Source organism: Rhodococcoides sp. S146-33 (genome assembly GCF_059489205.1).
This window is the reverse complement of the sequence record NZ_JCAJWY010000001.1, coordinates 1,661,943-1,718,938: the sequence shown is the minus strand read 5'-3', so window position 1 is coordinate 1,718,938 and position 56,996 is coordinate 1,661,943. Positions and strand designations below refer to the sequence as shown.

57 protein-coding genes (2 of these 57 cut by a window edge) are annotated in these 56,996 nt (G+C 65.4%); 21 read left to right on the top strand and 36 right to left on the bottom strand.

Features of this window, described 5'->3' with window-relative positions:
- Window positions 1–900, top strand: the 3' portion of a protein-coding gene (locus AC5WEY_RS08285) for a hypothetical protein (RefSeq protein ID WP_495645424.1). Its footprint begins 957 nt before the window's first position; only the last 900 of its 1,857 coding nucleotides appear in the window; its start codon lies off the left edge, out of view; it ends in the stop codon at window positions 898–900.
- Window positions 901–997: 97 nt separating this feature from the next.
- Window positions 998–1,495 (top strand): class F sortase, encoded by a 498-nt coding sequence (locus tag AC5WEY_RS08280; RefSeq protein WP_495645423.1) that lies wholly within the window; start codon window positions 998–1,000, stop codon window positions 1,493–1,495.
- Window positions 1,496–1,516: 21 nt separating this feature from the next.
- On the opposite strand, the gene pyrE is transcribed toward AC5WEY_RS08280, so the two are convergent.
- The 5 genes from pyrE to clpB form a co-directional block, all read right to left on the bottom strand.
- Complete coding sequence (gene pyrE, locus AC5WEY_RS08275) at window positions 1,517–2,065, bottom strand: orotate phosphoribosyltransferase (protein WP_495645422.1); 549 nt, start codon at window positions 2,063–2,065, stop codon at window positions 1,517–1,519.
- Between the two features lie 105 nt (window positions 2,066–2,170).
- Complete coding sequence (locus tag AC5WEY_RS08270) at window positions 2,171–2,749, bottom strand: LemA family protein (RefSeq protein ID WP_495645421.1); 579 nt, start codon at window positions 2,747–2,749, stop codon at window positions 2,171–2,173.
- Between the two features lie 57 nt (window positions 2,750–2,806).
- A complete protein-coding gene (locus AC5WEY_RS08265) occupies window positions 2,807–3,889 on the bottom strand; it encodes a TtfA family protein (protein WP_495645420.1) in 1,083 nt (360 codons plus the stop codon).
- A gap of 84 nt (window positions 3,890–3,973) precedes the next feature.
- On the bottom strand, window positions 3,974–4,882 hold the full coding sequence (locus tag AC5WEY_RS08260) for a DUF5666 domain-containing protein (protein ID WP_495645419.1): 909 nt from the start codon (window positions 4,880–4,882) through the stop codon (window positions 3,974–3,976).
- Between the two features lie 91 nt (window positions 4,883–4,973).
- Complete coding sequence (clpB, locus tag AC5WEY_RS08255) at window positions 4,974–7,520, bottom strand: ATP-dependent chaperone ClpB (protein WP_495645418.1); 2,547 nt, start codon at window positions 7,518–7,520, stop codon at window positions 4,974–4,976.
- A 247-nt stretch (window positions 7,521–7,767) separates the two neighbouring features.
- Here clpB and AC5WEY_RS08250 point away from each other — a divergent pair, with 247 nt between their 5' ends.
- Entirely contained in the window at window positions 7,768–8,931 is a 1,164-nt protein-coding gene (locus tag AC5WEY_RS08250) for a globin domain-containing protein (protein ID WP_495645417.1), read from the top strand.
- Between the two features lie 17 nt (window positions 8,932–8,948).
- Here the strand turns inward: AC5WEY_RS08250 and AC5WEY_RS08245 are convergent, their stop codons facing one another.
- A complete protein-coding gene (locus tag AC5WEY_RS08245) occupies window positions 8,949–9,620 on the bottom strand; it encodes a hypothetical protein (RefSeq protein WP_156399436.1) in 672 nt (223 codons plus the stop codon).
- 282 nt (window positions 9,621–9,902) lie between these two features.
- Between AC5WEY_RS08245 and AC5WEY_RS08240 the strand changes: the two genes are divergently transcribed.
- Window positions 9,903–10,322 carry a helix-turn-helix domain-containing protein gene (locus AC5WEY_RS08240; RefSeq protein ID WP_495645416.1) on the top strand — a complete coding sequence of 140 codons (420 nt, stop codon included), beginning with the start codon at window positions 9,903–9,905 and terminating at the stop codon, window positions 10,320–10,322.
- Here AC5WEY_RS08240 and AC5WEY_RS08235 read toward each other — a convergent pair.
- Together AC5WEY_RS08235 and AC5WEY_RS08230 are read right to left on the bottom strand one after the other, a co-directional pair.
- A complete protein-coding gene (locus tag AC5WEY_RS08235) occupies window positions 10,319–10,633 on the bottom strand; it encodes a DUF2277 domain-containing protein (protein WP_495645415.1) in 315 nt (104 codons plus the stop codon). The genes AC5WEY_RS08240 and AC5WEY_RS08235 overlap by 4 nt on opposite strands.
- A gap of 22 nt (window positions 10,634–10,655) precedes the next feature.
- Window positions 10,656–11,231, bottom strand: a complete 576-nt coding sequence (locus tag AC5WEY_RS08230; protein WP_057476672.1) for a TetR/AcrR family transcriptional regulator — start codon at window positions 11,229–11,231, stop codon at window positions 10,656–10,658.
- A 95-nt stretch (window positions 11,232–11,326) separates the two neighbouring features.
- On the opposite strand from AC5WEY_RS08230, the gene AC5WEY_RS08225 reads away from it, so the two are divergent.
- Complete coding sequence (locus AC5WEY_RS08225) at window positions 11,327–12,724, top strand: cytochrome P450 (protein WP_495645414.1); 1,398 nt, start codon at window positions 11,327–11,329, stop codon at window positions 12,722–12,724.
- Here AC5WEY_RS08225 and dinB read toward each other — a convergent pair whose 3' ends face one another.
- Window positions 12,725–13,912: a DNA polymerase IV gene (dinB, locus tag AC5WEY_RS08220; protein WP_495645558.1), complete on the bottom strand. Its 1,188-nt coding sequence runs from the start codon at window positions 13,910–13,912 to the stop codon at window positions 12,725–12,727.
- A 167-nt stretch (window positions 13,913–14,079) separates the two neighbouring features.
- Here dinB and AC5WEY_RS08215 point away from each other — a divergent pair, with 167 nt between their 5' ends.
- The 3 genes from AC5WEY_RS08215 to AC5WEY_RS08205 are packed head-to-tail and all read left to right on the top strand — an operon-like array spanning window position 14,080 to window position 18,025.
- Window positions 14,080–16,353 (top strand): putative bifunctional diguanylate cyclase/phosphodiesterase, encoded by a 2,274-nt coding sequence (locus AC5WEY_RS08215; RefSeq protein WP_495645413.1) that lies wholly within the window; start codon window positions 14,080–14,082, stop codon window positions 16,351–16,353.
- Window positions 16,354–16,364: 11 nt separating this feature from the next.
- Window positions 16,365–16,985, top strand: a complete 621-nt coding sequence (bluB, locus tag AC5WEY_RS08210) for a 5,6-dimethylbenzimidazole synthase (RefSeq protein WP_495645557.1) — start codon at window positions 16,365–16,367, stop codon at window positions 16,983–16,985.
- A complete protein-coding gene (locus tag AC5WEY_RS08205; RefSeq protein ID WP_495645412.1) occupies window positions 16,982–18,025 on the top strand; it encodes an NHL repeat-containing protein in 1,044 nt (347 codons plus the stop codon). Before bluB ends, AC5WEY_RS08205 begins: the two co-directional genes overlap by 4 nt.
- A 4-nt stretch (window positions 18,026–18,029) precedes the next feature.
- On the opposite strand, the gene AC5WEY_RS08200 is transcribed toward AC5WEY_RS08205, so the two are convergent.
- The 4 genes from AC5WEY_RS08200 to AC5WEY_RS08185 form a co-directional block, all read right to left on the bottom strand.
- Window positions 18,030–18,542: a DUF427 domain-containing protein gene (locus tag AC5WEY_RS08200; protein ID WP_495645411.1), complete on the bottom strand. Its 513-nt coding sequence runs from the start codon at window positions 18,540–18,542 to the stop codon at window positions 18,030–18,032.
- A 22-nt stretch (window positions 18,543–18,564) separates the two neighbouring features.
- Window positions 18,565–19,251 (bottom strand): DUF2637 domain-containing protein, encoded by a 687-nt coding sequence (locus AC5WEY_RS08195; RefSeq protein WP_495645410.1) that lies wholly within the window; start codon window positions 19,249–19,251, stop codon window positions 18,565–18,567.
- 48 nt (window positions 19,252–19,299) lie between these two features.
- Window positions 19,300–19,602, bottom strand: a complete 303-nt coding sequence (locus AC5WEY_RS08190) for a WhiB family transcriptional regulator (RefSeq protein WP_057476679.1) — start codon at window positions 19,600–19,602, stop codon at window positions 19,300–19,302.
- A 256-nt stretch (window positions 19,603–19,858) separates the two neighbouring features.
- Complete coding sequence (locus tag AC5WEY_RS08185; protein WP_057476680.1) at window positions 19,859–20,419, bottom strand: gluconokinase; 561 nt, start codon at window positions 20,417–20,419, stop codon at window positions 19,859–19,861.
- Between the two features lie 80 nt (window positions 20,420–20,499).
- Between AC5WEY_RS08185 and AC5WEY_RS08180 the strand changes: the two genes are divergently transcribed.
- Together AC5WEY_RS08180 and otsB are read left to right on the top strand one after the other, a co-directional pair.
- A complete protein-coding gene (locus AC5WEY_RS08180) occupies window positions 20,500–21,243 on the top strand; it encodes a FadR/GntR family transcriptional regulator (RefSeq protein ID WP_057476681.1) in 744 nt (247 codons plus the stop codon).
- A 59-nt stretch (window positions 21,244–21,302) separates the two neighbouring features.
- Window positions 21,303–23,855 (top strand): trehalose-phosphatase, encoded by a 2,553-nt coding sequence (otsB, locus tag AC5WEY_RS08175; protein WP_495645409.1) that lies wholly within the window; start codon window positions 21,303–21,305, stop codon window positions 23,853–23,855.
- Window positions 23,856–24,065: 210 nt separating this feature from the next.
- Here the strand turns inward: otsB and AC5WEY_RS08170 are convergent, their stop codons facing one another.
- A complete protein-coding gene (locus AC5WEY_RS08170; RefSeq protein ID WP_057476683.1) occupies window positions 24,066–25,172 on the bottom strand; it encodes a LacI family DNA-binding transcriptional regulator in 1,107 nt (368 codons plus the stop codon).
- Between the two features lie 142 nt (window positions 25,173–25,314).
- On the opposite strand from AC5WEY_RS08170, the gene AC5WEY_RS08165 reads away from it, so the two are divergent.
- The 6 genes from AC5WEY_RS08165 to AC5WEY_RS08140 are packed head-to-tail and all read left to right on the top strand — an operon-like array spanning window position 25,315 to window position 30,289.
- Window positions 25,315–26,328: a metal ABC transporter solute-binding protein, Zn/Mn family gene (locus tag AC5WEY_RS08165; RefSeq protein ID WP_495645408.1), complete on the top strand. Its 1,014-nt coding sequence runs from the start codon at window positions 25,315–25,317 to the stop codon at window positions 26,326–26,328.
- A 31-nt stretch (window positions 26,329–26,359) separates the two neighbouring features.
- Window positions 26,360–27,193, top strand: coding sequence for a metal ABC transporter ATP-binding protein (locus tag AC5WEY_RS08160; protein WP_495645407.1), 834 nt, complete (start codon window positions 26,360–26,362; stop codon window positions 27,191–27,193).
- Complete coding sequence (locus tag AC5WEY_RS08155) at window positions 27,190–28,068, top strand: metal ABC transporter permease (RefSeq protein ID WP_032380152.1); 879 nt, start codon at window positions 27,190–27,192, stop codon at window positions 28,066–28,068. Before AC5WEY_RS08160 ends, AC5WEY_RS08155 begins: the two co-directional genes overlap by 4 nt.
- A gap of 9 nt (window positions 28,069–28,077) precedes the next feature.
- Window positions 28,078–28,836 (top strand): LamB/YcsF family protein, encoded by a 759-nt coding sequence (locus AC5WEY_RS08150; protein WP_495645406.1) that lies wholly within the window; start codon window positions 28,078–28,080, stop codon window positions 28,834–28,836.
- Window positions 28,836–29,438, top strand: a complete 603-nt coding sequence (locus AC5WEY_RS08145; protein WP_495645405.1) for a 5-oxoprolinase subunit B family protein — start codon at window positions 28,836–28,838, stop codon at window positions 29,436–29,438. Before AC5WEY_RS08150 ends, AC5WEY_RS08145 begins: the two co-directional genes overlap by 1 nt.
- A complete protein-coding gene (locus AC5WEY_RS08140; protein ID WP_495645404.1) occupies window positions 29,435–30,289 on the top strand; it encodes a 5-oxoprolinase subunit C family protein in 855 nt (284 codons plus the stop codon). Before AC5WEY_RS08145 ends, AC5WEY_RS08140 begins: the two co-directional genes overlap by 4 nt.
- A gap of 128 nt (window positions 30,290–30,417) precedes the next feature.
- Here AC5WEY_RS08140 and AC5WEY_RS08135 read toward each other — a convergent pair whose 3' ends face one another.
- The 15 genes from AC5WEY_RS08135 to AC5WEY_RS08065 all read right to left on the bottom strand — a co-directional run bounded on the left by AC5WEY_RS08135 (window position 30,418) and on the right by AC5WEY_RS08065 (window position 44,511).
- Complete coding sequence (locus AC5WEY_RS08135) at window positions 30,418–31,287, bottom strand: hypothetical protein (RefSeq protein ID WP_495645403.1); 870 nt, start codon at window positions 31,285–31,287, stop codon at window positions 30,418–30,420.
- Window positions 31,284–32,897, bottom strand: coding sequence for a thiamine pyrophosphate-binding protein (locus AC5WEY_RS08130; RefSeq protein WP_495645402.1), 1,614 nt, complete (start codon window positions 32,895–32,897; stop codon window positions 31,284–31,286). Before AC5WEY_RS08130 ends, AC5WEY_RS08135 begins: the two co-directional genes overlap by 4 nt.
- Window positions 32,898–32,939: 42 nt before the next feature.
- Entirely contained in the window at window positions 32,940–33,392 is a 453-nt protein-coding gene (locus AC5WEY_RS08125; protein ID WP_495645401.1) for a MaoC/PaaZ C-terminal domain-containing protein, read from the bottom strand.
- Window positions 33,389–34,021, bottom strand: coding sequence for a GNAT family N-acetyltransferase (locus AC5WEY_RS08120; RefSeq protein ID WP_495645400.1), 633 nt, complete (start codon window positions 34,019–34,021; stop codon window positions 33,389–33,391). Before AC5WEY_RS08120 ends, AC5WEY_RS08125 begins: the two co-directional genes overlap by 4 nt.
- Window positions 34,018–34,671, bottom strand: coding sequence for a hypothetical protein (locus tag AC5WEY_RS08115; protein ID WP_495645399.1), 654 nt, complete (start codon window positions 34,669–34,671; stop codon window positions 34,018–34,020). Before AC5WEY_RS08115 ends, AC5WEY_RS08120 begins: the two co-directional genes overlap by 4 nt.
- A 15-nt stretch (window positions 34,672–34,686) precedes the next feature.
- Window positions 34,687–34,956: a phosphopantetheine-binding protein gene (locus AC5WEY_RS08110; RefSeq protein ID WP_495645398.1), complete on the bottom strand. Its 270-nt coding sequence runs from the start codon at window positions 34,954–34,956 to the stop codon at window positions 34,687–34,689.
- A gap of 72 nt (window positions 34,957–35,028) precedes the next feature.
- Complete coding sequence (locus tag AC5WEY_RS08105; RefSeq protein ID WP_495645397.1) at window positions 35,029–35,925, bottom strand: beta-ketoacyl synthase N-terminal-like domain-containing protein; 897 nt, start codon at window positions 35,923–35,925, stop codon at window positions 35,029–35,031.
- 117 nt (window positions 35,926–36,042) lie between these two features.
- The gene (locus tag AC5WEY_RS08100) at window positions 36,043–37,419 is read right to left on the bottom strand and encodes an AMP-binding protein (RefSeq protein ID WP_495645396.1); all 1,377 of its coding nucleotides are present in this window, start codon (window positions 37,417–37,419) and stop codon (window positions 36,043–36,045) included.
- Window positions 37,416–37,871, bottom strand: a complete 456-nt coding sequence (locus tag AC5WEY_RS08095) for a hypothetical protein (RefSeq protein WP_495645395.1) — start codon at window positions 37,869–37,871, stop codon at window positions 37,416–37,418. Before AC5WEY_RS08095 ends, AC5WEY_RS08100 begins: the two co-directional genes overlap by 4 nt.
- Window positions 37,868–39,088 carry an aldehyde dehydrogenase family protein gene (locus AC5WEY_RS08090; protein ID WP_495645394.1) on the bottom strand — a complete coding sequence of 407 codons (1,221 nt, stop codon included), beginning with the start codon at window positions 39,086–39,088 and terminating at the stop codon, window positions 37,868–37,870. Before AC5WEY_RS08090 ends, AC5WEY_RS08095 begins: the two co-directional genes overlap by 4 nt.
- A gap of 1 nt (window position 39,089) precedes the next feature.
- A complete protein-coding gene (locus AC5WEY_RS08085; protein WP_495645393.1) occupies window positions 39,090–39,542 on the bottom strand; it encodes a hypothetical protein in 453 nt (150 codons plus the stop codon).
- The gene (locus AC5WEY_RS08080) at window positions 39,539–40,345 is read right to left on the bottom strand and encodes an SDR family oxidoreductase (RefSeq protein WP_495645392.1); all 807 of its coding nucleotides are present in this window, start codon (window positions 40,343–40,345) and stop codon (window positions 39,539–39,541) included. The genes AC5WEY_RS08085 and AC5WEY_RS08080 overlap by 4 nt, the downstream gene beginning before the upstream one ends.
- Window positions 40,324–42,906 carry a class III lanthionine synthetase LanKC N-terminal domain-containing protein gene (locus AC5WEY_RS08075; protein WP_495645391.1) on the bottom strand — a complete coding sequence of 861 codons (2,583 nt, stop codon included), beginning with the start codon at window positions 42,904–42,906 and terminating at the stop codon, window positions 40,324–40,326. Before AC5WEY_RS08075 ends, AC5WEY_RS08080 begins: the two co-directional genes overlap by 22 nt.
- Window positions 42,903–43,499: a flavoprotein gene (locus AC5WEY_RS08070; RefSeq protein WP_495645556.1), complete on the bottom strand. Its 597-nt coding sequence runs from the start codon at window positions 43,497–43,499 to the stop codon at window positions 42,903–42,905. The genes AC5WEY_RS08075 and AC5WEY_RS08070 overlap by 4 nt, the downstream gene beginning before the upstream one ends.
- A gap of 454 nt (window positions 43,500–43,953) precedes the next feature.
- Window positions 43,954–44,511, bottom strand: coding sequence for a hypothetical protein (locus AC5WEY_RS08065; RefSeq protein ID WP_495645390.1), 558 nt, complete (start codon window positions 44,509–44,511; stop codon window positions 43,954–43,956).
- A 277-nt stretch (window positions 44,512–44,788) separates the two neighbouring features.
- Between AC5WEY_RS08065 and AC5WEY_RS08060 the strand changes: the two genes are divergently transcribed.
- The gene (locus AC5WEY_RS08060) at window positions 44,789–45,394 is read left to right on the top strand and encodes a response regulator (RefSeq protein ID WP_495645389.1); all 606 of its coding nucleotides are present in this window, start codon (window positions 44,789–44,791) and stop codon (window positions 45,392–45,394) included.
- Between the two features lie 80 nt (window positions 45,395–45,474).
- Window positions 45,475–46,728 (top strand): sensor histidine kinase, encoded by a 1,254-nt coding sequence (locus AC5WEY_RS08055; protein ID WP_495645388.1) that lies wholly within the window; start codon window positions 45,475–45,477, stop codon window positions 46,726–46,728.
- On the opposite strand, the gene lanM is transcribed toward AC5WEY_RS08055, so the two are convergent.
- Both lanM and AC5WEY_RS08045 read right to left on the bottom strand, forming a co-directional pair.
- Complete coding sequence (gene lanM / locus AC5WEY_RS08050; protein WP_495645387.1) at window positions 46,669–49,491, bottom strand: type 2 lanthipeptide synthetase LanM; 2,823 nt, start codon at window positions 49,489–49,491, stop codon at window positions 46,669–46,671. The two genes, AC5WEY_RS08055 and lanM, sit on opposite strands and share 60 nt — an antisense overlap.
- A gap of 9 nt (window positions 49,492–49,500) precedes the next feature.
- Window positions 49,501–49,674: a hypothetical protein gene (locus AC5WEY_RS08045; protein ID WP_495645386.1), complete on the bottom strand. Its 174-nt coding sequence runs from the start codon at window positions 49,672–49,674 to the stop codon at window positions 49,501–49,503.
- Window positions 49,675–49,981: 307 nt separating this feature from the next.
- Here AC5WEY_RS08045 and AC5WEY_RS08040 point away from each other — a divergent pair, with 307 nt between their 5' ends.
- A complete protein-coding gene (locus tag AC5WEY_RS08040; RefSeq protein WP_495645385.1) occupies window positions 49,982–51,805 on the top strand; it encodes a helix-turn-helix transcriptional regulator in 1,824 nt (607 codons plus the stop codon).
- A gap of 22 nt (window positions 51,806–51,827) precedes the next feature.
- Here the strand turns inward: AC5WEY_RS08040 and rlmB are convergent, their stop codons facing one another.
- The 5 genes from rlmB to AC5WEY_RS08015 are packed head-to-tail and all read right to left on the bottom strand — an operon-like array spanning window position 51,828 to window position 55,866.
- Window positions 51,828–52,811, bottom strand: a complete 984-nt coding sequence (rlmB, locus tag AC5WEY_RS08035) for a 23S rRNA (guanosine(2251)-2'-O)-methyltransferase RlmB (RefSeq protein ID WP_495645384.1) — start codon at window positions 52,809–52,811, stop codon at window positions 51,828–51,830.
- A complete protein-coding gene (gene cysS, locus AC5WEY_RS08030; protein WP_495645383.1) occupies window positions 52,811–54,226 on the bottom strand; it encodes a cysteine--tRNA ligase in 1,416 nt (471 codons plus the stop codon). Before cysS ends, rlmB begins: the two co-directional genes overlap by 1 nt.
- Before the next feature lie 23 nt (window positions 54,227–54,249).
- Window positions 54,250–54,714, bottom strand: a complete 465-nt coding sequence (ispF, locus tag AC5WEY_RS08025; protein ID WP_057476689.1) for a 2-C-methyl-D-erythritol 2,4-cyclodiphosphate synthase — start codon at window positions 54,712–54,714, stop codon at window positions 54,250–54,252.
- Window positions 54,711–55,376: a 2-C-methyl-D-erythritol 4-phosphate cytidylyltransferase gene (gene ispD / locus AC5WEY_RS08020; protein WP_495645382.1), complete on the bottom strand. Its 666-nt coding sequence runs from the start codon at window positions 55,374–55,376 to the stop codon at window positions 54,711–54,713. Before ispD ends, ispF begins: the two co-directional genes overlap by 4 nt.
- Window position 55,377: 1 nt before the next feature.
- The gene (locus AC5WEY_RS08015) at window positions 55,378–55,866 is read right to left on the bottom strand and encodes a CarD family transcriptional regulator (RefSeq protein ID WP_027494344.1); all 489 of its coding nucleotides are present in this window, start codon (window positions 55,864–55,866) and stop codon (window positions 55,378–55,380) included.
- A 288-nt stretch (window positions 55,867–56,154) separates the two neighbouring features.
- Here AC5WEY_RS08015 and AC5WEY_RS08010 point away from each other — a divergent pair, with 288 nt between their 5' ends.
- Both AC5WEY_RS08010 and radA read left to right on the top strand, forming a co-directional pair.
- Window positions 56,155–56,763: a copper chaperone PCu(A)C domain-containing protein gene (locus AC5WEY_RS08010; protein ID WP_057476691.1), complete on the top strand. Its 609-nt coding sequence runs from the start codon at window positions 56,155–56,157 to the stop codon at window positions 56,761–56,763.
- Window positions 56,764–56,806: 43 nt separating this feature from the next.
- Window positions 56,807–56,996, top strand: the beginning of a protein-coding gene (radA, locus tag AC5WEY_RS08005; protein ID WP_032380143.1) for a DNA repair protein RadA. The gene runs 1,208 nt beyond the window's last position; 190 of the gene's 1,398 nt are visible here — the first part of the coding sequence; the start codon lies at window positions 56,807–56,809; its stop codon lies beyond the right edge, outside the window.

Here is a 56,996-nt window from a genome sequence, read left to right as displayed (position 1 = left end):
GTGACCGCGGCAGTTCGAGCTGCCGCTGCCACCGCCGCGAAGTCGCTGGCGCTCAACGTCGAGGCTCAGACCGCAGCCGCAGTTGCAGCGATGGCCGAGCAGAATGCCAAGAACCTCGAGGCCGCCGCGGAGGCCGCAGCCGGTGAGGAAACCGCTTCCGAGAAGGCCGCAGCCGACGCGAGAACTGCAGCCGACGCTGCGAAGGCCGATGCCGACGCCAAGGCCACGGCAGCAACCGCTGCACAGGCAGCACTCGATGCAGCTCCGTCCGGTGCCGACATCGCAGCGTTGCAGGCCGAGGCCGACAAGGCCGCCCAGGCAGTGCTGGACGCCGACGCCGCCGTGACCGCTACCGCAGCCGAGCTGCAGCTCAAGCTCGAAGCGGAAGCCAGCGCCAAGACCAAGGCGACTGAGGCCGCCGCCACCCTGAAGGCCGCGCAGGACGCCGCAACAGCCGCCAAGTCCACCTCCGACGCTGCGGCAAAGGCCGAGGCCGATCTCAAGGCCGAGGCTGCCGAATTGGCCGCCAGCGGACCGAAGTTCAAGTGGACCATCAACCTCGGTGGCACCGTGAAGGAAGACGTTCCCGTCACTCAGGTCGACGACACCACCGTCGTCGTCGACGAGACCGGCGTCTCCCTGGTCGGCGTCAAGAACGAGGACGGATCGTTCACCGTCGCGGATTACTTCACCACCGACGAGAACGGTGTCGTCAGCGTCGCCGGCGAACTGCCGCCGGTCGATCTCGCACTCGGCGATTCCTCGAGCGAGGCGTCGGGCGGATCGGACAGCTCGTCCAACACCCCGGTGATCCTGACCGGAGTGGGCGTGGTCGTAGTAGCGGCAGCGGGTGGAGCGTTCTACCTGCGCCGCCGCAGCTCCACCGATGCCACCTCGTAATACCCGCTGGCTGTGGTCGGCGACCCTGACCTTCGCTCTACTCGTATCAGGTTGTGCGAGTGACGAAGTCGGGGTCGCCGCACCCGATCGCTCGCCGGTGCAGTCACAGATTTCGGTGGCTGCACCGGCGAGCGACGTTGCGCCCGCCCAGCCGGAATACATAGAACTTCGGGCTTCGGACGGCACGACCTATTTGAGCAGCCCCATCCATCCCGATCCGCTTTACCGCGGCGGCGAGAGCGGCCAGGTGCTCAACCCGGTGGACGAACTACCGGCCTGGTGGGCCGAGAGTGGCATGCCGGGTACCTCGACCGAGCAGACGGTAGTTGTTGCCGGACACAACTATTCGAAGCGGGACGCCCCGTTCAAGGCGTTGCGAGTGGTCACCCCTGGCGACACGGTCGTGTTGCGCACCGCGAGCGGCACTCTGGAGTACGCCGTCGAATCGGTGGGCCCCCTACCGAAGGGATCTCTGCTCGCAGACAACGAACTGCGTAAGTCGGTACCGGGACGATTGATCCTGGCCAACTGCGACGTCCAAGGCGGCGAACCCACCGACGACAACTTCGTGGTCGTCGCGCAATTGGTTCGATAGCAGGGCAATTGGGGCCGGGGTCTACAGGCCGAGGTCCGCCAAGCCGAGCAGGGATCGATATTCGAGCCCCTCGGCGGCGATGACCTCGTCCGCCCCGGTTGCCCGGTCCACCACCGTGGCCACTCCGACGACCGTCGCGCCCGCGTCCCGAAGAGCTGCGACGGCAGTGAGCGGTGAATTACCGGTTGTCGTCGTATCTTCCACCACCAGAACACGTTTGCCGACGATGTCCGGTCCCTCGATCTGACGCTGCATGCCGTGCGCCTTCGCCGCCTTGCGCACTACGAATGCGTCGATCGGACGTCCCTCGGCATGCATGATGGCCATCGCCACCGGGTCTGCGCCCATGGTCAGCCCGCCGACCGACACGAAATCCCAATCGGCAACCAAGTCACGCATCAGCGAACCGATCAACGCGCCCGCCCGATGATGCAGCGTCGCCCGACGCAGATCCACGTAGTAGTCGGCCTCCTTGCCGGAGGACAACGTGACCTTCCCATGCACGACGGCAAGCTCTTTCACCAGATCGGCCAGTTCCTGCCGGTCCGAATTCGCGGCGCTCTGGGCCATGTCGGGGTTCCTCTCGTCGTACGACGGGTCTGCGAAGGTCGCTACGAACTTACCCACAACTCATTGCGTCGTTCCTGGCGGCTCGTCACTCCCGACAAGTCGCGCCTACGCAGCTACCTGGGCCGACAACTGCTCGTCGAGGACGTCCCTCGTTTCCACGAAGGGTTCGGGCGCGGTTATCGAACGAGACTTGGCCACGATGGACGACGGGAAGGTGCCGACCGCCTGCGACAGTCGGTAGGCGGTGTCGTTGTACACCCGCACTGCCCCCGCAATGCGGCGTTCGGTCACGGTCAGCTCCCCAGCCGGCCCTTGAAAAGCCCAGTTGCCCAACACGTTCCGACTGGCATCGGCCTCGGCGAGAACGGCGTGAAACGCCGCGGACAGCGCATTCTCGGCCGCTGCCTGTGCCGACAGTCCCAGGCCACGCTCCCGCACGGCCTTGGACCACGAGCGGGCACCGCCCAGTTGGCGCACGGCATCAGCGGAAAGCCCGGATGCCTCTGCGGCCTCGAGGAAAGGCACCAGCTGTTGGTGCCGTCGCTCCAGCTCCACATCGACCAGCCGCAGACTCTGCACGGTCTGCTCCCTGTACCTACCCAGCCGACGCACCGTGCTCGCGACATAACCGACCAGCAACAGAACTACGACAACCACGATGGCCACAACCACGAAAACCGTCACGAGGTACGAATTTAGCCGCGTCCGAGCTCCCGAGCCCGTAAACACGCCCGAAAGAAATCAGGGCTGATTGCGTCGCCGCTCCGAATCGAACGGAATCGGACGCGACGCGGGCGGACGCGGCACCGGGCGCGACGGATTCGCCGACCGTGCGGCTTGCGGGCCCGCTGCATCGGGACGGGGTGGACGCGGCCTGCGACCCGGTTCCTGAGGACGCGGCTCATGGTCGCGGGCCTCTTGGGGACGGGGCTCCTGCGGACGAGGCTCCTGGGGACGGGATGTCTGGGGACGCGCTACCTGAGGACGAGCCACCTGCGGAGGTCGGACCCGTGGCTCGGACCTGACGGGCTCGGCAGCTCGCGGCTCTCCCGACTGGGGCTGCTGGGGCTGAACGCCGCGGACCTGCTGCGGCTGCGCGCCCGCAGTCCGGTGGCTACGAGGCTCCTGGCCACGAGTTTCCTGAACCAGCGGCCGGCCCGGATCGCCTCGATCGCGGCCGGGCTCGCCTGCTCGTGCGCCGTAGACCGCGCTACCGCGCACGGGGGGAAGCACATGCAACATGCCGGACAGTCGTGCGACAGCGTCGATGGCCGCGTCCCAATCACGGCCCGAGCTGCCCAGCGGCAACGATCCGAGCGTCCAGTCCTTCTCACTCCACAGCAGCTGAAGATTGTCGGGAACGGATTCGGTGAAAGCAGCCATTCGCTGGTCGCAGACTCGGCGAGCGATATCGACATCGGTGGCGAACACCACGCGCGGGCCGATGGAACCGAGCAGTTCCATGTCCTCGTCGCGCGGCGGTGGCGTCGAGCGTGGGCGCAGGTCTATGTCGACATCGGAACCGACCGAGCGCTGCACGGCCACGATCGTGCCCGTTTCCTCGACGTCGAAGAGAACGAACTCCTCACCCCGTCGAACACCGGTCACCACGCCCAGAGCGACGTCGAATTCCGGCTTGGACAGGGCCGCGCGAGAGAATCGGGTGACCAGTTCGTCGTCGTGCGATCGATACTCGTACCCCTGCGCCTTGGCCCACATCTGCCGCAGCCGCCCGGACTGATCTCGCTTGGACCTGTCGATGTAGAGCAGGGCCACTGCACCTATCAGTGCAATCGCCGCCAGGCCGAACCACATTGCCGTCATCGCGAACCACCTTAATCGACATCCACGCCGTCACCGCCCACCACTGCCGAGTCCTGTGAACCATCCCTACGACACTGCGGGTTGCTATCCGCCGAGATTCGGAGTCTCGATGATGACGTTCGCTCGAATCGTGCCGTCCTCGACGGCTTCTCCCTGCACAACGACAAAAGCACCGACGGTCAACGACGCCAGATCTGCACCGGACAACGAGATTATCTGGGTCTGCGGCGTCGACTGAATCGTCACTGGAGCACCGTCGAGTCCGTTGATGGTGAGCGTCGAACCGTCGTTGGCAGTGATTGTTCCCACCGACGAACCGAGTTGACCGAGTATCTCGGGAATGCCGCCCGGGATGAGTTCGGGCGTGGTCGTCGCACCCGATTCCGTGGGACTCGGCGTGGTCGTGGGCGCACTCGACGGCGAGGGCCGGACGGACGTCGACGGCGCAGCAGCAGTGGTGCTCGACTCGTCCGATCCACCGCTCAGAAAGGAAATTCCGAAACCCACGACGATGACGAGGACAACGAGACCGATCAGGGCCAGAACCCACGGGCGAGGTCCCTTGCCACCCGAATCGGCGGCGGGTTCCGCAGCGGGTGGCCCGCCGAACTGCTGGGGTTGGGCGAACTGCTGGGTGTCGTAACCCGACGCCTGGCCGTACGGCGGCTGGCCGTACTGCTGGGTCTGGCCGTACGGCGGTTGGCCGTACTGCTGAGTCTGGCCGTAGGCCTGATTTGCTGCGTCCTGTTGATCGGGGTCGTACGGCGGCAGCGCCTGCGTCGGCTGATACCCCGGCGGATAAGCCTGTGGATCTTGGTTCTGCTGGGTCGGGTCCTGATAGCCCGGATTCTGATAGCCCGGATTCTGATAGCCCGGGCTTCCGTACGCCTGAGTCGGATACGCCTCTGTGGGATGGGCGTCGTCGGGTCGGTTGCGCTGTGCCGCATCCTGGTCGCGCTCCCGCGGTGACCGTGGGTCGTCCGGATTCGTCATGCCACGAGGGTACCTACCCGGCAATACGCAGGTGACGACACAGAACGGGCCCACACGAGCAGTGCTCGTGTGGGCCCGTCTCGCAGACCTGCTAGCCCAGGATGAGTCGTTCGCCGTCCGGGCTTGCATTGACCGACACCACATCGCCGTCATGGACGTCCCCGGCGAGCAGCAGCTTCGCCAGTTGGTCTCCGATGGCCTGCTGAATCAGTCGACGCAGCGGCCGAGCGCCGTAGAGCGGGTCGTAACCTCTCGCAGCGAGCCACATCTTCGCCGGCGACGACACCTCCAGCGTCAGACGGCGAGCGGCAAGACGCTTGGTGAGGAAGCCGAGCTGGATGTCGACGATCGACTCGAGCTGGTCCTCGGACAAGGCGTCGAACACCACCACGTCGTCGAGGCGGTTGACGAACTCGGGCTTGAACGAGCGCCGCACCGCGTCCATGACCTGCTCCTTGGTGCCGCCGGCCCCGAGGTTGGAGGTGAGGATCAAAATCGTGTTACGGAAGTCGACGGTCCGGCCCTGGCCGTCGGTGAGGCGGCCCTCGTCCAATACGGCGAGCAGGATGTCGAACACATCGGGGTGCGCTTTTTCGACCTCGTCGAACAGCACCACGGTGTACGGACGCCTTCGCACGGCCTCGGTGAGCTGCCCGCCGGCCTCGTAGCCGACGTAGCCCGGAGGTGCACCGACGAGCCGGGCGACGGCATGCTTCTCGCTGTATTCGCTCATGTCGATCCGCACCATCGCGCGTTCGTCGTCGAAGAGGAACTCCGCCAACGCTTTTGCGAGCTCGGTCTTACCCACACCGGTGGGACCGAGAAACAGGAACGATCCCGTCGGCCGGTTGGGGTCGGCCACACCTGCGCGTGCGCGTCGGACTGCGTCGGACACCGCCTGCACCGCGTCCTTCTGTCCGACGACTCGCTTGCCGAGTTCGTCTTCCATGCGGAGCAGTTTGGCGGTCTCGCCTTCGAGCATCCGGCCCGCCGGGATTCCGGTCCAGGCCGCCACCACATCGGCGACGTCGTCCGGCCCCACCTCCTCCTTGAGCATCACGTCACCCTGAGCGGGCGACGCCTCGGTCTTGACGGCGAGTTCCTTCTCGAGTGTCGGGATGCGTCCGTACCGGAGCTCGGCGGCCTTGCCGAGATCGCCGTCGCGTTCGGCGCGATCGGATTCGCCGCGCAGGTTCTCGAGCTCTTCCTTGAGCACTCGCACCGAGTCGATGGCGTTCTTCTCGTTCTGCCACCGCGTGCTGAGCCCGGCCAGCTTCTCCTGCAGGTCGGCCAGCTCCTGGCGGAGCTTGTCGAGTCGAGCCTTCGACGCGTCGTCGGTCTCCTTGGCCAGTGCCATCTCCTCGATCTCGAGGCGACGCACGGCGCGTTCGACCTCGTCGATCTCGACGGGCCGCGAGTCGATCTCCATACGCAGACGGGACGCGGCCTCGTCGACGAGGTCGATGGCCTTGTCCGGCAGGAACCTGGCCGTGATGTACCGGTCACTCAGGGTTGCCGCGGCGACCAGGGCAGAGTCCGTGATCCGGACACCGTGGTGCACCTCGTAGCGTTCCTTGAGTCCGCGCAGGATGCCGACGGTGTCCTCGACCGAGGGCTCACCGACGTAGACCTGCTGGAAACGACGTTCGAGGGCGGCGTCCTTCTCGATGTACTTGCGGTACTCCTCCAGCGTCGTTGCACCGACGAGACGCAGTTCGCCACGCGCAAGCATCGGCTTGATCATGTTGCCCGCGTCCATCGCGGATTCGCCGGTCGCGCCGGCTCCGACGATGGTGTGCAGCTCGTCGATGAACGTGATGACCTGGCCTGCGGAGTTCTTGATGTCGTCCAGCACGGCCTTGAGCCGCTCCTCGAATTCGCCACGGAACTTCGCGCCCGCCACCATCGAACCGAGATCGAGCGAGACGACGGTCTTACCGCGCAGGCTCTCCGGAACGTCACCGGCGATGACGCGCTGGGCGAGTCCTTCGACGATGGCCGTCTTGCCGACGCCGGGTTCACCGATGAGCACCGGGTTGTTCTTGGTGCGCCGAGAAAGAACCTGCACGACGCGCCTGATCTCGGTGTCGCGGCCGATGACCGGATCGAGCTTGCCCTCTCGGGCCAGCGCGGTCAGATCGGTGCTGTACTTCTCCAGCGCCTGGTAGGTGTTCTCCGGATCCGCGCTCGTGACGCGAGCGCTGCCACGGACGGCTTGGAAGGCGTCGCGCAGCTCGTTGGGTCCGGCTCCGTGTCCGGTCAGGAGCTTGGCGACGTCGTCCTGCCCTGTCGCTAGGCCCACCATGAGGTGTTCGGTGGAGACGAACTCGTCGTCGAGTTCGGTGGCCAGATGCTGTGCTGCGGTGATCGCGGCGAGGGTTTCACGGCCGAGTTGCGGAGTGGTGGTCGAACCGGATGCCGAGGGCAGGCGGTCGACGAGGTTCTGCGCTTCTCGACGCACCGTTGCGGGGTCGACGCCGACGGCCTTCAGCAAGGGTGTGGCGATGCCGTCGGTCTGATCGAGCAACGCCACCAACAAATGTGCCGGACGAATATCCGGGTTACCGGCCGCGGATGCGGCCTGCAAAGCAGCAGAAAGTGCTGCCTGCGACTTCGTGGTGGGAGTGAAACTGTCCACCGGTCACCTTCTTTCCAGTGTGGGGTTCTTGCGTGTCGCTGGGTACAACCATAGACAAGTTGAGTCTGTTCCGCTCAACCTTGATTTTCTCGTGCGCGTTTTGCGTACCTGGAGGGGCGCACAACGCGCACGAGGGCGCAGCCCTCTCGCGCGAAAGTCTCGATCGGTCTACTTTGGTGACGGTCGACAGTGGCGGTGTCATCGACGGCAGACTCGGTGGCGAAATCGGTGGGGTGGAGGTTGATCGATGCTCGACGCGCGAACGATCTCCCTGGTCCGTACCGGTTTCAAGTCCGTGGTCGCGTCGCCGGACGGCCCCGCCCGCCTCTCCAGGTCCTTCTACGCACATCTGTTCGCCGAGTACCCCGACTTCCGCGCTCTGTTTCCTGCCTCGATGGATTCGCTTCGCGAACACTTCGTACTGGCACTCGGCTACGTCTTCGAGCATCTCGACAACACCGACCGCGTCGAGCCGTTCCTCGAGCAGCTGGGCCGAGATCACCGAAAGCACGGCATCTCGGGAGCACATTTCCGCGCCGGCAGTTCGGCTCTGATCGCCGCATTCCGCTCGTTCGCGGGCAACGAGGTGTGGACCGACGAGGTCGAGACGGCCTGGCACGACGCCCTCACCGTGGTGAGCAACGCCATGGCCACCGCCGCCGACAACGACGAACTACCGCCGTACTGGACTGCCACCGTCGTCGAACACCAACGAATCCTCGACGATCTGGCGGTGGTGCGCCTGAAGACCGACGGCGAGATCCCGTACTTCCCCGGGCAGTACGTCAGCGTGCAGATCCCGCAGCGACCCAAACTGTGGCGATACCTGTCCCCGGCCATTCCGAGCAACCCGTACGGCGAGATCGAGTTCCATGTTCGACGCGTATCCGGTGGCTGGGTGTCTCCGGCCATGGTCGCCGAGACCCGGGTCGGTGATCGCTGGTCCATCAGTCCTCCGCTGGGCGGGATGCACGTCGATCGCGCGATCCACGAGGACGTGTTGATGATCGCGGGAGGCACCGGTCTTGCTCCGTTGCGTGCTCAGGTCATGGAAATGGCTCAGCGCACCAACAATCCGCGAGTGCATCTGTTCGTCAGCGGTACCTATCCGTGCGATCTCTACGATCTGGACACCTTGTGGCAGTTGTCGCTGTCGAATCCGTGGCTGACGGTTGTTCCGGTGACCGAAGAGCTCGAGGATCCATGGTGGTACTCCGGCCCGGCGCGCGAAATCCCATGGGGAATGCACCATCGACTCCAGGGCGCGGTCGGCAAGGTCGTCACTCGATTCGGCTCGTGGGCCGATCGCCAGATTCAGATCTGCGGGTCGCCGTCGATGGTGCGCACCACGCTGTACGCGCTACGCAAGGTCGGCACCCCGATGGAGCATGTTCAGCACGATCCATTCTGATTGTGCCGCAACGATATTCAGCTGGACAACGACTTCGGCGGACTGTCCTCGACGATGACGCCGGCCGCCAGGCGTGGCGTCCATGCCTCGGTGACCAGTCGGCCGTCTCCGGTGATGATGGCATCGGGATCGGGATCGATGAGGATGGGGTATCCGGTGTCAGCGGTGGCACCGACGTTCTGCACCAGCAGGCCGTTCTCGATCGTGTAGTGAACGTGCACCGGCTGCAGATCGCCGTCGAACGCCCACGGGCGGCCGATGAAGATGACGGCATTGCCGGCCTCGTCCAGCACCGACACCGAGCCGTCGTGCTCGAGCCGCAGACTCCACAACGGCGGCATCGACGTCGTGAACTCGAATCTGTGCGGTGCCTGCGGAGCGAGAAGATGAATCATCAGCAGAGCGCCGTCGCGCGGATCCCGCTGCGGCACAATGACTTCGTACGCGCCACACTCGTAGAACCTGGATCCGAACGGCCCGGGAATGCCGGTGCCGAGATCTCCTGCAATGACAAGTTCGAGCCGAATGCAGCCGGAGCCGTCCTCGGCTCGAAGAGTGATTCCCTCGGACGGATGCGGCGTGGGCGACTCGTCCCGCGGAGCGTAGGACAGAACGGCGCGCAGCAGCGGCTCGACCACCTCTGCATCGCCGTCGCGTGAGTCGAACGTTCGTCGTCGCCGATCGGCCATCTCCACCCCCTCCGCCTGGCAAACCAGTGTGCCACCGAGGTGCCCATCGTGCGACGAATACTGCCCGAAAACCATCCGTTCGATTCGGGACGGACCACTACCGAAGCGCACTCGACCCCGACACGGCCAGGAGACCGACCAGTACTGTTTCCAGCTAAGTTTCTGCAGGTCAGCGACGGTACAGCGGAACCACGGTACCGGCTACTATCAACCGGTTCGGTCCACGGCGGATCGACCTGCCCAGTGGGCAGCGGCCATGCCAGGAAGGCACACACATCCCCGATGTCCGCTGATTTCGCCGCACGTCTGAACCACCTGTTCTCCACGATCCACCCGCCGGGACGCAAACCTCACACCAACGCGGAGGTAGCCGACGCTATGGCCCTGCGCGGGCACCAGATCTCCAAGCCGTACATCTCGCAGCTGCGGTCGGGCCAACGCACCAACCCGTCCACCGATACCGTGGCGGCACTGGCTGCCTTCTTCAAGGTCAAGCCCGATTACTTCTTCGACGACATCTACGCAGCCAAGGTAGATCACGACCTGGAACTGTTGGGCCGACTCCAGGGATACGGCCTACGTCGCCTCTCTGCCCGGGCGTTCGACCTGTCCGAGGAATCTCAGAACCTACTCAGCTCGATGGCCGAGAAACTACGCGTGAGCGAGGGACTGCCGGCGGTGCCGCCGGACAGCACCCGCTAGGACCCAGTCTTGACCACTGATACAGGTCGTTCCGCAGGCTCCACTCCCGCCGCCGCGATTCGTGCCTGCACTTCCGGACGCCGCAGCGGCGGCACCGTGGGAGGGGGCTGACGCCGCTCGGGCAGTGCGTCGAGGAGACGATGCGTCGTTGCCGTCACCTCGGCGACGGCCAACTCGAAGGCGTCGCGGGTGGCGTCGGATGTCTTCTGCACGCCACTGATCTTGCGGACGTACTGCCGCGCGGCTGCCTCGATCTCGTCGTCGGTCGCGTGCGGTTCCAACCCCCGCAAGGTGGTGATGTTTCGGCACATCCCTCGACGATAGCCCCGCAACTCACACCTCGAGAAGACCCGACAATGCGCGTAGGCACAGCTCGCGGACCTGCTCCCGGTCCAGAGTTCTGCGCTCCACCCAGTCCAGGCACACCGCTCGCACGAATGCGATCCAGCCACGAAGGGCTGTTCGGACCATCTCGTCGTCGGCGAATGCGGCGGGCAGCGCGGCGAGGATTCGTTCCTGCTGAACGGCGAATTCTCGCGTGAGAATGTCGTTGATCCGATCGTCGCCGAGCAACGCGCCCCGGTTGACGGCGCGTAGGCCGTGCGCGTGTTCGTCGGAGTAAGCGATGTACGCGTCGAGACCGGCTGCGACCTGCTCGAGGACGGGCAGCGAGGTGTCCGGCGCGGTGACGTCGAGGTTGCGCTCGGATTCGGTGCGCACGATCTCGACGAAGAATTCCCGCTTGGACGGGAAGTAGTGGTACATCAACCCACGGGAGACGCCCGCGAGATCGGCGACCTCCTCGATCCACACGTCCTCGTACGGCCGCTCGGCGAACAACGCGGAACCGATCTCCAGTAATTGCGCGCGACGCTGTGCCGGCGTCATGCGCTTCCGGGGTGTGGTCATGGGCTTCGGATCTTACTTGACACGAGTTCAACAGTGAGTACGGTCACTATTACACACCGGTTCAACAGCAATCGTTGGTCAACGAGGGAGCGGCAATGTCGACACAGTTCGCGGTGCGCAACGGCTCGCTGCCGCACCCTCCCTACCGACTCCCCGTCCTCGGCGACGTCGTCGGTGTCGATCCCCGCACGCCGATTCAGGACTCGACCGTCTTGGCCGGTCGACTCGGACCGATGTTCGAGCGCGAAATTCTCGGGCGGCGCTTCGTCTTCGCGTCCGGTGCCGACGTGGTGGGCGAGCTGTGCGACGAAAAGCGCTTCGAGAAGTTCCTTCCTCCGGGAGTCGAGAATCTGCGGGATATCGGGGTGGACGGGCTGTTCACCGCGTACAACCACGAGCCGAACTGGCAACGCGCCCATGATCTTCTGCGTCCGGCCTTCACCGCGGGTGCCATGCGCGGCTACCACGAGATCATGGTCGACGTCGCAGATGACCTGATCGAACATTGGGAGGGTCGCTCTCGTGGTGGTGCCGACACCGACGTCTCCTCGGACATGACAAAGCTGACGCTCGAGACCATCGGACGCACCGGCTTCAGCTACAGCTTCGGCTCGTTCGCGCGCGCCGAGCCACACCCCTTCGTGGCCGCCATGGTCGGCGCACTGACCTACAACCAGCGGCGGTCGCTGTTGTCGATCCCGGCGTTCGCAAAACCCTTGTTCGCCCGGTCCGATCGTAGGTACGCACACAACAAGCAGTACTTGGCCGACGTTCTCGCCGATGTCGTCAGAACCCGCCGCCGATCGACCGAGGACTCCAGCGACCTGCTCCAGATCATGATGGATGCGGCGAAAGATGCCGACAATCCGAATGCACTGAGCGAGGCCAACATCGGATACCAGATCCTGACTTTCCTGATCGCGGGGCACGAGACAACCTCGGGCGCACTGTCTTTCGCGCTGTACTATCTGGCGAACAACCCCGAGGTATTCGAACGCGCCCGCGCCGAGGTCGACGAGGTCTGGGGTACGGACAAGCCCCAGTTCGGCCAGGTTCCCAAACTGCGGTACGTCCGCCGTGTCCTCGACGAGTCACTACGCTTGTGGCCGACGGTGCCCGCGTTCGGACGCGGCGCGCGCACAGACACAGTCATCGGCGACGACTACCGCATGGCCACCGGCGACTGGGCAGTCGTTCTGGTGACGGCCTTGCACCGCGATCGGGCTTGGGGTGACCGTCCGAACGACTTCGATCCCGACAATTTTCTACCCGATCGCATCAAGGCACGCCCCGCGCACGTGTACAAACCGTTCGGGACCGGTGAACGTGCCTGCATCGGAAGACAATTCGCCATCCACGAAGCGGTTCTGGTACTCGGGACAATTCTGCAGCGCTTCGATCTGCAGGCCGACCCGTCGTACCGACTGAAGGTTCAGGAGCGACTGACCATGATGCCCGAAGGCTTTCGGGTCCAGCCGAGAATTCGCGCCTAGTCAGTCCGGTAGCAGGGGGACCGAGATTCCCGGGTCCCGGCCCAGCAGCACCCCACGCGTCAACGACGTGGAGCCGAACTTCTTGTGCACCCCGTCGAGCGCACGGTCGAGTGCCGATGCCTCCGGCGGCGTGCGCACCTGCGGTGCGTCGAACTGCAGTTCCAGTTGCTCCGCGCCGCCCTTGTCGATGCTCGACACCGTGACGCCGACGAGAGTGATGCCCTTCTCCGCAATCATCGGCGCCGCGTCGTGTAGCAGTTCCAACGCGGCGTCGAGAATATCCCGGGTGTCGGCGGTTGCTCGATCGAGTGTGTGCGATCTGGTGGCGCGGGTGAAATCGGCAAAACGCAAGCGCAACATGACAGTTCGACCGGTTCGCTCCGCCCCGCGCATACGGTGGGTGACGCGGTCGACGAGCCCGATCAACGATGCCTCCACCTCGGCCGCGTCGTGCCTGCCGCGCCCGAGAGCACGCTGTGCGCCGATCGAACTACGAGACTTTCCGGGCTGGACGCGTCGAGGATCCCGGCCCATTGCCAGTGCGTACAGGTGCGCGCCCGCACCCTTCCCCAACACCGAGGCCAACGACCGCTCGCCGTAGGCCGCGATGTCTCCGACGGTCCTGATGTCGAGAACGTGCAGCTTCTCCGCGGTCACCTTACCTACGCCCCAAAGCCTTTCGATGTTCAGTGGGTGCAGGAACTCCAGTTCGCCGCCGGGTGGTACGAGCAGCAGACCGTCCGGCTTGGCGAAAGCACTGGCGACCTTCGCCAGGAGCTTGGTGGTGGCGATCCCGACGGTGATGGGCAGCCCCACCTGCTCGGCGACGTCTCGCCGCAACTGCCGGCCGATATCGGTCGCACTGCCCGCGATCTTCTGCAACCCTCCGACGTCGAGGAAAGCCTCGTCGATGGAGATGCCCTCCACCAGCGGAGTGGTGTCGTGAAAGACGTCGAAGACGTCCTTGCTCGCCTGCGAGTACGCCTCCATGCGCGGCGGCACCACGATGGCCTGCGGGCACACGGCCCTGGCCTGGCCGCCGCTCATTGCGGTGCGCACCCCGAACGCTTTGGCCTCGTAGCTGGCGGCGAGCACCACTCCCCCGCCGACGATGACCGGCTTGCCGCGGAGCCGGGGGTCGTCGCGTTGCTCCACCGAGGCATAGAAGGAGTCGAGGTCGGCGTGCATGATGCTCGCCAGGTTCGGATTGTTCGACTCCACGAATCAATGCTCGCACGGGCTACCGACATACTCTCGACGCACAACCGGAACGATCGGGACAGCCGAAGTGACCCAGATCACCGAGTGTGCCATTGTTGGAGTCGTCGGATCGGCGTGAACGGCTGGAGAGAACAGTGACGGCCTGGTGGCGGTGGTACGCGGCCCTCGGCGTACTCGGCTGCCTCGCCTACTTCGCGGTTCCGAGCAACGCCTGGTCCCAGTCGATCTTCATCGTCGTCGGCGCATCCGCTGTGGTGGCCACCGTGATCGGCACCAGGATGCACCGGCCGCGCAATCGCACAACGTGGCTGACCATCGCGCTGGGCACCGGGCTCTGGGTCGTCGGCGACATCGTATTCGAGTGGATCGACGTCACGAGGGGCAGCGTTCCCGACCCCTCGCTCGCCGACGTGTTCTACCTGGTGGGCTACCCGATCTACGGGTTCGGCCTGTTTTTGCTGGTCCGACACGAATGGCGCGCGAGCGAGCGCGGACACGTCGCCAACAGCGCCATCGTCATGGTCGCGTTCGGGTTGCTCACCTGGGTGTTCGCCGTGCAACCGTCGCTGGGCGACGGTGGCATCTCGGGTACAGCCGGCCTGGTGGATGTTGCGTACCCCGCCATGGACATCTTTCTGCTGGGGTTGCTGGCCCACTTCGTCGGTTCGCGGCAGTGGCGCACGCTGTCCTACCGTTTGCTGACGGTCGCAGTCCTGCTGCTGGTCGTCACCGACATCGTGAACAACTTCTCCATCGTCTCGGAGTCGCCGTCGGATCGCTCACTGGTCGACGCCGGTTGGACCATGTCCTACGTACTCATCGGGGTTGCCGCCCTGCATCCGTCCATGCGTCGAATAGCCAGCTCGAACATCGAACCCGAAGCCCACCTGATGGCGTCGTTCACCACCCCGACGGTCGTCGTCCTGACCGCGGCGACCCTGACGGCTCCGACGGTCATGTTCATCGAGGTGATTCGCGACGAGCCGATTGCGCAGTGGGGCTGGGCGGTATTGCTGTGTGCATCGGCGTTGGTGATCCTGGTGATATTGCGCATCACCGATCTGCTTCGGTTGCTCCACACCCAGACCGTGCGGCTCCGCGCCGCCGCCGACACCGATCGACTCACCGGTCTCGCCAATCTCCGCGCACTCGAACACAGAATCTGGCAGAACGCGGGTGACACCACCCTGCTGACGGTCGATATCGACCGATTCAAAGAAATCAACGACACTTTCGGGCGCGGTCTGGGAGATCAGGTCCTGGTGGCGGTCGCCGACAGACTGCGAAATATCGTCGACGATTCGATCATGTTGGCACGCTTGGCAGGTGATGAGTTCATGCTGTGCGGGACGACGAACTCGATGGACCCGACCGCTCTGGCACACGAGGTTCAGCGTCAATTCGCTGCGCCGTTCGAAGTGGGCACCATGACGCTGCTGATCGAGGCGAGTGTGGGTGTCGCGTCGAGCCTTCCCACTGCCGAGGGCGAGGACGAGGCCACCCCGGATCGCCTGGTGCAGCGTGCCGATCTCGCTGTGCAGGCCGCAAAGGCGACGCAATCGCGCGTCGCGTTCTACGACCGCTCCATGGACAGAGACACGAGCGCGCAACTGATCATGCTCGGCGAGTTGACCACCGCACTCGAATCCGACCAGCTCGAGCTGCTGTACCAACCCCAGGTCGATCTCGACTCGATGACGGTCGTCGGCGTGGAGGCATTGCTGCGGTGGCATCATCCGAGCGGGACGGTGCTCTCGCCCACTGCTTTTCTGCCCACGGCCGAACGTACCGGGCTCATCCGGCCGCTGACGAGCCATGTGCTCACCCGCGCACTTGCCCAACGCAGCCTCTGGGCAATGGGCGGACTGGATCTCCAGATCGCCGTGAACATCTCGACCCGCAACCTGTTCGACGACACGCTGATCGAGCAAGTGCGCACCGCTCTGCAGGAATTCCACTGTCCTGCCGAACGATTGACGCTCGAAGTGACCGAGACCTCGGCCATGACCGATCCGGTGGGGGCAACCGAGATGCTGACGATTCTGCACGCGATGGGTGTGCAGGTCGCCATCGACGACTACGGCACGGGCTACAGCTCGCTCGCCTACATCGAACGGTTGCCGGTGCAGGAGCTCAAGATCGATCGAGCCTTCGTCGGCGGGATGGCCCAGGATCCGGCGCACGCCGCGATCGTACGGTCGACTGTCGAACTCGCCCGTACTCTGGGGTTGTCGGTGACTGCGGAGGGTGTGGAGGACGAGAGGACGATGACCGCGCTACGCGAATTGCGGTGCGGGCGTGCCCAGGGATACCACCTCGGCAGACCCACCTCGTCGGATCTACTACCGACCCTCGTCGCCGAACTGAACGCGCGTCTGAAAATTGCTACGGGAGAACGGATATCATGACCGAGGCAGCCTTGTCGGTGTACGCCGCGATTCGATCTCGACGCGATGTCCGGGCCGAGTTCGACGGAACCGTCGTCGACGACGACACGCTGCGCCGCATACTCGGTGCCGCGCACCAGGCCCCGAGCGTCGGCAACACCCAGCCCTGGGACTTCGTCGTGGTCCGCAAGCCCGACACCCTGAACACATTTGCCACCCACGTCGCGGGTTGCCGACAGGACTTCGCCGACAAACTCGATGCCGAACGCCGAAAGACGTTCGACCCCATTCGGGTAGAGGGAATCGAAACGAGCGGGACCGGAGTGGTGGTCACCTACGATCCGAACCGTGGAGGACGGCACGTCCTGGGCCGCGACACAGTCGACGACACCGGACTGTTCTCTGCTGTACTCGCGATCGAGAACCTCTGGCTGGCAGCAATTGCCGAGAACGTCGGCGTCGGCTGGGTCTCGTTCTACGACGAGTCTTTTCTCACCGAGTTACTCGACATCCCCGCACCGGTCCGCCCCATAGCTTGGTTGTGTGTGGGTCCGGTCGAATCATTTCAGGAGGTACCCGATTTGGAACGCTTCGGTTGGCGCACCCGGCGTCCGCTCGACGACGCCCTGCACTTCGAGCAGTACCGCCGATGAGGGCGCGTCTGATTGCAGCGGCGACAGCCTGTGTGCTGATCGCCGGCTGCTCCGCCGCCGAATCCCCCACCGAACCATCCACTCCCGCAACGACTCCGGCCGCCGAGCCCGCACAAGCTCCGGATTCGGCCGACCCGATCGGCACCGTCGTACCCTTCCCCGGTGCTCCCGAGGGCGTTGTGGTCGGAACGTCCGGAATCGCCGCCGCAGCGGTCCGAGAACCCGACGGTGTGGTGCTGTTCGACGCGGCAACCGGCACCGTGCGGCAGATGGTTCAGACGACCGGTGCGCCGCGCCACCTCTCGCTCGCCGGCCCCGACGGCCCGGTGCTCGCCCCGCTCGAAGGCAGTGACGAGCTGGTCGAGGTCTCACTCGACGACGGCGCGATCCTGTCGACCGCCACGGGCGTCGGCCGTCAACCACACGATGCCGTCTCGACCTCCGACGGCACGATCGTGGCCACCAACGAAATGGGTGGCGGAGTGATCTTCCTGCGCGACGGTTCGGTGTTGTCGGAACTACCGCCGGGGCCGGTGCAGCCCGGTGGAGTGGCCGCGCTCGGTCCGTACGCGGCAGTCGCAGACGTACAGGGCAACGGCGTGTGGGTGTACGACGGCGCGACGCGTCAGGAGGTGGGGCAGGCCCCGATCGGCGTCAAGCTCACGCATGCAGTGACGGTGAACGATACGACGGCCGGATTCGCCGACACCGACGGCGGGGCAGTCCTTCTCGCGTCGGTCGACAGCACTGGCGGCATTCGTCAGATCGCGTCGATCGACGCACCGGGCAACCCGTACGGGCTCGCGGTGGACCCCGACCGGCGGCTGCTGTTCGTGACGCTCACCGCGTCCAACCTCCTGCGGGTGGTCGACGTATCGGACCCCGCCGCTCCGCGCATCCTGGGCGACGTCCCGACGGTGACACAGGCCAATTCGGTCGCGGTCGACCCGCGCACCGGGGACGTGCTGGTGACCGGCAGCGACCCCGGCGCGACGAGTTCGATTCAGATCGTTCCCCGCGCTTTGCTGCCCGCGGGATGAGTGATCACCAGCCGTAGGAGCCAGGGATGCCCTTGAACGGTCCGACGACGTCGTCGGTGATCCAGCCCTCGTAGAAACCGCCCTCCTGGGGTCGGACCGCTTCTCCATCGATTTCGCATTGCAGACGGCTGGGCGAGAACGCGAGGTAGCCCGCGATCGCGGCGAACCTCGGAGTGGGGGTCTCGTAGCTCCATCCGGCTGCCTCTGCGACGGCATCTCCACCGTGCACGTCCCAGTACGTTGCTGCGCCCTTCCATTCGCAGTGCGTCGAGCGGGCCGCGGACGGGGTCAACGCGCCCGGAACGACGTCCGCCGGCGAGATGTACCAGGTGGGCGGATGGCTCGTCTCGAGTACGCGGTAGGCGGCGGTGGTGCGGGCGATCACCTCGCCGCCGAGCCGAACGACGAGGGAACGGTTCGAGGACTCCAGCGCGGGTGGACGGGGGTAATCCCAGACGGATTCCTGGCCCGGCTTCGGCTTCTCGGGAACGACGGATCTCGGCAAGTGTGCGCTCATCACTCGATGGTGCCACCGGGCGTCACGGCGCGTCGACGGGATAGAGATCGTCCACCCGTTCCTCGTCGAGTATCCAGCGATCGACCTCGTCCAAAGGTTCGACGACGCGCACCGAGGCAACCGCTGGTTCAGGCGCAGGTTGCTCGATACGGACTCGCTCGACGGGTTCGGGATTCGGGCGCGGGACCGGCATGGGAGTGCGGACTTCCGGCTGTGGCTCTTCGACTGGTTGTGGCTGTTCTGCCACCGGAACGAACGCGACGGGCTCGACTGTCTCCGTGACGGCCTCGGGCAGCTCGGCGGGGATACGCACCAGGATGCCGAGTCCGTGCGTCGCGGCCAACAGGCTCACCGGGGCAACGGTCGCGATGGCCGCCGACAGCGCGGGATGCAGTGTGCCGGCGTCGGAGATGAAGGCGTGCATGGCATTTGCACCGATACTGACCAGGGCTGCGGTGATCAGCACGCCCCAGAAGAAGCGTCGGCCACTGCGTTGATCCTCGAATTGAGCGAGCGCGATGACGGAGATGGTGGCCTGGAGAATGGTGCCGTCGACGATCACGGGCCACAGCCACGACAGCGAGCGTGGAACCCCGGCCATCGTGGCGAGATCCCACAGGGCGGCGAAGCTCAGTACGAAGGACGCGATTCCGATGACGGTGGTGATGACGACCGCACTGACGAGCGTCGCACGCAGGACCTTGTTCATGGGTCGTCATGAAACACGAACCCACCGACAGGTTCTCCGACGGAGAGATCAGGCGGTGCGGACGGCCCCGCGGTAGACGTCGGCGCGGTCGTGAGCGGACATTCCGCCCCACACTCCGTAGGGCTCGTTCGCTTCGAGTGCATGCCGACGGCATTGTTCGAGAACCGGGCACCGGCCGCAGACCTGCTTGGCGGCCTTTTCTCGCGAGGAGCGGGCACGTCCTCGTTCACCCTCGGGGTGGAAGAACACGGACGAGTCCAGACCACGACACAAGCCGTCGAGTTGCCAATCCCACACATCTGCGTTGGGGACGGGAAGTTGGACGGGCCTGGCGGGTGCGCCTCGCACCATGAGCTGTCTCCTCACTGAAAAGTGAACAAGCTCACCTTCTCTCATTCGTCGTACTTTTACAAGTTCTTTCGTTCATTCGTAGTACTTAAAAGCAAGCGCGCTTGCTTGAAATGGACACGCGCCGACGCCGTCCGGACTTCACCCGCTCGGTTTCGACCGGTTTGAGCTGGATGAATGTCCCATTCAGGCAGTCTGAGTGACTGGAAGCCGCATTCATCCCAACAGGGCCGGCGGACCGAGGCCGACCCCAAGGCAATCAGTGACTCTCCGACATCCCCGCGCGCTTCTCGAGCTCGACGAGGACGCGTTCGGCGATCTTCGTGGGCGGCGGGCCGATGTCGACGACGATGGCGTTCTCGTCCTCACCGAGCGGCTCGAGTGTGGCGATCTGGGTGTCGAGCAACGAGGACGGCATGAAGTGGTCCATGCGTGCATTGAGACGCCCACTGATCCGGTCCTTGGTTCCGGCCAGGTGCACGAAGATCACCTCGGCACCCTCCCTGGATGCAGCACTGAGCACGTCCCGATACGACCGCTTGAGCGCTGAGCAGGTCACGATCCCGGATCGGCCCGTCGTGGTGTGGTCGGTGATCCACGCCGCGATCACGTCGAGCCACGGCCACCTGTCCTCGTCCGTCAAGGGCTGACCCGACGCCATCTTCGCCACATTGGCGTCCGGGTGCAGGTCGTCGCCCTCCTGGAGGTCCCACTTCAATGCTCCGGCGAGGATGCCCGCCACCGTCGACTTGCCCGATCCCGATACGCCCATCACCACGAGAACCGGATGATGCGCTCTGCCTGTCGTCTCCGCTGCCATCCCTCGATACTGCTCCATCGAGGTCGTGCAGATCGGACAGACGCGAGAAACCGGGCGAGCCGTGGGACGATCGAGCGAACATGACCGAGACCAACGACTTCCGCCAATTGCACGATTCGGTGCTCGACGAGCTCGGTCGCGACATCGTCAGCGGCGCAATCCCGAGCGGAACCCGAATCTCGGCCGACGACGTCGCCGTGCGATTCACCGTCTCGCGAACGGTCGTACGGGAAGTGGTTCGGGTTCTCGAGTCGCTGGGGTTGCTGACCGTGCGGCGGCGCGTCGGGATCACCGTGCAGAGTTCCGACAACTGGAATTCTCTGGATCCGGTCGTCATCCGTTGGCAGTTGGCCGGGCCCGCTCGTGCCGAGCAACTGCTACTGCTCAGCGAATTGCGTTCGGGCATCGAGCCTTTGGCGGCCAAGCTGGCTGCCCACCGGGCCACGCCCGAGCAGTGCGGCGCACTGACGGCCGCCGTCATCGGAATGTCGTCGACGTCCCGCGCGGCCGACTCCGAGGCGTATCTCGAACACGATTGCAACTTTCATCGGACGTTGCTCGCCGCGTCGGGCAATCCGATGTTGCGGTCGATGTCCGACATCGTGGTGGAGGTGCTCGCCGGCCGCACCCGGCACGCCCTGATGTCACGGCAGGCAGATCCGGAGGCGATCCGTCTGCACGGGGTGGTCGCCTCGTCGATCCAGTCCGGTGATGCCGACGCCGCGCAGCGAGCCATGTTGGCCATCGTCACCAAGTCCGCCGCGTCGATGTCGGCGGCCTCGGGTGTGACGCCGTCGCCCGGTCTGGTGCCCGACCAGCAGTGATACGCCGAGCGCGCGAAGCCAGGTACGCCGAGACGAGGTTCATCGCCTAGATTCGACGCGTGACTGCTCTCGAATTGCCGCTCGAACTTCGCCGCGCGCTCGTTGGAGTCGCTCGGACTCCGCGCCTGCTCGTCGCGTCCGATTACGACGGCACCATGGCTCCGATCGTGTCCGACCCGCAGAAGGCCTTCCCGCACCCAGAGTCCGTGAGCGCGATGCGCGGGCTCGCCTCGCTGGCCGGCACCAACGCCGCCGTCATCTCCGGGCGCGCCCTGCGTGATCTCGCGATCCTCTCTCGGTTGCCGTCCGAGGTGCAGCTCGTGGGCAGCCACGGCAGCGAGTTCGACGCCGGGTTCGTCAACGCCATCGACGACGACGCCAAGAAGCTCCTCACCCTCATCACCGGAGAACTGCAAACCATCGCCGACGCCCATCCCGGCGTCAGCATCGAGACCAAGCCGGCCAGCGTCGCGCTGCACGTGCGCAACGCCGAGACTGCCGCCGGTGACGAGGCGCTTGCCGCCGTGCGTTCCGGGGCGGCAGCACGCGACGGTGTTCAGGTCACCGAGGGCAAGTCCGTCATCGAGCTGGCCGTCATCGTCACCGACAAGGGCGTCGCCCTCGATATTCTTCGCCACCAGGAAGCCGCTACTGCCGCAGTCTTCTTCGGCGACGACGTCACCGACGAGAAGGCTTTCGGCCATTTGCACGGCCCCGATATCGGGGTCAAGATCGGGCCGGGCGACACCCTCGCAGAGTTCCGTATCGACAGCACCGAACAGGTCGCGCTGGCCTTGGCGTTCCTGTTGGAGGAGCGTCGGCAGTGGCTGTCTGGAGCCGATGCACCACGGATCGAACGTCTGACGATGTTGGCCAGCCCCAATGCGGTTGCCCTGCTCACCCCCGATGCCGACGTCACCTGGCTGTGCCACCCCGAACCCGATTCCGCAGCCGTGTTCGCGCACCTGCTCGGCGGCGATCAGGCCGGCCACTTCAGCGTCGGACCCACCCGCGCATCGCTGCCACTCAGTCAGCAGTACGTGGACGGAACGATGACTGTGCAGACCAAATGGGCCAGCCTGCAGGTCACCGACTACCTCCCGCACGACATCGGCCAGGGCCAGACCGCTCTGACGCGCGTCATCACCGGCAAAGCCACCGCCGTGGTGACGTTCGCGCCGCGTCCGGAATTCGGAAAAGCCTGGGCCTCACTGGAACCCGACGCCGAGGGCCTGCGTGTCCTCGGTACGGCCGATCCGATGGTGCTGCGCAGTCCCGGCGTCACCTGGAACATCGTGTCCGACGGGTCGCAGCAGACAGCACACGCCGAGGTCGACCCCTCCGACGGACCGATCGTTCTCGAATTGCGTCTCGGCACAGACGATCTGGGCGAACATCCCTGGGCCGAGGTCGAGCGTCGTCGCGCGGCCGAGGCCTACTGGAAGGACTGGGCCGACGGCCTGGACCTGCCGCCGCTCAAGCGCGATCTGATGAAGCGATCGGCACTGACGCTGCGCGGCCTGGTGCACGCCGAGTCCGGTTCGATCATGGCGGCCGCCACCACCTCACTGCCAGAAGACATCGGTGGAGTGCGTAACTGGGACTACCGCTACTGCTGGCTGCGCGACGCTGCACTCACCGCGACCGCACTGGTGGACGTCGGATCGGTCGCCGAGGCCGAGAACTACCTGTCCTGGATCCACGGGGTACTGGAATCGGTGTCGGGCCCGGAACGCCTACACCCGCTGTACACCATCTGGGGTCTCGGACTTCCTCCCGAAGCGGTCATCGACGAGCTGCCGGGGTACGCCGGATCGCGTCCGGTGCGCGTGGGAAACGCTGCCAATCAACAGGTTCAGCTCGACGTCTTCGGACCCATCGTCGAATTGGTCTCCGCCCTCGCCCACGCCCGTAAGGCCAAGGGGGCCGAGAACGGCCTGTCCGACGACGACTGGGAACTCGTCCGCGCCATGGTCGAAGCCGTCGAACGACGCTGGTTCGAGCCCGATCACGGCATCTGGGAAATCCGCGACAATCCCCGCCACCACGTCTACTCGAAGGTGATGGGCTGGATCACCGTCGACCGTGCTATCGGACTGGCCGAAACCTTCGGCCGCACAGCCGAATCGAGCTGGGCACCCCTGCGCGAGAAAATCCGTGAGGAAGTCCTCGCCAACGGCTGGAACGACGAGGTGCAGTCCTTCACCGCCGCCTACGACGGCACCGACCTCGACGCCGCGACGTTGTACATCGGCCTGTCGGGTCTGATCGATCCGGCAGATCCGCGCTTCGCCGCCACCGTCACTGCCACCGAGGCCGAATTGCGGAGCGGGTCGACCGTCTACCGCTACCGCCACGACGACGGTCTCCCCGGCGGCGAAGGCGGATTTCACCTGTGCGCCGCCTGGCTCGTCGAGGCATATCTGTTGGTGGGACAGCGCGCCGAGGCCGAGGCTCTGTTCGCCCAACTCGTCAGCGCTGCCGGACCGACAGGCCTGCTCAGTGAGGAATACGACCCGATTGCCGAACGATCGCTCGGCAACCATCCGCAGGCCTACAGTCACCTGGGTCTGCTGCGTTGTGCGAGATTGCTCAGCGCTCAGCCTTCCTGACCTCCACCCAACCCACCCCCGGTTCACCCCCAGTCCGGATCAATGCGCCTTTGTTGCACTCAGACTGACTGAAACCCACATTCATCCCGAACCGGGTTCCGGCCGACACCGAATGAATGTGGCTTTGTTGCAGTCAGACTGACTGAAACCCACATTGATCCCGAACGGGGGGTCGGGCAGAGCTGGGGCGGGCGGTTGGGCGAAAGAAGGTCAAGCGATTGCGGGCGGTTGCTCCGGCGGCGGTCCTGCGGTTCGTCCGCGGAAGAGTTCGGTCGGCAGGGTTTCGGCGGCGACGATGCCCGAGTGCGAGGACGAGAGCACCAGTTTCCCGGCTCGTCGGCCTTTTTCTTCGGCATCCTGGCGCACGGTGGTGAGGTTCTCGCGGATCGCGTCGGAGATGCCGTCGAATCCGGTCACCGAGAGTTGGCTCGGCACATCGATTCCGGAGACCTTCGCGAAGTTGAGAGCACCCAGCGCGATGACGTCGGTGGTGCAGAGCAGGGCCGTGGTTTCGCGGTTGGCTTGCAGCGCTTGGGCCGCAGCGGAGTGGCCGGAGCGAACGGTGTGGTCGAATCGTTCGACGACGGTGAGGGTGTCGGGATCGAGTCCGGCGTCGATCATCGCGGCCTGCACGCCGGCGATACGTTCGCGCTGAACGTGGAAGTGACTGTCCGCCAGCCGCCCCGGGGGCACGACGCCATCGCGGCGGTCGCGTCCGAGCCGCATGCACAACACGGCGAGATGCTCGTGTCCGAGTGAGATGAGATGCGCGGCAAGCATTTTCATGGCGACGCGGTCGTCGATAGCAACGAGGGCGGCCTCGGGGATGTTGCGGGGCTGGTCGCACACAACGATCGGGAGGTGACGTTCGCGCACTGCAGCGAGGTAGGGGTCGTCGTCGGCAACGGAGTACACGACGAATCCGTCGACTCCCGCCTGTTGCACCACGGCGGCAGCCTGGACGTCGTCTCGCTCGGCACCAGCGGGGATCAACAGCAGACCCTGCCCTGCGGCCTCGCAGGATTCGGCGAGGCCTGCAAGGAAGCTCATGGCGGCCGGGTCACGGAAGGAGTAGCTGAGGGCTTCGGTGAGAAGCAGCCCGATGGCTCCGGCCTTGCGGGTACGCAGCGATCGGGCAACCGGGTCGGGGCCCGCGTAGCCGCGCCGTTTGGCCGCCTGAAGTACGCGTTCGCGCAGTTCGGGAGAGAGCTGATCCGGTCGGTTGTAGGCGTTCGAGACAGTGGTGCGCGATACCTTCAGCTCGGCAGCAATCGATGCCAACGTCGCTTGACGTCGCGGTTCGCTCGACCTGACCATTACCGGGACGTTAGTCCCACTACGCACTCCGGAGAAATTGGAGGTCGCCTTCGTCCGATTCGATCGAGAGCCCCGACGAGCGCTAGAGTACAACGGTAACGGTTTCCATTAGCGTCAAGCCTTGCCCATCAGGAGTACAACGATGTCGTCCATCCATCGCGCGTCCCGGACCAAGCTCACGGCTGTACTGGGCCTGACCTGCGCCGCAGCCCTCACATTGAGTGCGTGCAGCTCCAGCGATCCTGCGAGCATCGAGTCCGCCCCCGCCACCCCTGTCGACGGGCCGATCACGATCGTCGCGTCCACCAACGTCTGGGGAAGCGTCGCCGAGGCGGTTGCCGGTGACCTCGCGACAGTGACGTCGATCATCTCCGATCCCTCTGCGGATCCGCATTCCTACGAGGCGAGCCCGGCCGACGCGGCGTCCGTCTCCGAGGCGTCGCTGGTGGTCTACAACGGCGGTGGCTACGACCAATTCATCGAGGACATCCTCGATTCCGAGGCACAGAACGTGCCCTCGGTCGACGCCTTCACTCTGCTCGACGAGAGCCACGATCACGCCTCCGACGAGCCCACCTCGGAAGCCGCACCCGAACCCACGGCGGACGACGGTCATTCACACGGCGAGGTCAACGAACACGTCTGGTACAACGCCGAGGTGGCAGCGCACGCCGCCGAGGAGATCGCCGACAAGCTCGGCCAGCTCGATCCCGACAACGCCGCGCAGTACACCGCCAACGCCGAGACCTTCCACGAGCAGGTCCACGCCATCACCGACGTGACGGCGAAGATCGCCGCCGATTTCCCGAACGCGCCGGTGGCCCAGACCGAACCGATCGCGCACTACCTGATCGAGGAGTCCGATCTCGACGATCGCACCCCCGAGGACTTCAAGGATTCCATCGAGGAAGGTAACGACCCGTCGCCAGCCTCCATCGCCGCAACGCGAGATCTGTTCACGTCCGAGTCCGTTCACGCGCTGGTCTACAACATCCAGACCGAGGACGCCGTCACCCAGGACATTCGCTCCACGAGCGAGGCCGCGGGCATCCCCGTCGTCGAGGTCACCGAAACGCTGCCCGCAGGCATGACGTACATCGAATGGCAGACCAAGGCCGCGACGGATCTGCAGGCCGCTCTCACCACCGCCTCCTGAACCCGACGAGCGTGATGGAAAGCTGTAGTACATGCCTGCTGTAGAACTGCGCGATGCCGGACTGGCGTTCGGCGACCGCACGCTGTGGCAGAACCTGGACCTGACGGTCGAGAAGGGCGAATTCGTCGCCGTTCTCGGCCCCAACGGATCCGGTAAGACGTCTCTGCTCAAGGTGTTGCTCGGCCAGAATCAGCTCACGTCCGGCACGGCCGCGATCGACGCTAATCCCGTCCGTCGCGGCCAGTCGGGCGTGGGATACGTCCCGCAGCAACGCAACATCGACGACGATCTGCCGCTGCGCGGACGCGATCTCGTCGGCCTGGGCTGGGACGGCCACAAATGGGGCATGGGATTGCGCGGCATGCGACAGCGCAAGGACACGGTGCAGCGAGCGATCGATCAGGTCGACGCCAACTCGTTCGCGGGTGCCCCGGTCGGCTCGATGTCCGGCGGCGAGCAGCAGCGGCTGCGCATCGCTCAGGCACTCGTCGGGGACCCCTCGGTCCTGCTGTGCGACGAGCCGCTGCTGAGCCTGGACCTCGCAAACCAATCTCTGGTCTCGGGCCTCATCGATCGCCGACGGCGGGAGCACGACACGGCGGTGCTGTTCGTGACCCACGAGATCAACCCGATCCTCCCGCTCGTCGACCGCATCGTCTACATCGTCGACGGCCGGTTCCGCATCGGCACTCCCGAGAAGGTCATGACCACCGAGGTGTTGTCGGAGCTCTACGGCACCGAGGTCGAGGTGCTGAAGGTCCGCGGCCGACTCGTGGTCGTCGGTACCGGCGACTCCATCGATGCGCTCGGCTCGGCAGGCGCACACCACCCACCCGTGTCGCACGACAGAGAAGACAAGGCATGAACGAGAAGGTTCTCGACGCATTCTCGAAGATGCTCGACTTCGACACCACCGCCAATCTGCTGACGTACGACTTCGTCCAGCAGGCGCTGATCGCGGCCGCAATTCTCGGGTTGCTCGCGGGCGCTCTCGGACCGTTGATAGTCAGCCGCCAATGGGCCTTCGCGGTACACGGATCCAGTGAACTCTCGCTCACCGGCGCATCCGCTGCTCTGCTCGTCGGCATCACCGTGGGCCTCGGAGCAATCGTCGGTTCGGTCGTCGCGGCCGTGATGTTCGCATTGCTCGGCAACAAGGCCCGCGATCGCGACTCGGTCATCGGCGTCATCATGTCGTTCGGCCTCGGCCTGTCGGTGTTGTTCATCTGGCTCTACCCGGGCCGAACCGGCACCAGCTTCTCGTTGCTCATCGGCCAGATAGTCGGCGTCGGGCAGAGCGGAATCCAGCTGCTGCTGGTCTGCGCCGTGCTGGTGCTGATCGTGCTCGCGGTGGTCTACCGGCCGCTGCTGTTCGCCAGTACAGACCCCGAGGTAGCGCTGGCGAGAGGCGTCCCCGTCCGTGCGCTGTCGGTCGTGTTCGCGGTACTCGTCGGCGTGGCGTGTGCGCTGGGCGTCCAGATAGTCGGTGCCCTGCTGGTGCTCTCGCTGTTGATCACTCCCGCCGCGGCTGCCGCGCGGGTCACGGCCAGCCCACTCAAGGCGACGCTGCTGTCCATCCTGTTCGCCGAGATCGCCGCCGTCGGGGGCATCCTGCTCTCCCTCGCACCCGGACTGCCGGTCTCGACGTTCGTCACCACCATCTCGTTCGTGATCTACCTCCTCTGCCGCGCTGTGGGTGCAACACGCAAGGCCAATTCCGGACGGCTCGTCGCCGCTTAAGATGGCAGCGTGACGGCCATCGATCTCAACGCCGATCTCGGCGAAAGCTACGGTGCATGGACTCTGGGCGACGACGACGCCATGCTCGCCGTGGTCTCGAGCGCCAACGTTGCGTGCGGCTTTCATGCCGGTGATCCCACCACTTTGTTGCGCACGTGCCGCTCGGCCGCGAACGCAGCGGTGCGGATCGGAGCGCAGGTGGGGTATCACGACCTTGCCGGATTCGGCCGACGCTTTCTCGACGTCTCCCCCGCCGACCTCACTGCCGACGTCATCTACCAGATGGGCGCTCTCGACGCGCTCGCTCAGGTAGCCGGCTCTGCGATTGCCTACGTCAAACCGCATGGGGCGCTCTACAACGCGATCGTGCACCACCGCGAGCAGGCACGGGCCGTGGTCGACGCCGTCAGCTCGTACGACGCGACCCTGCCGGTCCTCGGGCTCCCCGGTTCGGTCTTCCTGGAGGAGGCCGAGCGGGCCGGACTGCGCACTGTCGCCGAGGCTTTCGCAGACCGCGCCTACACCCCGCAGGGAACGCTGGTGTCGCGCTCGGAGCCCGGTGCCGTGCTGTCGGACCCCGATGCGGTGGCACAGCGAGTGCTGACCATGGTCACCAATGGGACCACCATGGCCGTGGACGGCTCGACCATCGACGTTCGGGCCGACTCGATCTGCTTGCACGGCGACTCCCCCGGCGCAGTCGCGATGGCCACCGCCGTCTCGGAGCTGCTGCGCAACAACCACATCGACATCACCGCCTTCGTCTGATGCTCATCCTCCCGGCCGGCGATAATGCGACACTCGTCGAATTCGACGGCCTGGACGAGTCGATGGCGTACTACCGCGCGCTGACTCTGAACCCACCGGCTGCCGTCGTCGACCTCGTTCCCGCCGCGCGCACCGTCCTGGTGATGTTCGACGGTCCGCGGCAGCCGATACTGGACTGGATCTCGGCCACCGAGCCGGCCGAGTCAGACGACTACAACCGCGCCGACACCGTGACGATCTCGGTCGTCTACGACGGCGAAGACCTCGACGAAGTGGCCCACCTGACGGGACTGTCCACCACGGAAGTCGTTGCCGCGCATTGTGAACAGACGTGGACCGTCGCGTTCGGCGGCTTCGCCCCCGGGTTCGGTTACCTCGTCGGCACCGACACCCGACTGCACGTCCCGCGACGTACATCGCCGCGCACCGCTGTCCCGGCCGGTGCAGTGGGACTCGCGGGCGAGTTCTCGGGCATCTACCCACGCTCGTCGCCCGGCGGCTGGCAATTGATCGGACGTACCGACGCACAGTTGTGGAACCTCGATCGCGATCCACCCGCACTGCTTCGCCCCGGCACCACCGTCCGATTCGAGCGAACATGAATACCCTCACCGTGCTGCGGACGGGGCCGCTGTGCGCCGTGCAGGATCGCGGCCGCCCGGGGCATGCGTCGATCGGAGTCGGCCGCTCCGGTGCGGCAGACCTGCTCTCACACGATGCCGCAAACCGATTGGTGGGCAACAATTCCGCTGCCGCGACACTCGAGGTGACCTTCGGAGGACTGACGCTTCGCGCCGAGTTCGACGCTGTTGTCGCAGTCACCGGTGCGGACGCGGCCTGCCGAATCGACGGCACGCAGCAGGGACTGTATTCGACACTGGTGATGCGAGCCGGGCAGGAACTGGAGCTGTCTGCGCCGACATCAGGTCTGCGCAGCTACCTCGCCGTACGCGGCGGAATCGACGTGCCCGCTGTCCTCGGCAGCCGATCGACGGACACGATGTCGGGCATCGGCCCCGCTGTCCTCTCCCCCGGCGATGTGCTCGCCATCGGCAACGACAGCGCGGCATGGCCCGCCGCGGAGTTCGTGCCGCCACCATCGATTCGAGCCACACTGCACGTCACGTTCGGGCCACGCGAGAACTGGTTCACCGAGCACGCCCGATCGCTGCTACTGGAGCAGCCCTGGACCGTCACGCAGGATTCGGATCGCGTCGGAATCAGGCTCGACGGGGCCGAGCCGTTGAGCCTGGTCGACGACAATGAATTGCCCAGCGAGGGAATGGTTCTCGGCGCCCTTCAGGTGCCGCCGTCCGGGCAGCCGGTGCTGTTTCTCGCCGACCACCCCGTCACGGGCGGCTATCCGGTGATCGCCGTCGTCACCGCGGACGACGTGTCCGCCGCCGCGCAGCTGACCCCCGGAACGCAGATACGGTTTCGCGGCGTCGGCTGAATCGGACCCGTCGGACTCGTGCCGGCATCAGAGCAGACAGCAGCCTGCAACGACGTCCTCGCGACAGTGTGCTCACCTCGCGTCGACATTGCCCGATGACTGGACAATCCGCCCCTCCGAGGAACGTTTCAGTGGCGAGACCCGATTCCGTTGACGACGGCGATGCAGCGAACGACTTCGACGTCCTCGTACGAAGTGAACCACGTGCGGTCGGCGATGTTGCGAACGAGGGTTTCGAGAGTGAAATCGTCGAGGGCCTGCGGGTCCACATCCGACCCCCCCGATGCGGTGTACCGAGTCACCAAGGCTCGCGTGAGTCGGCTCGGCACCATCGCCGACTGCACCGGAGACGAGACCGCGTGCGTCGTGAACTGCGCGACGAGCGCCCCCAGATCGAACTCGAGGGGGGCGCATCCCGCGTCCTCACCCGCCATCACGACGAGGCGACCATCAGGATCGGCGACGCTGTAGCCGATATCGGCCCAGCCGTGAACGAGCCTGCCGCCGATCGAGAGATCGACGGTGAGAATATCGTCGAGACGATCCCGCACCCGACGATCGAGCCCGTCGAGGACCGCCGCGCGACCTGCGCTGCGTCGGCGATCTCCGAGATCGGGCTCGGACCACCAGGATCGAAGCCGGGTGCGCGCCGGCGGATCGGTATCGGAACCGGATACGACGGGTAGTCGGTGCAACTCCGCCAGCACTTCGGCCCACTGCCCAACCGTGGTCATCCAGTCGTGATCCGATACCGCCAGTGTGTGACGGGCGGGAAGCCGATAGCGGCGCACCACATCGTCACCGTCACCGACCACCACACGGTGCCCGGACGACGAGGTGAACGGGACCACGGGTAGAGCCGAGAACGGATGAGCAGGATCTGGGGCCGTTCGAGTCCAGGTCCACGGCCCCTGTGGTGTCACTCGAATTCTGGTGGCCCGGATGGCCGTGCCGAAATCGACGGCACCGGAATCGACAGCACGGACTCCCGCGGTCATGCCTTGCTCCCGTCCTCCGGTGGGAAAGGCACGCGTGCCGCGATATCCGCGACCAACAAACGGGGACCGGACAGCGGAGTGAGGCGATCGAGGCACTCGCGTAGCGAAAGGACCGACGACGCTCTCTCGCAGGGGATCCCGCATGCGTCGGCGACTGCACTCGCCCCGGACGGAACGCCGAACTCAGCCAACGAGGTATCGCTGCGGGTCGACGCGGGCCAACCGAACCCGCCGTCGTCGAGCACGACGAACATGATGTCGGCCCGGTTCTCGGCGGCAGTGGTCACAGTCGTGAGGTTGACCGAGAAAGCTCCGTCGCCGCCGACCGCAAGCACTCGTGCGCCGGCCAGTGCTGCCCCGAGCCCGGCGGAGATGCCGAATCCCAAGGCGGTTTGCTCCCCGGGAGCGAGGGTGACGACGCGGGACGGGATCCTGCACACCGGAGCGTAGTACCCCCACAGATCGGCCAGCCCGTTCTCCTGCGCGAGAACGTCCACATCGTGATCGTGTAGTGCACGAGACAGCTCCTGCCAGACCGTCGGAGCGTCGAGGACGTCGCCGGTGTCTGCGAAGGGCCGAACAGCGAAGGGCGTCCACCAGACCTCTCCTTGACCGCCTTCGGTGGCCTGCGCCGTCACCGCGAGAAACTCTCCGGCATCCGCGACGACCGTCGTGGAGACGGGGACCGAACCGACCAACGACCCCGGGTCTGCATCGACCTGGATCACGGTGGTCGACGGGTCGAGAGTCCACCCCATACGGGCTGTCTCCTCGAGTCGGCTACCGACCGTGACGATCAGGTCGGCCGCTTCGAGAGCTCGTAGACCCTCGATCGGTGCATAGAGCCCCATCACACCTGCGAAGTGTGGGTCGTCTTCCGGGAACGACCCACGACCGGAGGCTGTCACGAATACGGACGACCCGGAATTATGTGCCAATCGAGCTGCAGCGGAACGTACTACGTCGATGCTCCTCGACGCCCTGCACCCACCGCCGAGCACGAGTACCGACCGTTCGGCCTCACGCAGAGCAGACACGACCGGTGCCAGCGTCTCTGCGTCGTGTCGAGGCACGACAATCGGAGTCGACGATGGCCACGGCACTGTCGGTGCATCGCCGTGCATGACGAGGTCCGCGTCGACGATGACGTGCACCGGCGCTCTGCACGCATTCTCGGCCAGATGAATTGCGCGCGCGAGGGCGCGGTCCAGGTCGTCCGCGGACCGCGCGAAGTGGACGTCGGCAAAGAGTCCTTCCTCGTAGCGCTCGACCGGGACGTGTTGGAATCCACCGCGCTCCCGTTCGGACTCACGCGAGGCCACCGTGATCACGAGCATCGGCGTCCGGGTCGAATACGCTTCCGAAATACCAACCAGCGCTTGAAGAAAGCCCGGTCCGCTGTGGAGTGTCACCACTGCGGCGCGACCCGACATGCGCGCGTATCCCGCTGCCGTACAGGCTGCGGTGCGCTGATCTCGGAATCCGACCGCGAAGGAGCCACCGAGGCGAGCTTCGTCCAGCAGGTCCGGATCGTCGCCCACGACACCGCAGTACAGGCGAGGTCCATCGCTTTCGAGCCGGGCCAGCACGTGCTTCCACAGGCGGGTCATGTTCGGTCCCTTCGTTGTTCGAGGACGGCGGCTTGGGCTGGGTCAGGACTCCGCCTGATACCGCAGCCGAAGAGTCCCGGCCGCGGCGATACGTGATCGAGAAGAATGCACCCACACCACGAACTCGGCTCGGGCATCGAGTGCATCGGCATTCGACTGCGTGTCGATCCCGGTGACCTCGACCCCGATGGCAGTTCCGGCGCGTACCGGTGACGCGAAGTCCAGTCGGCCGAAGCCGAGGTTGATCACCGCTACCGCGCCCGCACATCGGCGTTCGAAAGCCTGCACGGACTCGTCGTTGTCGACGACGTCGCCGACCATCGTCGGAATCAAGGACGCGACGAGCATTCCGTGAGCGATCGTTCCTCCGAAGGAGGACCGCGCCGCGCGGTCGGTGTCGACATGCAGCCACTGATGGTCACCGGTCACTTCGGCAAACGTGTCGATCATTCTCTGTGACAGTGTGATCGAACGTCCGGTGTCGAGAGCGGTCATGGTGTTGCCTCCTGGAGCAGTCCGGCACGCACGGACTTCCACAGTTCGTCGGTGGGAGCGGGGTCGCGCGGGCCGGAGCCGGTAGGCAGGTAACCCGCGTCGGTGAAGTCCTTCGCCGTCAGAGATCCGACGACCAGATCTCGTAGGACCGGACCGTCCGCGATCGAGTCCCGCCACACTGCCTCCGGATCGACCATTCCGTTGGCGAGAATGCGCACGGTGTTGGTGTTGTGTACCCCGGCGAACATCTCGAACGTGCGGCAATTCTCGGTGTGGAACAAATATCGGAGCAACGCGATCATGGCATCCATCCCGAGCCCGTTTCCCCAGTCTTCCGGGTCGGCGAGAACCACTCCGAGATGGAACACACCCGAACCGATGACCCTGCAATGGAAAATTCCTGCCGCGCCGGTCCTCGATCCCTCGGGATGGATGTTCTCGGACTTGCGGATGATGGTGCCGAACCGCACAGCGGACGAGTCGGTGGCCATGTCTGTGGCACCGAGCGGACGCACCGAACTGCCTGCGAACAAACGCTGCGAGCCCGCGTCGAACACCCGTCGATACACCTCGGCGTGCTCGCGCGGATCGTGGGCGACAAGTTCTGTCCAGGCCCCGTGAAGATTCACGCCTCGGTCCTCCCGTCGGTGTGGGCAGGCCCATCGATATCCGTACGGATCCGGTCCACGATTCGTGCTCGGATGCGCCGGTGGCGCTCGACGAGTTCGCCCTCGCCGGATCGAAATCGAGCGAGACCCGCACCGGTCACCGAGAACACGACCCCGTTCCAATATCGTCCCGCGGCGAAGAATCGATCTCGCAGTTCGCCCTCACATCGAAATCCCTCGGAATCGAGCAGCGCCTGCAGCATCACGTCGTTGTACACACCGAACGTGATGTCGATGCGGCTGACCTCGACACCGAAACAGAGCAATCGAACGGCCTCGTCCAGTATCGGTGCCACGCCACGCCTGCGCAGCTCGTCGTCGTCCGCGGACCACAGGTCCAGTCGGAAATGACCGGGCGTCTGCATCCGATCTGCATGAATCACAGCGGTATTCGCGACCGCAGTGACGTCCCGGGCCTTTCCCCCACCTCCGTTGTCGGTACCGACCGCAAACGCGACGGCCGCGTCGGTCACGATGCGCCGGGCATCTGCCTCACGCATCCACCCAGGGCCACGTGTGGTCACCGTGGACGTTGGAGCCGCGCACAGTGTGCGGACTGCCCTGTCACTGTCGGACTCGGTCAGGATCGGAGTCGTAAGCTTGGTCGTCACGATTGCCTCCCGAAGTCAGGCCGATGCGGGATCGGACGATTCTTCGATCAGTTTCACGAAGTCGCGTACCCGCACTACGCTCCGCACGTCCTCCTCCGCGATCGAGACATGGTATTTCGCCTGCAGCTGCAGGACGATTTCGAGGACGCCCAGTGAATCGATGTCGAGATCGTTGCCGATCTCCGAGTCGAGCGTGACGGTCACCTCGTCGTCATCGAGATCGTTGATACGCGCGACCTCGGATGCGAACAAGTCGAGAAATTCGGTGGTATCGATGGCGTTCATGTCGATTCTCCTCCATGTGTGACGAAAACGATTCCTGCACTGACGGTTCGGACCAGGTATGGCCTTATCGAACTAAGGAGCATGCACCACCAGCGAGCACGAACTGCCTCCGAATCCGAAGGAGTTCACCAACGCTGTGGTGAGGTCGGGCGCATCGATCACCTCCCCCTCGCCGAGGACTGCGGTGGACGACCGAATGGGAGATTTCAAGTGCGTCGTACCGAAAAGCTTCGATCTCCGCAGGGATTCGAGGGCGAGTGCAGTCGACGCCAGACCGGCCGCGTGCACCGAGTGGCCGAGTTCGCCCTTGCAGGATGTGGTGACCACATCGGGGTTGTCGGCAGTCACCGCGGCATCGATAGCGTCCAGTTCGACCCGATCACCGTGCGTGGTTCCGGTCGCATGGGCCGATACCAAACCTATTCGAGTGCGCGACCGACCGATCGCGGTTCGCATACATGTGGCCTGACTGTCGATGTCCGACTGAGCGCCGCTGCCGAGGGTCCGAATACCCACACCACCGATCTGCGGAGTTTCCGGCACTCCGGGTGGCCCGACGAGGAAGACCCCTGCGAACGCACCCAACGCGGTGCCGTCGGCGCGTGTGTCGAAAGGCCGACAGTAGGTTTCCGAAGAGAGCGCGCCGGCACTGGCGAACGCGGCGGATTCGATGAACCTCGGTGTCATGGCGGCAACTACGAGAACGCGATTCGCCGCGCCCGATTTCGCCATGGTGGCGGCAACTGCGAGGGCCAGACCGCCGGACGCACAGGCGTGGGAGACAACAGCGTGCCGACGCGTATTACCCCGGACGGACTGTCCAGCCAGTGCCGGGTGCAGCCGTCCCGCCGGAAGTCCGTAGTCCTCGACATTTTCCGGCCGAGAAGTGCCCGGGGCCTGCGCTGCGGTCACGACGGGGATCCGATGGTCTTCGGCTACATCGGGATTCGCTTCGAGAAGGCGATTCACATGCTGTGAGCATGTCCTCGCGTGAGGCATCGGCACTCGTGCGAATGGTGTGCGGTCCCGGATCGAACGGACCGACTTCACCGGTCCGGCGCGGCGCGGGGCTTGCCACCGCGTAATTCAGAATACTCGCGTACATGGTGACTCCTCTTTCCCTCCGAGGTAGTCCGAGACGATTCGAGAGAGCCCTCGTCGGTCGAACTTTCCCGAATCGGTGATCGGAACATGCTGCTGCGCAATCGAAACGACATCGCGGACTCGAAACCCAGCCGGGAACGATCGAATCCGCTCGCGGTACGCCGCCACATGCGGTTCCAGGGGGCCTGCACCCGGCCCCGCTACGAGTGCGACAACCAAGCGGGGCGTGCCTCGGCCGCGCGGGTCCACCTGTACGGCAGTCACATCGACGACATCACGGGAAACGTCGCGCAGGCGGTCCTCGAGAATGCTCGAGTGCAGTTTCGTTCCGTTACCGATCAAGATCCCGTCGCTGCGTCCGACGACGACCAACGCGCCCGACTCGTCGAAGCGCCCGACGTCGCCTGTATGCAACCACCCGTCGTGCGAAACATCGGGCGCGGGCACGACGCGACCGGTACCGGGATGCCACACGCGGGAGGCCACACTGGGACTGCGTACCTCGATGTCCCCGTCGACCGACACGCGAACCTCGGTGCCGCGCAGGGGCGTGCCCACCGAGTGCTCCCGGTAGCCTGCGCCGTAGGAAATGGAGACATTGGGGCCGGCCTCGGTCAGACCGTATCCGTTGTGCAACGGTGCGTCGGCGCCGGCGAACGTCTCGACCAGTGCCCGGGGTACGACCTCGCCGCCCACACCACGCACCTCGAGGCGACGCAGGGAGTCGAGCAAAGCCCTGTCCTCACGCATCGCACTTGCCAGATAGCGCCAGACACCGGGAACGGTATCGAGAGTCGACAGCTCCCCCGCGACCAGAGCGGCGGTGATGTGTGAGAAGGAGGTGGGCGCGAACATGATCGGCATACAGCCACCTGCGTGAGCCAGATTGACGACGCTGAATCCGTACGAACTCGTCGGGGAAAGCGCCAGCCCGTACCTGCTCGTCGGCTCGGTGCCGAGCCGCTCGCTCGTCGCCCGCAGCTGATAGTCGAGCGAGTCGTTCGACCACAGCGAGTATCTCGCCACGCCCAGCGTCCCCGATGACGTGGCGAGCGCAGCGGTGTCCGAGGGTGCGTCGGCGTCGAATGCGGCGATCTGGACCGTCACCGATGGAGCGACGGTCGGCATCGCGAAGGAGATACGTTCGGCGACGGTGAACGCAGCCCGCTGACGCGAAGGACCACCGAGGACCAGAGGCAGTCCGAGCTCCCGGCTCGCGGCGTGGACGTACACGAAGGCCTGCGGGTCTTCCGGCGCGAGCACGGCGCGTCCAGCGGTCGGGACCCGCACGAGCGCGTCGCGAGCGCTGCGCACTGCGGCAGGATCGAGCCGATGAGGATGCATCGCACCCGGGCTCACGATTGTTCACCGATGCTGGTGACGGTCATGGACCACGAGTTCGCGTCCGCGTTCTCACGCATCACCTCGACCAGAATGCCCAGCCGACATCCGGTGCTTTCCGACAGCGATTCGAGCACCAGCTCGGCAGTCGCCGGATCGTCTCCGAGGACCAGTGCAGCTCCCTCCCACCCCGCCTTGGTGAGGCGGCCGAAGACTCGGCACCCGTCGGCGTTGAGTACCTCGGTGGGCAGAGCGGGACGCTCGGACTTCTCGACGGCCGCGTATTCTGCTGCGGTCCAGTCGATCAACTCGGATGACGCCACAACCACGTCGGCGTGCCACCGGTCGGACTCGATATCCGGGTCGAGGTCGAGCTGAGCCAGATAGGACGCAATGTGTTTGCCCACCTGCGTGTTCCACCGTAGAAAGTCGAGCTCGCCGAGTTCGGTGCGGACAGAACGGCCGATCACGATGCCACCGCCCTCGGCTGGACCGCGGCCCGCTCGAGCTCTGCCGAAAGCAGGATGGGACGGCCGACCGGCGAGCCGCCTCGGTGCTGTACCCACGACGACCGAACGCCGTGACCGCCGAAGGGCAGGTGTCCGTCCTCGTAGTCGAAAGGACTGACACCGAACGTGTTACGGAAAGTTCCGATGGTCCCGTTCTGCTCGAGCGCGGGTTCGCCGAAACCGAAAACGTACATTCCGCCGGCGGCGACGGGATCCCCGTGCAGGTAGTTCTCGACGTCGGCCCAGTCGTCGTAGATCGCGATGTCGAACATCGGACCGAAGTATTCGGGGCATTCGGCCGACAGCTCGGCGATGTCGCGAACGGCCACAGTGATCGGCGCGTGTGTCGGATGACCACTGGTCTCGCCGGTCCACACCACTCGGTCGCGCAGTGCGTGAGCTTGATTGCGGAACTGGCGGTAGGCGTCATCGTCGAGCAACGGCACGTTGACCAGACCCGGTGTCCGATTGTCCGCGGTGACCGCGATGTCACCGAGCAGGGACACGATCGTGTCGACCACGACGTCCGCAACCGAGGAGTGGACGAAGATGACGTCCGGGCACAGACAGTCCTGCCCGTTGTTGTACATCCGACTTCGCACAACACTCTCGCACGCGGCCGGTAGGGCACCCGGGGCCGACGCAGAGCCGATGACGGCCGGATTCGGCCCGGCACCGAAGCCCAGGAAGGTGGAGTCGTTCAGCGATTCGGCAAGTCGATAGCCGTTCTCGGGTCGACCGTTGAACACCACTGTGCAGCCGTGCGAGACGTCCAGAAACTCGCGCTGCGTGTAGTCACGCATCCGAACGTGGTCCGGCAGGTGGTCGGCAAGTACGTTCTGCAGGGCAAGGTACTGCTTCTTGATGCGGGAGGCAGGCCGTACGAGTACGTCGTCGAGAAACAATCCCGGCAGCAGCATGAAGAGGCCGAGGCTGTACAGGGCGTTGTTGGACGGCAGGTAGACCCGCAGCCGGTTCGAGCGATCCGCTCGGCGGTACGCAGGTGCCTCGACGTGGGCGGTTCGCAGGAGGTGAATCGTGTCGTCGATCTCGGTACGGACGCTGTCCAACGTGGCGATCTCGGTGAGGACGTCGGTGATGCGATCGGACGCGGCCTCGATCGCATCGGCTGTGCGATGCCCTTGCATCAGCGCACCGTCGCATTGTGTTCGGCGCATCTCAGCCTCCGTTCGGGCTGCCACACGGAAGGGTGCAGTCGCCGATTCGGTAGGTGACCTTGTCCGCGGTGTCGAGCACGGCACCGTCGGCGTTGACGAATTTCACGACGGTCACCGCACTGTTCGCGGGATCGTCGCGCAGATACTCCATGATTGCCCGTGCACCGCGGCCTGCGGGCTCCCACCGCGAGTCGGTGACGGACGACTCGACGCGGACCACCGCCGCGGACTCCGCACCGATACGGTCCACTTCGCAGGCCCAGTCGACCGTGCCGCAGGCATCCTGGAACGAGGCGGCACCGAGTCCGGAGAGGACTGCCTGCTGCGCGGCCTCACCTGCTGCCCGGTCCTCGGTGGTGCCGAAACTGTTGACGACGGCGCATCCGGTGGCCAGGAATGCCGCACTCGCCAGAGTGCAGGCGACCGCCGAGCGACGCCAGGGGTGGGTGATCATCGGTGTCTCCTTTCGACTACGTGAATTTCGATGCCGGAGTGCGTGTCGGGCGCGGTCCGCTCCCTCGCTGCGACAGCGATGGCCCCCACCGAATGCGTGATGTCCTCGACCGTCGGCAGACCGGTGCCGCGCGCCGCAGCCTCGCGACGGCGTTCGGCCGCCGCCTCGGGTTCACGCAGATCCATCAGATGGGCGGCGGGTGAGCCCTCCACCATGTCACTGACGACGATGTGCAGGGGGGTGGAGCATCCGACTACCGAAAACCTGCGTCGCAGAAGCTGTTCCCCGCGATGCTTGCTCGCAGCGATGTGGCGATAGCTGTCGAACTCCGGTACTGATCCGTACCGATGCGACTGCAAGCTGGTCATGAAGAGCACCGCACTGCTCGGGGTCAGGAGGTAATCGAGTTCCTCGACCAGAGCCAGTTGCGCGTCCGCATTGACCAGATCGGCGTACCCCTCGGGCGCTCCGTGCTCCATCCCGCCTGCGGCGTTGAGCACCAGTACGTCGAGGGTTGTGTGTCGGGCCGTGACGGCGGCGGTCAGCGCACGCCGGCCCGATGTCGTCGTGATGTCGGCTCGGACGGCGCGAATGTCGCTGTGCCGATACTGCGCCCGGATCGAGGAGACCACGCAATCTGCGCGGCGTTGCTTCTCGCGATAGCAGAACACGACCGAGAACCCGCGAGCCACGAGAGCTCGGCACAGGGACGCGCCGATGCCGCGGGAACCACCCGTCACTACGGCGAGTGGCTCCGGCTGGGATTCGATGGCGTGCATCGTCAGAACACCCCCGGCAGCCACGAGGACGTTCGTCCGGTCGCAAGTGCGAGGGCGGTGACGATACCCGCTGTGCCACTTGCGAAATCGTCCTGCGCTCGGATCGCTCCCGCTCCGGCTGCCGCCACTCGGCCGGCGACATCTCCACAGAAGGCGTCCACGCCAGGAACGATCTGATCCAGGCACCGATCGAGGTGCGCCTCGTCGAATGCCCTCGAGCGGAGCAGATGTGCGTTGGCGACGATGCCGCCGGCGATGCCGGTGTAGAGGCCGGGCGCCACACCGATCCGCGAGCACGCTCCGTGCTGGACCTGCCCCAGAAACCGATGATCGAGAGTGGACAGGTCGTCCAATTCATCTGCTGCAACGACGAATCCGCAGTTCCCGCGATCGAGATACGCGAGAAGGCGGCTGTGTCCGTCCCAGTGATGGGCCGCTCCGCTCTCGTGGTCGAGGTAGGTGGAAGCTTCATGGTCGAGCAGAGCTCGGACGGTGTCGGCGTAGTCGTCCTTGGGGATCACGCGGTGCATTCGTCCCAACGCCAGCGCGATCCCCGATGCGCCCCCCAGCAATCCGGTCGGTATCGGGGCCGCCGATCGAAACGCCTCATGGACCCGCTCCACGAGGATGTCGGCGGACTTCTCGACGATCTCGAGATCGATCGATCGCGAATCCCGTCGGTAGTGCCACAGCCCGCACAAGATGTACCCGGCAACCCCGGCACGCAGACTCATCGACGCCCGGTCGGTGTCTGCTGTCTCGACCATCCGTTCGACAAGCGCCTGCGCTCGGTCGTCGAGACCGAGTACCGAGGCGATCACCGAATTACCCGTCCATCCGTCCAGCAAGCCGGCATGGTGTTCGCCGAACACGTCGAGGTGGCGTCCGAGCCACAGGTCGTATCGGTCGACGAGCCCGTCCGGGACGGCTCCGGCACACCAGAGTGCCCACAGCACTCCGGGCAGGCCGTGACTCACTCCGAAACGACCCGACAGCTCGAATCCGGCGGGCCCGCACTGCACCGGGTGCTCGGCGTCGGGGTCGACAGCACCCGCCAGAGACCCGGCTGCGGCGTCGAGCAATTCCTCCCGTGTGCGGGGGCGCCGGCCGCGCAGCGACCCCGTGTCGGCACGCAGACCCGCACAGATGCGGCCCGTCCACGTCGCATCCAAATCGAAGGTGCGACGGGCATGATCGATCACCCGCTCGGCACCCTGATCGACGTACGACACCATCGGCATCATGGGCGCGTACAGGTACAGTTCGGTCGCCGCGACGGCGTAGCTGTCGATGTCACGGCCGCTCCCGCCGATGCGGAAGAAGCCCTGTGCGCCGACGAAGTCGGACTTCACGTCGCCGAACGGCAGTGCGCCCTCGAGATCGACGAACCACAGCCGGGCGTCCGGGCCGGGACCGACGATGATGTTGGCTGGATGGATGTCGCACGCCAGATAACCAGCATCGTGAATCGCATCCACCATCGCTCGCAGTCGCACGCCGATGCTGTCGATGATGTTTCGGAACCGCTCGGAATCGATTCGCGAGAGTGGTTCGTCGGGTGCCGAGCGCAGCAGGGCGGGGTTGTGGGATGCCGACCACTCCTGCAAGGTCTGTCCGGGCGCGAATTCGTAGACCAGGAAGTCGCTGTCTCCCTGAGTGAAATATTCGATCACTCGTGGCACGTAGCCTGTGTGCGCAAGTGCCCGCATCGCGGCATACTGCCGCCTCAGGCGAGTGGTTGCCGGGACCATCCCCGCGTCGTAGCCGGTGTGGTGCCTCGCTTCTTTCAACACGACCTCACGCCCGGCGGTGTCGCTGCCTCGATAGACGCCTCCGGTATTGGAAAAGTGCAAGGCACCGCTGATTCGGTAGACGCGGCCCGCTCCGGCCGATTCCGGTCGACCGGTTGCACCGTCTTCGGTCTTCTCGTCGAGTATTGCCGGGCGAGTGACAAATTCGGGATCGTAGGGAGTGATCCCGCGCCGGTCGGGGACTGCCCGGCCCTGCGGATCGAAGATGACGGGAACAGACGCCCCGTTCTGGTCACGGCCCAGGATCCGCCGAAACCCGCCGTACCTCAGATGCACGATCGAGCCTCGAACTCGGTGGCTGCCCAATACTGCGGGGCCGGTCTCGTCACTGAATTCCGCCAGCAGGATGCGGACCAGTTCGTCGAGGTCGGTGTCCTCGGATGGGTAGAGAACGAACGATTTTCCGCTCGCCTCGCGCGGCGCATACTTGCCGTTGAGCGCCCATGCATATTCGAGGCGCGTCAGGTGTTTGAACGGTATCGCCCGTTCGATGCACAGTTCGGTCGCTCGTTCGATGACCGCCCGAGTTCTCGGTACGGACGGCGCGAGGTGAACTTTCCAGCCTTGGTCCTGCAACTGCCGACCCGGTGGTACCGAGACCGTCCACGGACCGGACGTACTGCGATTCCACGCGGCAGGCAAACAGGTGCCAGCTGCACCGACGAGGCCGTGCGGAACCGCAGCAAGATGCGGATTGGCTTCGGTATCGAGGTTCCACCGATCGAGAGGCGCGAACCAGCGCCGATCAGCGAGAGTGGACAGGTAGTCGTTCACGCCGACACCCCGGCGAAATCGTTGCCGCCGGCGACAGCAGCGTCGAGGACCGACATGCAGTCCCAGAGCGGCGGTGCGACCCACGCATCGCGTTCTACGCTCGCGCTGGGGCGAGCGACAGGTTCGATGACCGTGACCCCGCTGCGAATACGCAGGTCGTTCAGCATCGTCTCGACGGCTGGATTGGCGTCGGCCCCGGGCGGAAGATTCGGAGCCAGCACAACGGGAGCGAGGGTGCTGAGCACACTGCTGAGAAACGGAGTCGAGGCGTCGAGCCGGTGAATGCACGCCAGGGTGTTCAGCGAGGCGGGATACACGAGAACGGCGTCGTGCACTGCGAGCCAGGTGTGCGGCGACGGCGACTTCGCGAGAAGAGTGGGGTCGTCCCAACGGTCCATGGAAACGGACGAGCCCAGTAATGCCGAAATACTTTTGGGACTGACGAAGGTCGCGGCACTATCGGAAAGGTTCACATGCACGGAAACATCCGGGCGCTGAGCCTTCAGCCAGTTCAGAGCTACGGGAAGGAAACACGAATTCAACGTTCCGGTCACATGAATAAGAATGTTCATCTTCGCCTCGGTCCGTAGTATGGTTCTTCTCGATTCTTTTCGCTCGGTGAATTCTTACATCACCGAACTTTCGGCACCGCTGAATGCTGACGCGGGACATCCGGTCCTGACGGAGTCGAAACCGGATGTCCCGCAAGCACACTGGGTCAGCAGCCGCTGCTGGAGAACGAGGCGAGCAGCTCGCTGGACGCCGAGTCCGACTCGAGGGTCTGCAGCTTCGTGATGTCGGTGACGTCGATCATGAGATTCCCTTTCAGTTGGGTTTCGTGGAGCCAACCTCCACACAGAAAACATTAAAAGCATCGATAGAAGAAATGCAAGACCATTTTCAAAATTATTCGAGATTATTTTCCGACAGAATTCGGACACGCCGAAAAGGCACACCGTATTACGGAGCGCCTTTTCGGGCAATTGATTCCATTGTTTTTCCGAGAGCACACGACCCGATCATCCGGGCGCTGTCGCCTGCGGAGTGTCAGCGTGCGCCGACCTTCTCCGCGCCGGCCCTACCCTTGACCCACAGAGGGCCGAACACCAACCATCCGATCGTGATGATTCCGACCGGTTGCACGACGTTCTTCAACGCAGCAGCCTGCTGCTCGTCGGCGACGGTGTAGGCCAATCCAAATGTCACCACCAGAGCAATCACTGCCGCTCCGAGCCACTTGACGAACGCTCTCACTTCGCGCCGGTACGCGGCCTCACCGTTCTTCGGGACCTTCTCCGGTGCCGGGCCGCCCGCAAACCTGTGAGCAAAACGCACGTCGAGCCACGACACGGTCGAATGCGCGAACATCACCGTCCATCCGAGGTAGATCCCGGCGAGCTGATGAGCGAAGGACACCTCTCCGCCGCGGCGCAGATCCAGCGCTACCGCGACGATCAGGACGATATCGAGAACGGGCAGCAACGAGAGGAGAACTGTGCTTGTACGTCGCATCCGAAGGACATATCGGACGGTGGTTCCGCCCAGCACGAGAATCCAGAAGCCGATCTCGCAGGCCGCGATCGTCAGCAGAATCGGATTGTCCATTCTTTCCTCCTGTTCACCGGTGCGATCCGGCTTTCGGGCATGCTTCGACAATGCCCTGGCAGAGACACGAAAACGAGTGTGCTTTCTCAGCGATCGGCATGTTCAACCGCACACCGTCGGGATGAGATATGTCATGTGAGCGGTCCAGTCCTCGTCGACGCGACCGCGAGGGCATCGCACGGACGTCCGGTGCCACCGTCTCGGCCGCGCTAACATTCGCTCGGTACCGGTCGCCGAAGCTCGGCGGACCGCGGAGATCACCGGAGGCGGGAGCGCTGTGGACGATCTGACGGTCGTGGTGGCCGACGACGAAGGCACCATCAGGTCCGCCTTGGTCGAGCTGATGGATCTACGCCCTGGGCTGTCCGTCGTCGGCGGGGCCGCCAACGGGGCCGAAGCGGTAAAGCTCGCCAAGGCACTGACCCCCGACGTCGCGCTGCTCGACGCCGACATGCCGGTGATGACAGGCATCGAGGCCTGTGCCGTGCTCGCGCCGCTCGGGATCAAAGTGGTCATCCTGACAGCGAGCGTCTCCGCCTCGACCATGCGTGAGGCCATGGCCGCGGGTGCATCGGGTTACGTCACCAAATCCACCGCAGTGGAGCAACTTTCGGAGATCATCGTGAAGGTCGCCGGCGGAGCCTCCTACGTCGACCCGCAGCTGGCCGCGACCATCATCGCTGCACCCGAGAATCCGTTGAGCCCGCGGGAGATCGAGGTGCTGCGGCTCGTGCTCCCCGGAACACCCGTGGTGGACATCGCACAGGAGCTGCAGCTGGCCGTCGGTACGGTTCGGAACTACCTGTCCTCCGCGATGGCCGCGCTCGGTGCACGCAATCGGCACGAGGCCGCGCGCCTGGCCGTGGACAAGGGCTGGATGTAACCATCTCGATTCCGCCGTCCTTCGGTCCACTGTCACAATTCGAACCGACTCGTTCCAGTGCCAGAGATCAGGATCCGCGTATGAGAGACACCGGTCCCACCCGTACATCCGTCCCCGAGCCCGCCGAGGCGAACACGGCGCTCGGTGTGCGGGCCGATGGATCCGGTTACCTTCGTGCCGGCAGCGTCTACGTGGCGTCGACCCTCTATTTCCTGGCCTGGGGCTCGGTCCTGACGTTCGTCGGACGTACCCCGCTGCAATGGTCCGACGCACAGACGTGGATCTGCGTCGGCCTCACGGCGGCCGCGTTGCTCGGCTTGTCGGCACTCATCACCGGCACCACACGCGGCACCGACGTGCGCGGCAGGCGGTTTCGACGCTTCGTCCTGCTCTACGGCGCAGTCGCCGTCGTCGGTGCCGCGCTGTGTACTGTTGTCGGCCGAACCGCGTCGGGCGAACTGCCGTGGCTCGCGACGCTCATCCTGATCTGCATCGCCTTCGCGACAGCGATCGTCTCGGCGTCCTGGGGGCTTGCAGGGGCATCGGCTGCAGTCGCCGGATCCTTCGTCATCACCGACAGCGTGGCGTCCGTCTGGCTGTTCGCGACAGTTGTGGCGGCCAACCTGGTGTACGTCCGGCTGGTGCTCTGGATCTTCGGTCTGATGCGACAACTCGACGCCGCGCGAAAGACCATCGGATCGATGTCGATCGAACGCGAACGGCTGCGTTTCGCCCGTGATCTTCACGATGTCGTAGGGCGCTCGCTCACGTCCATCGCGCTCAAGTCGGAACTGGCCCTGCGTGCCGACATCGACTCGGCCACCAAGGATTCCTACGTGCGTGACACTCGCGACATCGCACACCGCACACTCTCCGACATGCGATCGCTGGTGCGGGGCTACCGCGAGATCGACCTCGCTTCCGAGTTGGACGATGCACTGATGATGCTCCGATCGGCGTCGGTGTTCGTCGAGGCCAACGGCGATGCCGGTGCCGAGCTGGACGAAGACAGCGCGCGTGTGGCGGCGTGGGTGATTCGCGAGGCGATTACCAACGTTCTCCGGCACGCTCCCGAGGCGACGGAGTGCACCATCCACATCGAGGGTCGCACCGTCGAAGTGACCAACGATGGGGTGCCCGAACTCGCATCGATGAACCCGGAACACCACGGCGGCAACGGCAGCGGACTGAAAGGCCTGCGCGAGCGCGTCCGCGCGGTCGGCGGCACGCTCGAATCCGGCCGCGACGGGGCACTGTTCCGGGTGCGGTGCCGTCTACCGGGGGCTTCGGCGTCCAAAGTGACGCGGCGTCGAAAGTCGTCGGCCGCCGGTTGAACCGGTTCCGACGGTAAGCGCGACCGGATTGGGCAGAAAAGGATCCTCAGCCACCGCTCGCGCGTAGACGATGCCCGGCACACCGGTCATCAGGGACAGTTCTGCCACCGCCCCGCCGTACCCGGTTCGATACCCGCGTCGGCCTATCGTGCGAACCAGGCGAGCACCGCGGGCCCGTGCCGCTTCGAGCAGGTGCTGCGCGTTCAGCAGCACCCCGAGATGAGTGAGGGCCAAGACGATTCCGGACTCGCCGTGACAGATGGTGTCGTCCTTGTCCGCCGATTCCGCGTCCACCAGGTTTGCGAGCGTCAGGGCCCGGTCTCGCTCGCCCATTCGGTACGCGATCTCGGCATGCGCGAGAAGAATTCCGGTTCGGCCCCAACACCACGACGGTCCGGCGTTACGCGGTTCCTTCTCGTTCTCGACAGGCCGAGCCAGCAGTTCCAGGAGTTGTGCGCGGTGATCCTCGGACCCGAGGGCGGCGTCGGCGCGGCACAACGCCCAGGCCACCCCGTCCACCCCGTGAGCCAGGCCCCGGAGGTCGTCCGGACCGGAGGCCGCGAGCCGATCCGACAGGACCCTGGATCCAACCTGGAGAACACCGGGGACAGTGCTCGCGTCGCTTGCGGCCAAAGCGATCGCGCCTGCAATTCCGCCGACGACGTCGAGAGGTCGGGACGCATCCACAACGGCCTCCAGAACCGATGCGATGGTCGCAGCAGCCCGGCTGTCGTCACCGTCGACGCGTGCACTTTCTCGGAGCAGCCATGCCGTAGCGAGGTCGCCGGTGTACGGGCAGGGGTCGACGACGCCGTCGCGCGTGACCGCGGCTGCGGCGAGGGCGCGTAACGACGTGGTGTGCTTCGCAAGTCGCCGCCGCCACCGCACATCCTCGGACCGGCCCGCCAGAGCGGCGGTGAGAAGCAGCACTCCTGCGCCGTCGTACAGCGATCGATCCGAGGACACCAGCGTCGCACGTCCATCGGCGGCCGGTAGCGATTGCACCAGTCCGATGGCCGTACGGTCGGGCGCGCAGACCGCGCGGGCCGCAATGCGCCGTGTGACCCGAGCCAGGGACGAGAACACGTCGGGGTCGATCGTTGCCCGGTGCAGATCCGTTCTCGACGACGCGTCATTGCACGGCGCCGAATGCGAGTCTGCCGGAACCACCGTCGAGATTGCGGATCTCACGAGATGCTCCGTGGCCACGATCGGAGTGCGCAGTGCGGCATCGAGGCAGCGATGGGCGCGGTTCCGTGCGGTGTCCGAGACCGGAGACAGAGCCGTCGACCGGTCGTTTCCGGATTCGATCAGTTTCGTCGATCCCACTCTCGTCACGAAACGCGGCACATCACCTCGCCGCAGCGCATCCAGCTCCAGGGTCAGTGCGGCGCGCCCACCTGCGACACTCGGCGGAATCAACGCGAGAAGTTCTTCGCGTGCTGCGTCGCTCGACAGATACCGTGGATGGGCGGATGCGTTCAGGAACGCGGCGTACACGGCCGTCGGACGCAGTACCCGGCGCATCTGGACGTCGGTATGTGCATCGATGACGCCGCGGACCGCGTCGGCGTGCCGGCGAAGTGCGAGAGTCGCTGCCGTGCAACCGGCCACCACCTCCTCTGCGTATCGGCCGAACTCGATCGGAACCCCACCACGGTGGGGCCGGTGCGAGGCCATCGTGGTGACGATCGGAACGTGGCGGGCCGACACCGCATCGGACCCGTCACCGGTGATCTCCACTGCCATCGCGCCCTCGCCCGGCCGCTCGACGACGTCGGACACCGCAGCGATCGAGTCGCTCGACGACGGCAACATGGAGGTTCCGAGCGGTCCGTCACCGAGGACAGCGGCCAACAGGTCGTAGTGGTCGCCGGTGTCGGGAGGCTTCTCGGTAGTCGGATGCAGCAACGTCTCCACGTCGACGGGGACGGGGAACTCACCGTCGGCGATGACGTTCTCGACATGGATATCCGTGGTCCCGATGGCACCGAACAGGGCCAGCAGTTGCCCAAGACGCCGATGGAACCTTCGTGCCGGAGCGTCACCGGGTGGCAACTGTTCCCTCTGCACGTACTGCTGCCACCCGTAACCATCGCCGGCGACGAAGACAGGAATTTTCAGGTTCAAGTCGGGTTGGCCGGAGAGGACATCGACGAACGCTCGCAGCATGCGATCCGGACCGAAGTCGCGGCTCTTGTAGACGACGGTGTGCCCGCCGATTCGTACGAGGGCGACGTGTCGGCCCCCTGCGTGGGAATCGCCGAGTGTGCAGTCGATACCGGTGAGGCGACCCGCCCCGACCAGCCCCTCGTTCACGAGAGCGACTCGATCCGCAACGAATGCAGCCACTATCGCTTCGCACTGTTCGAGACGTCCCGATACGATCGCGGCCATCCGCCCGGCCAGCAGCGGATAGCGCGCGACGGTCTCGTCGACATCGTGTAGCGAGAAAGCCCGCAGAGCGGACGTTCCCGAGTCGTCGGCAGGAAAATCGTGTCGGACGCGGAAGTCGTGGAAGTGTTGCACCAGTGGCAGAGCCATCAGCCTCGACAGTTCGGCGATCAGGTCCCCCATGACGGACTCGACCACTGCCGTCGAATCCACGATCTCGGGTGAGCCGACCGCTGCCAGTGCCGTCCACAGCCGGTCGCGTGAATCGTCCTCCACGGCCCGCAGAACGCGCCGCGCGAGGCAGGCCACGGTCAGCTCGGGCCCGGTATCGAGCATGTTCGGCTCGGACGCGGCCGCGCCGACACGCACCCCTGGGGTCTAGTTGCAGAGCCAGGTGACGCACGTCGTGGTCGGAAAGCCAACCGGCACCGAGCCTTCGGCGCGGGTTTCGAGGGCCGTTCCCTGTGCCGCGACAACGGCAAGGGCGGCCAGGTCAGGCGCTAGGAGTTCGACGGTCGGTGCGGGTGCCGGGGCACAGGATGTTGCGCTCATGAACGTCTCCACTTCGTGATCAGTACGAACGGTCCGGGTACCGACCAAGCTAGCGGGATCCTTCGGCGCCCGAAACACAGGTGTGTGGGAGTGCCAAATGTCATCGATGACACCACTGTGCGATACACACATGGTTGCCCTGCCTGGGTCGACAACCCGATCGGATGGTGTCACAGCGTGGACTGTCAGCACGCCTGTGCCATGCCCGGCGGCTACGATTCGAGCGGGTTCGCAAAGACGACCCCAGGCTCGTGCACACACCGGCGAGGCCGGGTACGCGAACTACCTGATCGAGGGGTGGGCGAGGGTGACCGAATCGGTGCTCGGCTCGAATGTGGTGGTGACAGAGCCTGCGGTCGATGTGACCGGGCAGCTCGAACGCGCGTTGTGGCGCGCGTGGGCTCCCGGTGAGGGGCCGGGTTCAGCTGTGCTCGCCGGGATCACGGGAGGCGACATCACCGTCGACGACGTGGAGGCGTGCGCCTCGGCGATCCTCGACCTGGGCCCCACCGCGGTTCTCGAAGCACTCCAGAACGGAGCCCGATGGTCGCGGTTCGTCGAACGTCTCACGCGCCCGACGGCGTGCCGCACCACAGCGTCGGAACCTCTGGCCCGTTCCGAGTGCGCACGAGAAGTCATGAGGTGGCTGCATCTCAGCACCGGTACCGCACCCCTGGCGATGCTCCGTTCGGTGGTGCCGGCGGCGACTCGCCTCGACGACGCATTGGACGAACTCCGAAATTCGGGAGCGATTCGATCGAGGTGTCCGTCGTCGCAACACGGGACCACCGGTACAGGGACGCGGGCAGCACTGGCTCTGAGCCAGCTGGGAAGCGCCGCCGACGAAGTGCGTATCTGGGCTACGAAAAACGGTGGAGCCGAATCGATCTCGCGAATGTATCGCACCATCGATCGCTGGGTACTCGACGAATTATCGGCCGCAGCAACCACTCCGAGTGCGTCCGCCACGGCGATATCGTTGCGTAGACACGGTCTGGTGGCCATGGAGCGAAGTGCCCGGGCCGGCCGGTGGGAGGATGCCGCACGCCTCGCCGAACTGCTCGCGCCCCCGCTCGCAGCGGTGGGGTTGCACCGAGCGCTACACGGTGTTGTCCGAACTGTGCTGGGACATGCATCATCGACACCGTCGGTCGACGAGGCGCTTCGGACCCGGTTGCAGACGGTCTCGGCGCACCTGTGTCTGGCCGGCGGCGACATCTACATATGCCGTCATCTGCTCGAGACCGTCGATCGCGATTCACCGCAGGCGCGTTCGCTGCGGTGGCGAGCCGAGATGACTACGGCGGTCTGGGCCTCGCAGTACGACCCGGCGTCCGTACTCACCGTGGTCGCATCGGCCTTGCTGACCGGTGGGTCCTACAGCGTGGCGGCCGGCGTGACGCTCGACCTCATCGCGCGGTTGCTTCACGACGGTCGTCTCGCGGACGCGCACGACGTTCTCGCCGTAGCCGGCGGGTATGCAGCCGTTGGTGGTGACGATCTCGTCCTGGCAAGGCTGCACGTCACCTCGGCAATTGCAGCGCAACTGTCCGGGGACACCCCCCGAGCACGAGCGGGTATGGATGCCGCTCACCTCATCGCAGCGGTGCACGGTGCCCACGCATTCGTGCATGTGGTCTCGTACTCGACCGCGTCTCACCGTCACGGCGTCCGGGGGGACTCCGGGTGCGTCGTAGTGGAGGCGAGCGATATTCTCGCCTCCACTCCACTGGAGATCGATCACCGACACGTCATGGCGATGGCCGCAGCCGATCACGGACCCGGTTGGACCGGCCGCCGGGTCGGATCTGCCGGTCCTCTGCTGAACGCAATCGCGGCAATGTACACGACCGGCGAGAGCATGCGTCCATTGGAATCGATCACCCGGCAGGCGGTATCGGCACAACGCACATCCCTTCCCGCTACGGCTGCGCCCTCGGCCGCTGTCGACGCCGCGCTGACCGACCGTGAGTGTCAGGTCGCGGAGCTGGTGGCAGCCGGCCTCTCGAACGTCGAGATCGGTGCCAGGTTGCACATCTCGAGGTGGACGGTGGTCTCGCATCTTCGCAACATCATGCGCAAATGGGACTGCACTACCCGCGTCGAAGTCGCTCTGCGACATCGTTCTTGACCGGCACCACGCCGAGCAGGCGTCAGCCTCTGCGTTGCCGAGCTACGTCGGCCAATACGACGCCCGCCGCCACCGATGCATTGAGTGATTCCACCGGCCCTGCCATCGGGATCGACAGGATGTGGTCACAGGTCTCGCTGACCAGACGCGAGAGGCCCTTGCCCTCGGATCCGACGACGATGACCACGGGACCCTTGCCGTCGAAGGTGTCGAGTTCGGTGTCGCCGCCGGCATCGAGGCCGACGACGGTGACGCCCTTGGACTGCCAATCCTTCAGTGTGCGAGTCAGATTGACCGCGCGCGCGATAGGCAGGCGAGCTGCAGCACCGGCACTGGTTCGCCACGCCACTGCGGACACGCTCGCGCTACGACGCTGCGGGATCACGACGCCGTGGCCACCGAATGCCGCCACCGAGCGCACCACTGCGCCCAGGTTGCGCGGGTCGGTGATGTTGTCGAGCGCCACGAGCAGCGCCGGTTCCTGGTGCGTGCGCGCGTTCGAGATCAAATCGTCGGGGTGTGCGTAGCGGTACGGCGGCACCTGTAGCGCGAGGCCCTGGTGCAATCCGTTGGCGCTGAGCTTGTCCAGGTCGGAGCGAGGCACCTCGAGGATGGAAATGCGCGCATCGCCCGCTCGCTGGACGGCTTCCTTGAGTCGATCGTCGCTGTCGGTCCCCACTGCGACCCACAGGGCCGTTGCCGGCACGCCTGCCCGCAGGCATTCGACAACCGGGTTGCGGCCGAGCACCACCTCTGGGCCGTCCTCGGCCTTGCGTCCGGCCGGCCTGCTGCCTGCGCGGCCACCGGTGGTGCCGCCGCGGTTCTGCGCGGACTTCTCGGCGAGCTTCGCCCGGCGCGCGGCGGGATGCTTGGTGCGCTCGGAGGCGGGAGGCGTCGCGCCTCGTCCTTCGAGGCCCTTACGCCGCTTGCCTCCGGAACCGGCGACCTGCCCCTTCTTGGTGCCGTCCTTGCGGATTGCGCCGCGCCTACTCGAATTGCCTGCCATCACAAACCTGCTTCGTCGGTCTTGCTCGTACCCAGCGACCATTCGGGCCCGTTGGGTGTATCTGTCACGTCGACTCCGGCCTTGGCCAGCCTCGTCCGTATCTCGTCTGCGGCGGCCCAGTCCTTGGTCGCCTTCGCCGTTGCTCGACGCTCCAGCTCGGCATCGACCAATACGCCGAGCGCACCGAGAGCTGCTGCGTCGGAACCACTGTCGCTGGACCAGTGCGGGTCGAGCGGGTCGACGCCCAGAATGTCCAGCATCGCCCGCACACTTCCCGCGTACTCCACCGCGGCCGGTAGGTCACCGGACTCGAGTGCGGTATTGCCGAGGGTGACAGTGGCGTGAATCTCCGCCAACGCCTTGGGAACTCCGAGATCGTCGTCCAGGGCTGCGGCGAATCCGGCGGTCCACTTGCCCATGGGTACCTCACCGGCGCGCTCGACGGCTCGCCGGACGAACCCCTCGATGCCCCGATACGTCACGGCCGCGGTCTCGAGCGCGGTGTCCGAGTACTCGAGCATCGACCGGTAGTGCGCGCCACCGAGGTAGAACCGAAGCTCTTGCGGGCGAACCTTTTTCAAAACGTTGGGCACGGAGAGAACGTTGCCGAGGGACTTCGACATCTTCTCGCCGCCCATCGTCACCCACCCGTTGTGCAGCCAGTACCGCGAGAAGCCGTCTCCGGCCGCCATCGACTGCGCCCGCTCGTTCTCGTGATGCGGAAACACCAGATCGAGCCCGCCGCAATGGATGTCGAAGTCCGCGCCGAGGTAGTTCTCCGCCATGGCCGAGCATTCGAGGTGCCAACCCGGGCGACCCGGTCCCCACGGCGTAGGCCACGACGGCTCGCCGGGCTTGGCACCCTTCCAAAGCGTGAAATCGCGGGGATCGCGCTTGCCCTCGGCGACGGTCTCACCCTGGTGTACGTCGTCGAGCTTGTGGCCGGACAGCGCGCCGTAGCTGGGAAAGCTCTGCACGTCGAAGTAGACGTCGCCGCATTCGTCGGCGTAGGCATGACCGCGTTCGATCAGTCGCTCGATCATCTGGACCATCTGGGTGATGTGACCCGTCGCGCGCGGCTCGGCCGACGGCGGAAGAACCCCGAGTCGGTCGTACGCCCAGGTGAACGACCGCTCGTAGGTCGCGGCCCACTCCCACCAGGGACGGCCTGCGTCGCGTGCCTTGTTGAGGATCTTGTCGTCGATGTCGGTGACGTTGCGGACGAAGGCGACGTCGTAGTCGTGCGCCAGCAACCACCGCCGCAACACGTCGAACGCGACGCCGCTGCGCACGTGACCGATGTGAGGTTCTCCCTGCACCGTCGCCCCACACAGGTACACCGATGCATGGCCAGGGACCAAGGGGGTGAATTCCCGCAGGGCCCTCGTCTCGGTGTCGTGTAGGTGAAGGGTCACGACCAGCAATGCTACCGGTGGTTTTACCCCGTCATGACAAGTGCGGTCGCGATGGCCGCGATTCCTTCACCGCGGCCGGTCAGACCGAGCCCGTCGGTGGTGGTCGCAGACACCGATACCGGCGCACCGAGCACGCGCGAGAGAACCTCCTGCGCCTCGACGCGACGCGGTCCGATCTTGGGCCTGTTGCCGATGATCTGTACCGCAGCGTTGCCGATCGTGAATCCGTCGGCGTCGAGCAACCGCTTGACCTCGGTCAACATCGCGGCTCCACTGACCCCGTCCCATTCCGGACGTCCCGTCCCGAACACCGACCCCAGATCGCCGAGACCGGCTGCGGACAGCAGCGCGTCGCACAGTGCATGGGAGGCGACGTCGCCATCGGAATGCCCCTCGAGTCCGTCCGCGTCCTCGAAGAGCAATCCGGCCAGCCAACAGGGTCGGCCTGGAGCGATGGGATGGACGTCGGTGCCGATGCCGACTCTCATAGGAGCGCCTTTGCCAGGAGTAGGTCGTGTGGCGTGGTGATCTTGAACGCGAGGGCGTCGCCGACGATGGTGTGCACCGTCTCGCCGATGCGCTCGACCAAGCCCGCGTCGTCGGTGGAGACATCGGTGGCGGCGTCGTACGCACGACGCAGGACGTCCGCGTCGAAGCCCTGCGGTGTCTGTACCGCGCGCAAACCCGCGCGATCGGGTGTGCCGACGACTGCGCCCATGAGGTCCACGGACTTGATGGTGTCGACGACCGGCAGAACCGGAATGACGGCGGAGCGGCCGGCGCGGACCTCGGCCACGACGCGCGCGATCAGCGTCGGTGGAGTGAGGGCGCGAGCGGCGTCGTGGACCAGCACGATGGATGCGTCGCCGACAGCAGCGAGACCGGCTCGCACGGAATCTGTGCGCTCGGCACCACCCGCCACGACGAGGACATCGGCACCCACGTGGCTGCGAGCGACGTCGAGAAGATCAGCGGGGACGATGACGACGATGCGATCGACGGCACCCGAGGACCGCAACCCGTCCACGGACCGCGTCAGGAGAGAATCGGTACCCAGACAGACGAATGCCTTCGGCTCGTCGTGTCCGAGCCGAAGGCCTTTGCCTGCAGCGGGTACCAGCGCGACTACGTCGCCGGCGGTACCGTCCACGCTACGAAGCTGTAGCGAGAACTTCGTCGAGCATGGTGTCGGCCTTGGCCTGGTCGGTTCCTTCGGCCAGTGCCAGCTCGCCGACCAGAATCTGACGTGCCTTGGCGAGCATGCGCTTCTCACCTGCCGACAGTCCGCGATCCTGTTCGCGGCGCCAGAGATCGCGAACGACCTCGGCAACCTTGTTCACGTCACCGGAGGCCAGCTTCTCCAGGTTCGCCTTGTAGCGGCGCGACCAGTTGGTGGGCTCTTCGGTGTGCGGTGCACGCAGCACCTGGAAGACTTTGTCGAGGCCTTCTTGGCCGACGACGTCGCGAACTCCTACGTATTCCGCGTTGTCCGCGGGAACTCGAACGGTGAGGTCGCCTTGCGCGACCTTGAGAACCAGATACTCTCTCGGTTCACCCTTGATGGTGCGTGTCTCTATCGCTTCGATCAGCGCCGCTCCGTGATGGGGGTAAACGACGGTGTCTCCGACCTTGAAAATCATGTGACAAGTGCCCCTTTCGATTTATCAAGAATACCACGGCTGATATCAACGGTGCAGGTCAGGGGCATCGCGGTGCCGAATCAGGGGTTGACACAGACGCATCGACGTGTATCCGGGGCCACATTTTCAGGTGCATCGTTCTGTCTGTTCTTGTTCTGACAGGCACCCCCACCTGGCGTCATCGGGCCGCCGGCAGACCCCACGGGCGGTCGATGGACGAGAACTACTACTCTGCCTAGTGGACGAGATGGACCGAGCCGGCCCGGCACCACATGGAGGACGACCGAAGTGACTTCAATCGACGCTGCGACACCGCTTGGCCGCCCTCGTAGAGTGGCCGCCACACTCGCCCTCCTCGCCGGTGGCGCGCTTGCCCTCAGCGCGTGCGGCGCAGGCCAAATTTCCCAGACCGCCACTCAGGTCGCTGCTGTCAACGGCAACTCCGCTGACGTCGGAGACATCCAGCTGCGCAACGTGCACGTGGTGTACCCCGATTCGCAGGAGTACAGCATCGAACCCGGCGGCACCGTCGAACTCGGCTTCACTGCCATCAACTCCAACTCCGCTGCTGCAGACGAACTGATTGGCATCTCGTCCCCCGAGGCGCAGGTCACCATCGTCGACGAGGCGGAATCGGGAAGTACCGAGATCGCACCGTCCACCGCTTTGGGTGCAGGTGCGCCCGCCGACGTCCAGCTCGACGATCCCCTGCTGCCGATTCAGTTGATCAAGGTCGAGATGGCCGACATCAGCGAGAACGTTCGGCCGGGCCTGACACTGCCGGTGACGTTCGAGTTCGCGAACGCAGGCGAGGTCGTCGTCAACGTCCCGGTCGATGCCGGTCACGAGCTCGAGCGCTCCGAAGAGGCCGTGTCCGAGCACAGCGAAGGCGAATAGCCACCACCCCGATCCTGTCGGTGCCGATCGTTAGGCTCCGTGCGTGGTCAAACTGAAATCGAGCTACCGCTGCTCTGCGTGTCATCACTCGGTCTCGAAATGGGTCGGACGCTGTCCCGAATGCGGTAACTGGGGATCGATGGACGAGGTCCAGGCCACCGCCGCTCCCCTGACCACCCGCGCAGGCGCGTCGGCGTTGCGTTCCGGCGGCGGCGCCATGATCCCCACCACGC

Excerpts from the sequence above, each read along its gene's own strand:
- pyrE (WP_495645422.1), bottom strand. The coding sequence starts at position 2,065 with ATGGCCCAGAGCGCCGCGAATTCGGACCGGCAGGAACTGGCCGATCTG.
- AC5WEY_RS08265 (WP_495645420.1), bottom strand. The coding sequence starts at position 3,889 with ATGACGGCAATGTGGTTCGGCCTGGCGGCGATTGCACTGATAGGTGCA.
- AC5WEY_RS08260 (WP_495645419.1), bottom strand. The coding sequence starts at position 4,882 with ATGACGAATCCGGACGACCCACGGTCACCGCGGGAGCGCGACCAGGAT.
- AC5WEY_RS08250 (WP_495645417.1), top strand. The coding sequence starts at position 7,768 with ATGCTCGACGCGCGAACGATCTCCCTGGTCCGTACCGGTTTCAAGTCC.
- AC5WEY_RS08245 (WP_156399436.1), bottom strand. The coding sequence starts at position 9,620 with ATGGCCGATCGGCGACGACGAACGTTCGACTCACGCGACGGCGATGCA.
- AC5WEY_RS08240 (WP_495645416.1), top strand. The coding sequence starts at position 9,903 with ATGTCCGCTGATTTCGCCGCACGTCTGAACCACCTGTTCTCCACGATC.
- AC5WEY_RS08235 (WP_495645415.1), bottom strand. The coding sequence starts at position 10,633 with ATGTGCCGAAACATCACCACCTTGCGGGGGTTGGAACCGCACGCGACC.
- AC5WEY_RS08230 (WP_057476672.1), bottom strand. The coding sequence starts at position 11,231 with ATGACCACACCCCGGAAGCGCATGACGCCGGCACAGCGTCGCGCGCAA.
- AC5WEY_RS08225 (WP_495645414.1), top strand. The coding sequence starts at position 11,327 with ATGTCGACACAGTTCGCGGTGCGCAACGGCTCGCTGCCGCACCCTCCC.
- dinB (WP_495645558.1), bottom strand. The coding sequence starts at position 13,912 with ATGCACGCCGACCTCGACTCCTTCTATGCCTCGGTGGAGCAACGCGAC.
- AC5WEY_RS08205 (WP_495645412.1), top strand. The coding sequence starts at position 16,982 with ATGAGGGCGCGTCTGATTGCAGCGGCGACAGCCTGTGTGCTGATCGCC.
- AC5WEY_RS08200 (WP_495645411.1), bottom strand. The coding sequence starts at position 18,542 with ATGAGCGCACACTTGCCGAGATCCGTCGTTCCCGAGAAGCCGAAGCCG.
- AC5WEY_RS08195 (WP_495645410.1), bottom strand. The coding sequence starts at position 19,251 with ATGAACAAGGTCCTGCGTGCGACGCTCGTCAGTGCGGTCGTCATCACC.
- AC5WEY_RS08190 (WP_057476679.1), bottom strand. The coding sequence starts at position 19,602 with ATGGTGCGAGGCGCACCCGCCAGGCCCGTCCAACTTCCCGTCCCCAAC.
- AC5WEY_RS08185 (WP_057476680.1), bottom strand. The coding sequence starts at position 20,419 with ATGGCAGCGGAGACGACAGGCAGAGCGCATCATCCGGTTCTCGTGGTG.
- AC5WEY_RS08180 (WP_057476681.1), top strand. The coding sequence starts at position 20,500 with ATGACCGAGACCAACGACTTCCGCCAATTGCACGATTCGGTGCTCGAC.
- AC5WEY_RS08170 (WP_057476683.1), bottom strand. The coding sequence starts at position 25,172 with ATGGTCAGGTCGAGCGAACCGCGACGTCAAGCGACGTTGGCATCGATT.
- AC5WEY_RS08165 (WP_495645408.1), top strand. The coding sequence starts at position 25,315 with ATGTCGTCCATCCATCGCGCGTCCCGGACCAAGCTCACGGCTGTACTG.
- AC5WEY_RS08160 (WP_495645407.1), top strand. The coding sequence starts at position 26,360 with ATGCCTGCTGTAGAACTGCGCGATGCCGGACTGGCGTTCGGCGACCGC.
- AC5WEY_RS08155 (WP_032380152.1), top strand. The coding sequence starts at position 27,190 with ATGAACGAGAAGGTTCTCGACGCATTCTCGAAGATGCTCGACTTCGAC.
- AC5WEY_RS08145 (WP_495645405.1), top strand. The coding sequence starts at position 28,836 with ATGCTCATCCTCCCGGCCGGCGATAATGCGACACTCGTCGAATTCGAC.
- AC5WEY_RS08140 (WP_495645404.1), top strand. The coding sequence starts at position 29,435 with ATGAATACCCTCACCGTGCTGCGGACGGGGCCGCTGTGCGCCGTGCAG.
- AC5WEY_RS08135 (WP_495645403.1), bottom strand. The coding sequence starts at position 31,287 with ATGACCGCGGGAGTCCGTGCTGTCGATTCCGGTGCCGTCGATTTCGGC.
- AC5WEY_RS08130 (WP_495645402.1), bottom strand. The coding sequence starts at position 32,897 with ATGACCCGCCTGTGGAAGCACGTGCTGGCCCGGCTCGAAAGCGATGGA.
- AC5WEY_RS08125 (WP_495645401.1), bottom strand. The coding sequence starts at position 33,392 with ATGACCGCTCTCGACACCGGACGTTCGATCACACTGTCACAGAGAATG.
- AC5WEY_RS08110 (WP_495645398.1), bottom strand. The coding sequence starts at position 34,956 with ATGAACGCCATCGATACCACCGAATTTCTCGACTTGTTCGCATCCGAG.
- AC5WEY_RS08090 (WP_495645394.1), bottom strand. The coding sequence starts at position 39,088 with ATGCGCCGAACACAATGCGACGGTGCGCTGATGCAAGGGCATCGCACA.
- AC5WEY_RS08085 (WP_495645393.1), bottom strand. The coding sequence starts at position 39,542 with ATGATCACCCACCCCTGGCGTCGCTCGGCGGTCGCCTGCACTCTGGCG.
- AC5WEY_RS08065 (WP_495645390.1), bottom strand. The coding sequence starts at position 44,511 with ATGGACAATCCGATTCTGCTGACGATCGCGGCCTGCGAGATCGGCTTC.
- AC5WEY_RS08055 (WP_495645388.1), top strand. The coding sequence starts at position 45,475 with ATGAGAGACACCGGTCCCACCCGTACATCCGTCCCCGAGCCCGCCGAG.
- AC5WEY_RS08045 (WP_495645386.1), bottom strand. The coding sequence starts at position 49,674 with ATGAGCGCAACATCCTGTGCCCCGGCACCCGCACCGACCGTCGAACTC.
- rlmB (WP_495645384.1), bottom strand. The coding sequence starts at position 52,811 with ATGGCAGGCAATTCGAGTAGGCGCGGCGCAATCCGCAAGGACGGCACC.
- ispF (WP_057476689.1), bottom strand. The coding sequence starts at position 54,714 with ATGAGAGTCGGCATCGGCACCGACGTCCATCCCATCGCTCCAGGCCGA.
- AC5WEY_RS08015 (WP_027494344.1), bottom strand. The coding sequence starts at position 55,866 with ATGATTTTCAAGGTCGGAGACACCGTCGTTTACCCCCATCACGGAGCG.